The 48,737-nt window shown below is 45.1% G+C and carries 34 protein-coding genes and 4 pseudogenes; 24 read left to right on the top strand and 14 right to left on the bottom strand.

The features are described from left to right. The 6 genes and pseudogenes from BCT49_RS14695 to BCT49_RS14720 form a co-directional block, all read right to left on the bottom strand. A partial coding sequence (locus BCT49_RS14695; RefSeq protein ID WP_102436171.1) for a hypothetical protein occupies window positions 1-1,943 on the bottom strand: 1,943 nt, incomplete at its 3' end. Between the two features lie 322 nt (window positions 1,944-2,265). Continuing rightward, window positions 2,266-2,670 (bottom strand): annotated as a pseudogene (locus BCT49_RS14700) (GNAT family N-acetyltransferase); the annotation flags it as partial. A 141-nt stretch (window positions 2,671-2,811) separates the two neighbouring features. Then, window positions 2,812-3,069 carry a YdcH family protein gene (locus BCT49_RS14705; RefSeq protein ID WP_102436173.1) on the bottom strand — a complete coding sequence of 86 codons (258 nt, stop codon included), beginning with the start codon at window positions 3,067-3,069 and terminating at the stop codon, window positions 2,812-2,814. 202 nt (window positions 3,070-3,271) lie between these two features. Further along, complete coding sequence (locus BCT49_RS14710; protein WP_102436175.1) at window positions 3,272-4,261, bottom strand: rhodanese-related sulfurtransferase; 990 nt, start codon at window positions 4,259-4,261, stop codon at window positions 3,272-3,274. Between the two features lie 313 nt (window positions 4,262-4,574). Continuing rightward, a complete protein-coding gene (locus tag BCT49_RS14715) occupies window positions 4,575-5,489 on the bottom strand; it encodes a GNAT family N-acetyltransferase (RefSeq protein ID WP_102436177.1) in 915 nt (304 codons plus the stop codon). A gap of 94 nt (window positions 5,490-5,583) precedes the next feature. After that, on the bottom strand, window positions 5,584-5,826 hold the full coding sequence (locus tag BCT49_RS14720) for a DUF2798 domain-containing protein (RefSeq protein ID WP_102436233.1): 243 nt from the start codon (window positions 5,824-5,826) through the stop codon (window positions 5,584-5,586). Between the two features lie 90 nt (window positions 5,827-5,916). On the opposite strand from BCT49_RS14720, the gene BCT49_RS14725 reads away from it, so the two are divergent. Next, complete coding sequence (locus tag BCT49_RS14725) at window positions 5,917-6,840, top strand: LysR family transcriptional regulator (protein WP_102436179.1); 924 nt, start codon at window positions 5,917-5,919, stop codon at window positions 6,838-6,840. Window positions 6,841-6,885: 45 nt separating this feature from the next. Here BCT49_RS14725 and BCT49_RS14730 read toward each other — a convergent pair whose 3' ends face one another. Together BCT49_RS14730 and BCT49_RS14735 are read right to left on the bottom strand one after the other, a co-directional pair. After that, on the bottom strand, window positions 6,886-7,401 hold the full coding sequence (locus BCT49_RS14730) for a hypothetical protein (RefSeq protein WP_102436181.1): 516 nt from the start codon (window positions 7,399-7,401) through the stop codon (window positions 6,886-6,888). A gap of 238 nt (window positions 7,402-7,639) precedes the next feature. Continuing rightward, the gene (locus tag BCT49_RS14735; protein WP_102436183.1) at window positions 7,640-8,788 is read right to left on the bottom strand and encodes a PLP-dependent aminotransferase family protein; all 1,149 of its coding nucleotides are present in this window, start codon (window positions 8,786-8,788) and stop codon (window positions 7,640-7,642) included. A 115-nt stretch (window positions 8,789-8,903) separates the two neighbouring features. On the opposite strand from BCT49_RS14735, the gene BCT49_RS14740 reads away from it, so the two are divergent. The 7 genes from BCT49_RS14740 to BCT49_RS14770 all read left to right on the top strand — a co-directional run bounded on the left by BCT49_RS14740 (window position 8,904) and on the right by BCT49_RS14770 (window position 16,874). Beyond that, window positions 8,904-9,773: an AraC family transcriptional regulator gene (locus tag BCT49_RS14740; RefSeq protein WP_102436185.1), complete on the top strand. Its 870-nt coding sequence runs from the start codon at window positions 8,904-8,906 to the stop codon at window positions 9,771-9,773. 208 nt (window positions 9,774-9,981) lie between these two features. Further along, complete coding sequence (locus tag BCT49_RS14745; RefSeq protein WP_102436187.1) at window positions 9,982-11,316, top strand: MATE family efflux transporter; 1,335 nt, start codon at window positions 9,982-9,984, stop codon at window positions 11,314-11,316. A gap of 213 nt (window positions 11,317-11,529) precedes the next feature. Continuing rightward, complete coding sequence (locus tag BCT49_RS14750; protein ID WP_102436189.1) at window positions 11,530-12,288, top strand: ATP-binding cassette domain-containing protein; 759 nt, start codon at window positions 11,530-11,532, stop codon at window positions 12,286-12,288. Next, window positions 12,285-13,136 carry an ABC transporter ATP-binding protein gene (locus BCT49_RS14755; RefSeq protein WP_102436191.1) on the top strand — a complete coding sequence of 284 codons (852 nt, stop codon included), beginning with the start codon at window positions 12,285-12,287 and terminating at the stop codon, window positions 13,134-13,136. Before BCT49_RS14750 ends, BCT49_RS14755 begins: the two co-directional genes overlap by 4 nt. A gap of 82 nt (window positions 13,137-13,218) precedes the next feature. Beyond that, complete coding sequence (locus BCT49_RS14760; protein WP_102436193.1) at window positions 13,219-14,730, top strand: ABC transporter substrate-binding protein; 1,512 nt, start codon at window positions 13,219-13,221, stop codon at window positions 14,728-14,730. 4 nt (window positions 14,731-14,734) lie between these two features. Continuing rightward, entirely contained in the window at window positions 14,735-16,471 is a 1,737-nt protein-coding gene (locus BCT49_RS14765; protein WP_102436195.1) for an ABC transporter permease subunit, read from the top strand. A gap of 160 nt (window positions 16,472-16,631) precedes the next feature. Beyond that, window positions 16,632-16,874 (top strand): hypothetical protein, encoded by a 243-nt coding sequence (locus tag BCT49_RS14770; RefSeq protein WP_102436197.1) that lies wholly within the window; start codon window positions 16,632-16,634, stop codon window positions 16,872-16,874. 120 nt (window positions 16,875-16,994) lie between these two features. Here the strand turns inward: BCT49_RS14770 and BCT49_RS14775 are convergent, their stop codons facing one another. The 3 genes from BCT49_RS14775 to BCT49_RS14790 all read right to left on the bottom strand — a co-directional run bounded on the left by BCT49_RS14775 (window position 16,995) and on the right by BCT49_RS14790 (window position 23,411). Beyond that, complete coding sequence (locus BCT49_RS14775; protein ID WP_102436199.1) at window positions 16,995-19,850, bottom strand: FAD-binding and (Fe-S)-binding domain-containing protein; 2,856 nt, start codon at window positions 19,848-19,850, stop codon at window positions 16,995-16,997. Between the two features lie 441 nt (window positions 19,851-20,291). After that, window positions 20,292-21,431, bottom strand: coding sequence for an FMN-dependent L-lactate dehydrogenase LldD (gene lldD / locus BCT49_RS14785; protein ID WP_010432610.1), 1,140 nt, complete (start codon window positions 21,429-21,431; stop codon window positions 20,292-20,294). A 273-nt stretch (window positions 21,432-21,704) separates the two neighbouring features. Continuing rightward, window positions 21,705-23,411 (bottom strand): L-lactate permease, encoded by a 1,707-nt coding sequence (locus tag BCT49_RS14790; RefSeq protein WP_102436201.1) that lies wholly within the window; start codon window positions 23,409-23,411, stop codon window positions 21,705-21,707. A gap of 234 nt (window positions 23,412-23,645) precedes the next feature. Here BCT49_RS14790 and BCT49_RS14795 point away from each other — a divergent pair. The 11 genes and pseudogenes from BCT49_RS14795 (at window position 23,646) to BCT49_RS14850 (ending at window position 40,186) form a co-directional block, all read left to right on the top strand. After that, a pseudogene (locus tag BCT49_RS14795) lies at window positions 23,646-24,552 on the top strand (LysR family transcriptional regulator). Between the two features lie 11 nt (window positions 24,553-24,563). Beyond that, a complete protein-coding gene (locus tag BCT49_RS14800; RefSeq protein WP_102436203.1) occupies window positions 24,564-26,624 on the top strand; it encodes a prolyl oligopeptidase family serine peptidase in 2,061 nt (686 codons plus the stop codon). Window positions 26,625-26,998: 374 nt separating this feature from the next. After that, complete coding sequence (locus BCT49_RS14810) at window positions 26,999-28,288, top strand: carbohydrate porin (protein WP_102436205.1); 1,290 nt, start codon at window positions 26,999-27,001, stop codon at window positions 28,286-28,288. Between the two features lie 241 nt (window positions 28,289-28,529). Beyond that, entirely contained in the window at window positions 28,530-30,548 is a 2,019-nt protein-coding gene (locus BCT49_RS14815; protein ID WP_102436207.1) for a methyl-accepting chemotaxis protein, read from the top strand. A gap of 449 nt (window positions 30,549-30,997) precedes the next feature. Then, the gene (locus tag BCT49_RS14820) at window positions 30,998-32,005 is read left to right on the top strand and encodes a LacI family DNA-binding transcriptional regulator (protein ID WP_102436209.1); all 1,008 of its coding nucleotides are present in this window, start codon (window positions 30,998-31,000) and stop codon (window positions 32,003-32,005) included. A gap of 18 nt (window positions 32,006-32,023) precedes the next feature. After that, entirely contained in the window at window positions 32,024-33,271 is a 1,248-nt protein-coding gene (locus BCT49_RS14825) for an ABC transporter substrate-binding protein (protein WP_102436211.1), read from the top strand. A 68-nt stretch (window positions 33,272-33,339) separates the two neighbouring features. Further along, entirely contained in the window at window positions 33,340-34,326 is a 987-nt protein-coding gene (locus BCT49_RS14830) for a carbohydrate ABC transporter permease (RefSeq protein ID WP_102436213.1), read from the top strand. Between the two features lie 46 nt (window positions 34,327-34,372). Further along, a complete protein-coding gene (locus tag BCT49_RS14835) occupies window positions 34,373-35,221 on the top strand; it encodes a carbohydrate ABC transporter permease (protein WP_017077012.1) in 849 nt (282 codons plus the stop codon). A gap of 17 nt (window positions 35,222-35,238) precedes the next feature. Continuing rightward, on the top strand, window positions 35,239-36,588 hold the full coding sequence (locus tag BCT49_RS14840) for a GH1 family beta-glucosidase (protein ID WP_102436215.1): 1,350 nt from the start codon (window positions 35,239-35,241) through the stop codon (window positions 36,586-36,588). After that, window positions 36,588-37,679 (top strand): ABC transporter ATP-binding protein, encoded by a 1,092-nt coding sequence (locus BCT49_RS14845; protein WP_102436217.1) that lies wholly within the window; start codon window positions 36,588-36,590, stop codon window positions 37,677-37,679. The genes BCT49_RS14840 and BCT49_RS14845 overlap by 1 nt, the downstream gene beginning before the upstream one ends. A 93-nt stretch (window positions 37,680-37,772) precedes the next feature. Then, a pseudogene (locus BCT49_RS14850) lies at window positions 37,773-40,186 on the top strand (GH36-type glycosyl hydrolase domain-containing protein). Window positions 40,187-40,304: 118 nt separating this feature from the next. Here BCT49_RS14850 and BCT49_RS14855 read toward each other — a convergent pair. Next, window positions 40,305-41,252, bottom strand: a complete 948-nt coding sequence (locus tag BCT49_RS14855) for an aldose 1-epimerase (RefSeq protein WP_102436219.1) — start codon at window positions 41,250-41,252, stop codon at window positions 40,305-40,307. A gap of 64 nt (window positions 41,253-41,316) precedes the next feature. Here BCT49_RS14855 and BCT49_RS14860 point away from each other — a divergent pair, with 64 nt between their 5' ends. The 4 genes and pseudogenes from BCT49_RS14860 to BCT49_RS14875 form a co-directional block, all read left to right on the top strand. Then, complete coding sequence (locus tag BCT49_RS14860) at window positions 41,317-44,415, top strand: GH116 family glycosyl hydrolase (protein ID WP_102436221.1); 3,099 nt, start codon at window positions 41,317-41,319, stop codon at window positions 44,413-44,415. A gap of 96 nt (window positions 44,416-44,511) precedes the next feature. Next, window positions 44,512-45,525 (top strand): LacI family DNA-binding transcriptional regulator, encoded by a 1,014-nt coding sequence (locus tag BCT49_RS14865; protein WP_102436223.1) that lies wholly within the window; start codon window positions 44,512-44,514, stop codon window positions 45,523-45,525. A 514-nt stretch (window positions 45,526-46,039) separates the two neighbouring features. Next, entirely contained in the window at window positions 46,040-46,378 is a 339-nt protein-coding gene (locus BCT49_RS14870) for a hypothetical protein (protein WP_102436225.1), read from the top strand. A 184-nt stretch (window positions 46,379-46,562) separates the two neighbouring features. Next, a pseudogene (locus BCT49_RS14875) lies at window positions 46,563-46,736 on the top strand (ISAs1 family transposase); the annotation flags it as partial. 30 nt (window positions 46,737-46,766) lie between these two features. On the opposite strand, the gene BCT49_RS14880 reads toward BCT49_RS14875, so the two are convergent. Both BCT49_RS14880 and BCT49_RS14885 read right to left on the bottom strand, forming a co-directional pair. Then, window positions 46,767-47,603 carry a CPBP family intramembrane glutamic endopeptidase gene (locus BCT49_RS14880; protein ID WP_102436227.1) on the bottom strand — a complete coding sequence of 279 codons (837 nt, stop codon included), beginning with the start codon at window positions 47,601-47,603 and terminating at the stop codon, window positions 46,767-46,769. Beyond that, window positions 47,604-47,864 (bottom strand): hypothetical protein, encoded by a 261-nt coding sequence (locus tag BCT49_RS14885; RefSeq protein WP_102436229.1) that lies wholly within the window; start codon window positions 47,862-47,864, stop codon window positions 47,604-47,606. 215 nt (window positions 47,865-48,079) lie between these two features. Between BCT49_RS14885 and BCT49_RS14890 the strand changes: the two genes are divergently transcribed. Further along, window positions 48,080-48,733 (top strand): hypothetical protein, encoded by a 654-nt coding sequence (locus tag BCT49_RS14890; protein WP_241908090.1) that lies wholly within the window; start codon window positions 48,080-48,082, stop codon window positions 48,731-48,733. Window positions 48,734-48,737 lie beyond the last annotated feature (4 nt).

Here is a 48,737-nt window from a genome sequence, read left to right on the forward strand (position 1 = left end):
GTTTTACTTGACCACTTCACAATGAACTCAGCATCCGGCAGCGAGTCAAGACAAGCCTGTAGGTTGAGAGGGTGTAAAGGTTGTGGTGTTAATGCGTTATCCAAAATGAACTGCTTAGTCGCTTCATCAAAAACATAAGCCTCACTGCCTGCATCTTCAACTTCCTTGTAGGTAATACGTACAAAGCCTTCGACTACAGACAAGTAAGCGGAGTTATCTTCTTTTTGGTAGTTAGACCATGTAGCTTGCGAGTGGATAGATTCAGGAATGGTAACTTTACGTAATACCTCGCCATTTACTGATTCATCTTTCCACGAACCGAGTTCTGACAATTTGGAGAATGTAGAATCTAAATTCCATGCTCTTGTATAATAAACTACGGTGCCGTTAGAAAGCAGCTGTGCAAATATCTCAGCACTTTCCATGCCTGCCATTGGAATTAAATCTGCATGGTTGTTATATGCAGTGTTATGACGATCCGATTCATCTTCAGCAATGGTCGATACCAAAGTGGCAAGCCATGTATCGCTGCCATTCTTAAAGGCGCTAATGCCGTTACACATGTTATTGAGCGCTTCATAGCGATCCGGAGCGTGCTCGGCACACCAATCACCTTTGTAAAAGGTATAAATGTTGTCGTTGATGTCTTCTACAGACAATTTATATGCGGTTGTGTTGTCAGGGAATTTTAAACCTGCTGGCATAATGTTAGACCAAACGTTCTCATCATCCGTTTGATCCATGATGGAACGAACATTGAGCCCACTGATATCTAATTGCTTGGCGCTAGCAACTTCACTAAAAATCGAGCTTCTAGATTCTAGAGTTAAGCTGCCGTCTTTGTTCGGCTTAATGCTGGTTAAGGTATCATCGCTCGCTTCCCAACCGTTTTGACCCAATACCATATTATTTGTGTCAGGGGTATATTCAAACTCAACAAATTGCTCAGCAAAGTAATCATAAATATAACTGGTTTCGGTCACTGAGTTATCTGAATCAGACTTCAATGTTCCATAGGCAACCACTAAATCTTTGCCAGTGTCATTATCGCCGCCAAACCAATTGATACCGTCTGTTTTGATGAGCTTCGCGAGGTCGGCTTGCTTAGAGCCTTTATTTGCCACATTTTCTTTAATTTTATCTTCGAGATTAGAGTCATCAATGGCGATGTGATCGCGATTAATACTGCCAGCAATATCGCTTGGGTTGAAGTTATCTCCAGCTGCTTCAATATTTTTTACGACTTCCTCGAGGACTCGAGTGACTTCTTCATTAATCAAGGCCGTGAGCGCTTCTACAGAGATCCCAGCACCCGCTGCGGTTTCTGATAGTGCGTCAGTATTCTCTGCCATGACTGAAGCGGTAACTTGAGCAACGCGGTGTAGGTTTTCAAAAGCCGCTTTTTGTGAATCGGCTAAGTCATTATTGTTTTTGGCTTCGATATAATCTTGTGTTAAATCGAGTGTTGTCCCCAACTTCTCTTGAATAGCTGTTTTAGCTTCTTCTAACGAAGAACCACTCTCGATTTCATTTTGAATCAGAGTCGTTAATGGGCTAATAAATGCGGATTTTGGTGGCGCAGTTAAGCGATAGCTCTTGTTTAGAACGACACCTGGGTTATCGGTATCGATGGTTTGTCCAGCAACCACTTCGATCAACAGAGTACCTTGTTCAAGTTGTTCTTGAGTTAGGTTATCAATCGTAAACGAACCATCGTCACCCGTTACGGCACTTGGCTCATCCTTATCACAAACTTTATTACTGTTTAGATCCAAACAGGCATTGGCTCCTACCAAATAGCCATCAGCGGCCTTTGCTGTTAAAGACGCTGAAGTTGCTGTTGAACCGCCAGTATCAGTTGTGGAGCTATCTGAACTGTCGCTACCACATCCTGCTATCCCTAGGGCTATTGCCACTGCTAACAGTGAACGTTGACCATTCATGTTAGTTCTCCTATTAAGTTATTGATAAAAATTTACTACTCTGGAATCAATTGGGGGAATGTCATTGATAAATATGACTATTTATAAATTGAATGCCATTGATGAGGAATGTATCAAAACGGTATATAGCGGAAATAGCTGGAGTGTTTATTCTAGAGACATATCTAATTAGGTGGGTAACATCTGCGAGTGATATCTATCGTGAATGTTTAGTGCCTGTAATTTATATCATTATCAATTGTTTTTATTATATATCTAATTGTATTTTATAAACTTTTAATGCCAAGGCGATAAAGTGAGCATCGCTGTCATCAACAACTTAGTAGCCAAGTGCCTGATAAAAACTGATGGCGCGGGTGTTACTTCTAAAGCTCGACAGAGTGACTTGGTTTCGTTGTTCTTGATGGGCTTTCTCGTGGATGCGTGACATGACTTTTTTACCAAGAGACTGATCTTGGTATTGAGGGAAAATGATCAGAAGATGCACATGGTATGCGTTGCCGTAAGGCTTGAAGCAGACGAGTCCGACTCTTTCGTTTTTATGGTATATCCAATGAAACCAAGAGGGATGATAATCTTTGATTAGGCGTTGACGTTGAAAGTCATCATCCCAGCCGAAAGTCTTATCAACATGTGTGAAAATGCCCTGTTTAACGCAATTAAATAGAGCTTCAAATTCAGAGCTTGGAACGAGTTTGAATTGTATGTTTCCGTCTTCAGTTATCACGGTGCTCGCTCCTTATCAATCTATTCGATTAAGCAAACAGTAACATATTTGGTGAAGTAGTTTGTCTATGTGCTTGATTATATTAAACGAAAAAGCCACGCGGTGTGCGTGGCTCTGAAAGTCTTATTTGTAGAGGCTCGCTTAAACGAGCTTAAGTGCATGATGGCGAGTGAGCTGTTTGTGTAGCGAGTCTTTTAGCGCCATACGTTCTACTTTGAGATTGTGCATGCTGTCGTCATCGATAGGGCTGCCAGAGATTTCTAGCTGACGGATGTCGTAGTCGAGTTGGTGGTATTTCTGCATGTCTGCTTTGAATTTTTCGTCGTCGTGGTTGAGCTGAACAATGTCTAATTTAAGATCTGGGAAATCTAAGATAAAGGCATGGTTTTCATTGAGCATTGGCACTTCCTCTCTAGTCGAATTATTAACAGTATAGAAGCAATTTTTCGAAAGAAATGTGGTTCAAAACACAAAGCCGTAAAGCGATCAAAAAAGGGCGCAAACTCGTGGGATAATCCTCGAACTTGCGCCCTTTTGTATGTATATAGCTTAACTATTTATCGTTATATGTTTAGAACTATACGTGTTGAAAGCAGAAAGCTTACTTCGCTTTCTTACCAGAGCGTTGCTGCTCTTTGTGTGCTAGCTTTTCTTTCTTACGTTGATCGATAAGGTGAGCTGCATCGCCGCCTACGTGGGTTTCACCACGAGCATTCGACAGTTGAACTTGCTTTTCACGTTCACGAAAACGGGCTTTTTGCTCGTCGCTGTGCTTATCAACACACTTAGGGCAGCTTACGCCTTTCTCAAAGTGCTCAGACGCTTTGTCTTCGTCTGTGATTGGTAGACGACAAGCGTTACATACATCGTAATCGCTCTTTTCTAGCTGGTGGTTTACCGCAACACGGCCATCAAATACGTAGCAGTCGCCTTCCCACATGCTCTCTTCTTCTGGTACTTCTTCTAAGTACTTAAGAATGCCGCCTTCAAGGTGGTATACCTCATCAAAGCCTTGCTCTTTCATGTAGGCTGTTGATTTTTCACAGCGAATACCACCCGTACAGAACATCGCGACTTTTTTGTGTTTCTTAGGGTCGAGGTTATCTGCCACATATTGAGGGAATTCACGGAAGGTTTCTGTGTTCGGGTTTACTGCGTTTTTGAACGTGCCGATATCGACTTCGTAGTCGTTACGAGTATCAACCAAAATTACATCTGGATCAGAGATGAGGTCGTTCCATTCGTTTGGTTTAACGTAAGTGCCGACAACGTGGCGAGGGTCGATACCTTCAACGCCCATGGTTACGATCTCTTTCTTGAGTTTCACCTTGGTGCGGTTGAATGGCTGTTCTTCGTTGAACGACTCTTTGTAAACAACATCAGCCAGACGTGGGTCTTGCTTGAACCATTGAAGAAGAGCGTCGATAGATTCGCGCTTACCTGCAACAGTGCCGTTGATACCTTCACTTGCAAGCAGCAAAGTACCGCGGATTTGGTTGGCTTCTAAAACGTCAGTTAGTGGCTGGCGAATTTCTTGGTAATCATCAAGTGCTACGAATTTATACAAAGCACATACAACATATTGAGACATGGTTTTTCCTTTCTGCGAGCTGGAACGTAAATCCAGAGCGTTGCCTTTTATGGTACAGACTGAGTTTGATTCACTCAGGTTTGCCCATATTGGCTTATTAAAATCCGCCGCAGTATAACCAAGCCAATGTAGGACAAAAACCAACCAAAAGTAGGGCTATTTATCATTTTGATTTGTGTGGTTTTAGGCTTGCAAAGATACATGCTCATGAAGTGGGATGAATAGGTAAGAGGATTGCGACATGCAGGCCTGCCAAAGCGTAATGATTGGCAGGCGAGTAATGTATTGAGTCACGTAATCTTTTACGGCTCAATTACAGGTGAGTAGGTAGCGTAAACTCTTGAGTTTCAGTTGCTTCATTGAGTCGCTCTCTCGTTAATCGCATCGGCGTTACGGGCATCCCATAGAAGTCGAACTTGTCACCTAAAACCTCTCCACCGAGTCCTTTTACGATATTGACGGTTGTGTCGCGCGCTTCGATATAGATTTCGTTGATGTCTTTCGACGCCTGAACTAATGAGTAACGAGCCAATGCTTTTCCTATGCCAAGGCCGCGGAATCGGTTGTCGACAACAAATCGCCCCCAGTGCCATTCTCCATCGCTCTCCCATGCTGCTACGGCGCCTAAAACATATTCTCCTGAACGTGCTAACCACCATTTCTGAGGAATGTCAGGAGATAATGGAATGAGATGTTGTGGGATACTTTGTTCACCAGAAAAGGTATCTCTGATCAAACTGTCGATCTCAGTGCGGTATACCGAAGTGCAAGCTTCGAGCTGAATTCTGGCTTTGTTGTGCGTGGCGTTTTTCTGAAAAGCGCTGAGTCGTAATGTTCTTAGTCCATCAATCACATTTTGGGTATCTTCTGGGCTCATTAGGTTCAGCAATTGAGACAGTTCATTGTTGGCTGACTCATCGGCTTCTTCTAGTCTTTTCAATCCTTCAGCTTTGAGTGAAAAGTACTTCTGACGTTTATCCGTTTCACTCAAAGATGGTTCGATATATTGCTTTTCAACCAGAGAGTTGAGGGTTCGGCTAAGAGAGGCTTTCTCGACGCTGAGCTGTACGCTGAGCTCAGAAAAGGGCGTGACTCCATTCTTACGCAGGTAGGTAAGAAGGTGGACTTGTGTCAGTGATAAGCCTGAATTAAGGCAGTTCTTATCCAATAGCCCAAGCTCGCGAACGAGATAACGTAACTCGCTTCTGATCTGCATAACCGATGACATACTCACTCCATAGAAATATACGTTGATAGTATCAACAATAATCCCAAAGACCGTTAAATGTCAATAATGTTGATACTATCAATGAATCTATTAACTACTTGTTCACCGGCTCCAACAACACCTTAGTCACGAACAGTCGCACCGTTGGGGCAACCACAGCTAACAATAATAATGCTGATGGAAGCATTTGGCCGACAGCCGTTACCCAAGCATCAAAAAACACGCCGCCTTGCGGTAGGTTTTTAGCAACCATAATGGCAGGCATGCTGAGTAGCATAGTTGGCAGTACCATAGAAACCATAAGTGGGTATTGGAATTTACGTGGAAGTTTTTTCATGATGTGCTCCGATTGACTCATTGATGGCTCTATTCTAATCTCGGTAGTAACAATCAAAAATAGACAGTTTTGAATCTGAATCGTGCATATATGAAAGCTAAAGACATCTCCAATCTATACCTGTTTTGTCAGTCTGTTGAGTGTGGTGGTTTTGCCGCGGCAAGCCTGCAAACCCATGTGTCTGCGCCAACCTTATCTAGAGCCGTGGCTCATCTTGAAGATAAACTCGGTGAAAAGCTGGTGCATCGTAATGCTAAGCAATTCCAACTGACGACGGCGGGTGATGAGTATTATCAACGCTTTGCTTCGCTTTTTTCTCAGCTTGATCATGAGTGGACTCAGCTATCCAATAGCCAGCCAGTATTAACCGGTGAGATTCGTGTGTCATGCCCAGAGCCGTTCGCGGATTACTTTTTACAGAAGCTCGCGATTGAGTTTATGGAGGTACACCCAGAGGTGAATATCTCGATTCATTTCAGTGCTGGCACAGAGCGCTTTTTTGATGAGCAGATCGATTTAGCCTTGGTGACCAGTCCTCCGCATGCCACGCACTTAATCCAACGCCAGTTGTTTGAGTCACCACTAGTGATAGCGGCTTCTCCGAGTTATATCGAAAAGCATGGTATGCCGAGCAGTGCTGAAGAGCTGATTTCACATCGCTTATTGTCTGGAAACAACATGCCTTACTGGGATTTGAAGCAGCAAGGCAAAACCATTCGCGTGCCTTACCAACCTAAGTACTCGATCAGTAGTTTAAGGCTCAATATTGAGGCGACCTTGTTGGGGGCCGGGATATGCTTGATGCCGAAATCGCCATTTGAGCGCTTTGCGGCGCAAGACAAATTGGTTCAGGTGTTGCCAGACGTCGAATGCCCAACAGGCAAAGCTTTTATGCTGTGGGCGGATAGAAAGCTGATAGCAAGCCGGGTGGTGGCGTTTAGGGATATGATCTTTGAGAGGTTTGAGAATTCTGCTGAGTTTTTGGCTTCGATTAATGAAGATAGAAACGAATAACGCCAGACTAAGCTGGCGTTGAGGTTCGAACTATTTAGATAACGGCTATTTGTTCTTGTGGTACAGATAAGCATTAAGCCAAGCTAAACCAAGGATGATCAGCGTCATTACCGGTGGTTTAGATTGCAGTGGCAACACCTCTGCAGGCACGCTTGGTAAAAGGTGAACGTATACCGCAACCACCATGATAGAGGTAGTCAGCAGTGTTGAAGCGAGCATCGCCTTGTTACGTAATTCGGTGTTCAGCTTGCGTCCGCCAATCATAACCACTAACAACAACACACCTGCCGTCATTTCACCTAACTGACCTGCCCAGCGAGAAAGTGTTGGGAAAGGAAGCTCGCTAAACGCAATCTGCTTCGCAAACATGGTCGTGAACGGGTCAAAGAATTTTACTGTGCCTGCCATCAAAAGGAATGCGCCCAGCAAGCCAGTCAGAATTTTTTGTGCTTTCAGAAACAGCGCATCACTTGAGTTGTATGAGCGAAATAGGAAAAAGCCGGTGATTAAAAACATCGATCCGATTAACGTAAGCTCAAGAATCAGTTGCTGTGTACTCATAGTCATAACCTTTCAGTGATAAGTGGTGTCGTCGTTTGATGTGCTTATCTTATGCAGGAACTTAGCATTCAAAAATAGACAATGTTGAACGTGATGAATGCATATTTGAAAGATTGAAAGATTGAAAGATTGAAAGATTGAAAGATTAAAAGATTAAGCTGTGAAGGTGCCAAACAAAAAGGCCCTGCTGTAAAATACAGCAGGGCCTTGGTATTAATCTGTCTGACTTAATCAGCGATTACGCTTGGTTAAGTACTTCCGCTAAGCGTTTCACCGCTTCCGTTAATTCTTCTGGGTTGGCATTGGTGAAGTTTAAGCGCAGTGCAGCTTTTGCTTCATCAGCCTTTGGATAGAATACTGGGCTTGGTACAACCGCCACACCATTAGAGAGTAGAGTTTTAGCCAGTTCAAAGGTGTCACACTCTGGGATTTCAACCCAAATGAACATTCCACCATCTACGGATTTTAATACGCAGTCAGCAGGCAGTTGTTTCTCTAGTTCTGAAAACAGCACTTCATAACGAGACTTGTACAGGGTGCGAATGTTTTCCATATGCACGTTAAAGTCTTCATGTTTCAGAAGGCCAACCAGCAGTGCTTGCATTGGTACACTTGAGTGTAAATCCGCACCTTGCTTCACTTTGATTAGTGGCTCAAGGTAGCTGCGTTTACCGGTTACCGCGCCGATACGTAGACCTGGCGATGCAATCTTAGAGAATGAACGAAGAACGATAGAGTTATCAGGGCAGAACGAAGAAACCATTGGCAGCTCAGTGCCTGTAAAGCGCAGTTCGCGGTAAGGCGCATCTTCAATGAATGCCACGTTGTATTTGATACACAGCTCAGCCACTTTTTGACGAGTTTCTGTTGTCCAGCAAACGCCCGTTGGGTTGTGAAAATCTGGTACGGCATAGAACATTTTTGGCGATTGCTGTTCAAAGCACGTTTCTAGTTCATCAAGGTTCGGGCCAAATTCAGTTTGAGACACAGTCACAATGTTCGCTTGAACCAAACCAAACACTTGCATCGCACCTAGGTAGCTTGGCGCTTCCATCACAACCACATCATTCGGATCAACATACGCACGTGCAATCAAATCCAAACCTTGCTGAGAGCCGGTACAGATCATCGCTGTGTGAGTCTCTGGCAATTGGTAGCTTTGTGTAAGGTGTTCAAGCAACGGTCCGTAACCCGCTGTCGAGCCGTATTGGAAAACTTCAGGCATGTTCGCTAGGTTTTCTAGCGTTGGCTTCATCAAATCGATAGGGAATGTTTTCTCGTCCGGTAAACCGCCGGCCAATGAGATGACATTTGGATCGCTTGCGGCTGCGAGGATCTCTCGAATGTATGAAGATTGAATCTGTTGTAATGACTGTGCGATTTCCATGTGTTGTGTCTCGTCGTTTTTCGTTTTTATTCTATCGCTTGATATTACACGGCAATTGTAAAAATAAGCGTGTCCGTTTATGCTCATAAACATGTCCATTTATGCTATTTGAAAAATGTCACGACAACACATATCCCGAATCAATGATGTTCTGTTCCATATTCACCAAGACATCAGCCAGCCTTTGTCGGCAAAAGCGCTCTCCGAGATTGCGGCTTATTCTGAGCAACACTTCCATCGCACCTTTAAAAGCGTGGTTGGGGAGTCGCTACATCAGTACATTCGACGCACTCGAATGGAGTATGCGGCCAATCAATTGATGTTCGATACCACGTCCTCAGTGGTGGAAATTGCCAGTAAGTGTGGTTTTAGTTCGGTGTCTTCATTTAGCCGAGCGTTTAAAGCGACCTTTAACATGTCACCGGGAGAATGGCGTAAACATGATTTACAAATAGCAGAAAAACCCTACTTGAAAGATCCCGAAGTCGCGGCGGGCTATTTGAACGTGGCGCAACGAGTGTTACCCGAACCTAAGATCGTTGAAACACCTGAGCGCATGGCGGCTTATGTTCGACATACGGGTTATAACCGCTCCATTCGCAACGCGTGGCTGATATTGAAAGCGTGGGCGAACTCAGAACAGCGCGACTTTTCGAGTCAATTTGGTTTGCATCACTCAAACCCTGCTTGGGTTGAAATGGACCAGTGCCGCTACGTGGCGTGTATCGCGATCAATGAACCGATTAAGTATCGCAGTGTGGTTAATCAGATGGTGATTCCCGGTGGCTTACATGCGGTGTTTAGGCTCAATGGCCGTTATGGAGAACTGCTCCCACAGATCAGTATGGCCTTAGAAAAGTGGCTACCTACGTCAGGTTTTAAGCAGCGTTCAACGCCCGCTTATGTGCATTATCATCAGAATCATTTCTTGAATAGCGATGAAGTGTTCGAACTCGATTTCTACCTTCCCGTGAGTTTTTACTAATCGATGGTTGTGCTGTTTTCTTGAACCAGACTTTGATCTTTTGTTTAGACAAATTATCACGACCAATAGCAGCCAATGATTCTATGCAGGTGAACTAAGCTAAATATGCTTTGTTGATAATTTACCCCAGTAAATGATGACAACGTACGGATTAAACGATAGCATTCCGTTTTAATTGCAAATAGTTCTTAATATCACTCGCTAGAATATGACCATTACCCACAAAGATTATCTGAAAATCGCTTTCCCTTTTATCATCTCAACGGTGACTCAGCCTCTGCTTGGCGCTGTCGATACCGCCGTGATTGGTCAGCTTGGCATCGCTGAACTGATTGGTGGTGTGGCGATTGGCACCATCATTATGAACACCATGTACTGGTTGTTTGGCTTTTTCCGCGTCAGTACGACAGGGCAAAGTGCGATGGCATTGGGTAGAGGAAACCGCTCTGAGTTAGCGGGCAGCTTGATGCGCCCATTTGTGTTGTCTGGTTTGGTAGGTTTAATCTTTATCTTGATACAACCGCTCATCTGGCAAGGTGCGATGTGGGTGATAGAGCCTGAAGCGAACGTGGCCGAGCACGCGCACATCTATTTCAGTATTTTGATTTATGGCGCGCCTTTTGTACTGCTCAACTACACCATTATTGGTTGGTTAATGGGACAGGCGAAAGCCAAAGAAGTCCTTTACACACAAGTGTTTGGTAATGTGTTGAACATTGTTTTAGATGCGGTATTCGTGCTCTATTTCGACTTGGGTGTGGCTGGTGTTGCTTACGCAAGTTTGATTGCACAAATCACTACTTTTGCGATTGGTATGACACTGGTGATGAAGAGCAGCAACATCTCGGTCTCTGAGTTCCTGCAAGGCTCAAAGATGACTAAGAAAGACCTGTCGACAATCATCTCTTCGAATACTGACTTACTGTTGCGTACAATTTGTATCTTGGTATTTTTCAATATGATGGCGCGTACAGGCTCAAAGCTGGGTACCGATGTTTTGGCTGCTAATGCGATTTTGATGCAGGTGACCTTCATTGTTAGTTACATGTTTGATGGCATTGCCAACGCATCAAGTGTGTTTGCTGGCAAAGCGGTCGGCCAGAAAAATCCTTCAATGCTTGACCGTGTGTTAAGGCTCAACTTCCAGTGGACGGCCGGTTTTATTGCTGCGCTAACGCTATTGACCTTGGTATTTAAAGACAGCATTGTTTTCTTGTTTACCGATATTCCAACGCTGGTTGCCTTGTATCAAGAGATGGCTCCGTGGCTGATTGTGTTCCCGCTGGTGGCAGGCTTTGGCTTGACGGTTTACGGCATCTTTACCGGAACAGGAACCACACGTCCGGTTCGAGACTCTAGCATCGCGACTTTGTTGGTATTCTTAGCGGTACAGGCGTTCACCATCGATATTTGGGGCAATCATGGTCTGTGGTTGGCGTTTACCTTGTTCTATCTTGGGCGTATTGCATTCCTATATCCGTTCATTTCTCAGGTTAAACAGAAGTGTTTTCCAACAGAGGATACCTCAGCAGCGTGTCATTAATTTAGAACGACCATCGCCATTTCTAAGACTTTATGAAAGCGCTTTACTATTTATGAACAATAAATTTAGTGGGCGCTTTTTTGTTCTTAATGAATTATTCAAAAAGGTTAATTAAACGGCAAATAAAATGCGATACGGTTCAATGTTCTCTTTTCATCATGTCGGCTAAATGATAGGGTTGTTATGTTATAACATCTATCTATGAGTACCTGCGTGAAAGCCCCACTTTTGTCTGTTGACCGATTAACGATCAAAACCTCTTCGAGAACACTTTTCCAAGATATCCACTTCGATGTGTATCGAGGTGAGCTGTTGGCGATCATGGGCCCTTCAGGTATTGGTAAGTCGATGCTTTCACGTGCGATTGCGGGCTTTATGCCAGAAACAGTGGAGGTTGAAGGTCATATTTCCCTGTCTGGTGAAGCGGTGTGTGGTTTGCCTATGTTGCAAAGAACCGCAGCACAACGACCGGCGGTTATCTTCCAAGACGCCCTTCAAGCATTGAACCCTCTCGTTTCCATTGAAGGCCAACTCAGTCTGGCATTCACGGGCACTCGCACTAAGCTTAAATCGCAAGACAAACTCAAGCTCACCGAATTGCTAGTACAACTCGGTTTCCCAAATCCAGAAACCATCTTGCCGTTGTATCCGAGTCAAATCTCTGGAGGACAACGTCAACGAGTGTGCATTGCGATTGGCTTGCTGGGTAACGCCGATATCATCATTGCAGATGAACCAACCAGTGCGTTAGATCCGGTGACAGAGCAAGAGATACTTAAGCTTATTCGCGACAGTGTTAAGCAACGCCAAATTGGTGGTTTGCTTATTACTCATGACCTGCACAGCGCGCTCGCGTGTGACAAGTTATTGGTGATCGATGATGGCGGAGTGGTGGCTTATGGCGCACCAAAACACGCGCTTGAATCAAGCTCTCACGCTTTCTGCTGTTCATTGAGAGACCTAATCGCATGAGTTCGACCTTATCATTAAATTCAGAAGTCTCGCCGTTAATGCCAGTGATAGATTCAGAAACACAAACACCGATTGAGATTAAGTTCGAGAATGTCGGTGTGCATTACTACTCAATACCAAGTTGGTTGGGTGGCAAGGCGTTCAAAGCGCTACAGAACATTGACCTCAATGTTGAAGACAAAAGTTTAGCCATTGTTGGACGCTCTGGTGCCGGTAAATCAACGCTGATTGAACTGCTGTTTGGCCTTAAAGAGCCGACTGTTGGCCAAATCAGCCTGTTTGGTCATTCGCTGCCTATTCGCAATAGCAAAGCACAAGCCGCGGTGTGTCGCTTGATTCAATTGGTGCCTCAAGAACCACACACCAGCCTCAATCCTTACTATACCGTTCGACAGATCTTAGCTGAGCCGCTAAGCAACTTAGATGTTTCTGGCAACCATGAAAGCATTATTGAAGAGACGCTGTTGGACGTTGGCTTACCTGCCACTTTGCTATCTCTGAAACCTAATCAGCTTTCTACTGGCCAAGCTCAACGTGTGGCTATTGCTCGGGCGCTTGTCGTTAGACCTGCGGTGTTGGTGGCCGATGAACCGACTGCCAGCCTTGACCCGGTGAACCGTCAAAGGCTGTTAGATTTACTCAATTCATTGAAAAAGAAGCGCGACATGCGCATCGTTTTGGTGACACACGATTTAGGCGCAGCAAAGGCGCTTTGTGAAGAAATTCTGGTTCTTGACCATGGCGAGATGGTGGAACATGGACCGACACCTCAAGTGATGAGCGTACCTGCTCATCCCGCGACTCAGTTGCTGATTCAATCTCAGCCACTTTCGAAATCTACTTGTTAATACAACCTTATTTATTACGAAATACAGCTTATTAACAAAATACAGTTTATCAACGAAGCACAGCTTACAGAGAAAAATAACTATGCGTTTTAATTCAATCAAACTGGCTTGCGCTCTAGCGCTGGCTCTACCTTTGACGGGCTGTTTTGACTCTCAACCAGAGTCGAGCGAAGCTGCGGTCAAATCTGAAATTCGTGTTGCGATGATGCAGCCACCAAGAACAGGTCTATCGCCACTTTCTGATGACGCTTTCAAACTATCGCGTTGGAGCACGGCTGAAACGCTAGTGAACTTGAGCCCAACTTCAGAAGCTCAACCAATGCTAGCGACGGATTGGAAACACGTTGATCCACTGACTTGGCAATTCACGGTTCGCCAAGGTGTTAAATTTCATGATGGCTCTACATTAACGGCAGAGTCTGTTGTGAACTCACTACAGAAAGCGCTGGAAGCGGCACCTAAGCCACGCATTCTAGATGGTGTAGATCTAGAAGTGAAAGCGATGGACAACTACCGCGTAGAGATCAAAACCAGCTTTGATGACCCTCTTCTACCAAGCCGTTTATCAAGCCCTCAATTAGCGATCCTAGCAGCAAGCGCGTACCAAGAAGATGGTCGAGTTAGTCCAATGGGTGCAGGTACAGGTCCGTTTGAGTTGACTGAAATCAACGGTACAACTAGCGCGAAACTAAAACGTTTCGATGGTTACTGGGGTGAAAAAGCGCAAGTTGAATCTGTAATTGCAGAATACGTTCCTAACGGTTTTGCTCGTGCTGCAGCTCTAAGAACGGGTACGGCTGACATTGTTGAAGCTGTGCCAGTTTCACAAATCGCGACCATTGATCCGAACCTGCTTTACGAAGTAGCAATGCCTCGTACCAACACGCTTTACTTAAACAATAAGTCAGGTGTATTTAGCGATATTGAACTACGCAAAGTCGCGGCTGCTGCGGTAGACCGTGAACAAATCGTAAATACCGTTTATGAAAACCACGCGGACATCGCGCAAGGTCTATTAGGTCCTGCACTTGCTTGGGCTGAGCCGATCCGACCTGAAGGTCAAGCAATCGACAAAACGCTAAAAGCAAACGGTGAAAGCATTGTTATCGGTACCTTTACCGACCGTGCTGAGCTTCCAGAAGTGGCAGCACTACTTAAACAACAACTTGAAGCAGCTGGTTTCAAAGTTGAGCTGGATATTCGTGAATACGCTCAGATTGAAAACGATGCATTGTCAGGCAAGTTTGATGCGTTCATCCTTTCTCGTGCAACGGTTCTAGATTCTGGTGACCCAGTGGCTTACATGATGAGTGACTTTGGCTGTAAGGGTTCATTCAACCTTGGTCAATTCTGTTCTCAAGAGGTAGACCAAGCACTGACTCATGCTGACTTACAACCACTAGGTGCGCAGCGTCAGCAAGCGATCATCGAAGCTGAGCAAAAAATATTGAACGACTTTGCTGCGATTCCACTGCTTCACGAACGTGTGATTCAAGGTGAAAGCGAGCGCGTGAGCAATGTGGTTCGTGACCCAAGTGAACGTCGCTTGGTTGACCAAACTACACAAGTCAAAAAAGCGAAACAGGCTAACTAAATAGATGCTATCTGCTGAGACTCTGCGTCGAACCTTATTTCTCTTGACGCCTTGGCTATCAAGAATCGCCTCACTGATTGTGGTGGTGATTCTTGTTGGCTTGATGCCTGACATTGCAGGCATCGACCCAAGCCAATCCATTCTGCGTGCGCGAGCGGGGCAACAGCACCTGCTTACGCCTGAAGCTTTAGCAGCGGTACGAGCTGATCTTCAGCTTGACCGTTCGGCGAGCGAGCGCCTGATTGACTGGATAGGAAGTGCCTTTTCGGGTGATCTAGGTAAATCATGGATTGATGGCTCTTCGGTTGCATTAGGCATTCAAAAAACAGCGTCTACATCTCTGTTTTTGATGTCTAGCGCGCTTGTGATGACTTTCGTGCTGTGCGGTGCAGGCTTATTGGCTACCTTGCGCAGTTGGAAGAAGGGCAAATTGGGGCAGAGTTACAGCAGTTTAAGCACCGTATTAATATCCTTGTCAGAGTATGTGGTGGCTTCGGTATTAATATTGGTGTTCTCAATCTGGTTAGGTTGGCTACCACCGTATGGTTGGCAAGGCTGGCAAGATATCTGGCTACCGAGTTTAGCACTCGCACTGCCTGCTAGCGGCTTGTTTAGTCGCCTACTCAGAGACAGTTTACAACGCGTTTTAAATGAACCTTGGGTGATCACTTGGCTCAGTGCCAACGTTCACTCCAATCAAATTATTCGCTTTGCGCTGAAAAGAGCGCTGAGCAGTCTGATCCCGCAAATCGCGATGATCGTGATTGGTTTAACCGGTGGCGCGGTTGCGGTTGAGCTTATCTTCTCGATTCCGGGTATCGGGCGCATGATACTTGGTGCTGCGAAGGCGCAAGACTTGCCGATGCTGCAAGGCGGCCTGTTGGTATTGCTGCTGTTTTCAATTGCCGTGAGCAGCATGAGCTTGTTTGTTCAACAGCTGATTCTGGGTCACAGCCTGAAAAGCGGTAAGCTGATTAGTAGTCACTCTTCGTTTCGTTTTACACAAAGCCGCACCAAGCGTGCTGTTGCTTTTTCAATATTTTCATTCTTAATCGCTATCGTGGTTTGGGCTGCATTTCGCGACCCATACACCAGTCAATTTGCTCGCTTAGCGGATCCAAGTTGGCAAGCACCATTGGGTGCGGATGGCATTGGTCGAGATCTGTTAGCGAGAATCGGTTCTGGTATGGTTTCGACCTTCCAAGCCGGTATCTTGGCGACGTTTTTGAGTTTGGTGACAGGCATCATCATGGGTTTCAATACCCGCTTTAGCCAAGGCCTTATCGAGATAACTAAGGGTATCCCTTACATCATTGCAGGCCTGTTGGTTGCGGGCTTAACGGGCATGAATCCGAACAGTGCATTAATCGCGATTGTATTGGTATCTTGGGCGCCATTAGCGGCGCATTGCTCAAGCTTGATAGTGGAAGCGAAGGCTCAGCCTTATACTCATCTCGCACCGTTGTGGGGAACGAGCAAGCTTAGAATTTTCCGTTTTTATCTGCTGCCTTACGTGTTGCCACCGCTACTAAGACACGCAATGTTGAGGCTGCCAGTGATAACACTGAGCCTGACCTCACTGAGCTTCATCGGTTTAGGTGCTAAGCCACCTGAACCTGAGTGGGGTTTGATGATTGCAGAGAACCTGCCTTACATCGAGCGCGCACCATTGGCAGTAATGGGGCCAATCATTGGGCTGATTCTGTTAGGCGCGGCTATTAACATGATGTTTGATGATTAACGAAAAAGAACAGGCTGCGTAAGTTTTCGACGTGCTATTCGATTGAGTGTTCGATTTGCTTTTTATGTTGTAACCTTAAGCCTGTTTTTTAGAATTGGCTTTCGGATCGGTTGTCGATCGGTTTTTAGCCTAGTTAAGTGTTCAGCGTTAAGGATTCAACATGTATCTCGTTTTGTATTGCCACAATATTGGTATGACCGATTTTTCCTTCTTTGAAACAGAAGATTTCGACAAAGAAGATGGCTATATCGTACGAGGTAAATGGCCTAACGAGAAAGCGTTTCGTGACTACTTAACTAAAGAGTTTGGTGACATGAGCGAATTTAAAGTGATCGACTTAATCGCCAAAGGTGCTGAAGCAGAACACTACTCACCAGAAGAGTTGATGAGCTTATCTCTCTAACTGTCAGCTCGTAACAACTAGCTAAATAACGTGTTATCAAACGAATAAAGAAATGGCAGCCTGATTGGGCTGCCATTTTTCGTTTTAAGCTAGAGCGCATCGCTCGGAGTAAGCGTGAAGCTATTGCGCCACCTCGTCAACCAAGTACAAGATTGATTGATACGGAATGCCACTGTGGTGTGATAAACCGATCTCACAGGTTCGGCTGTTGCTGAATCCGCGAGTACAGTTGCTCGGCACTTGTTCTTTGAGTGGGTGTACCGCAGCCTCATTCAGCTCTGGCGTAGTAAAACCTTTATCACCCGCCCAACCACAACATTGAATATGCTCAGGAACGATGACCTCTTCGGTACAGGCTTTAGCAAGGCTCAACATCGCGCCTTCCAAACCCATTCGACGAGAGCTACAAGTCACATGCAGCATCACGGTTTCTTGCAGTGGCTCAAGCGTCAGGTGTTCAAGAAGGTATTGGTTTACAAACCCTGTAGGCTCTAATACCTCTAACGGCTTGGTGAACTGCTCAATACTGCGTTTGGCGCACGGACTGGTGTCCATTAGTACTGGGTATTCACCTTGACGACTGGCTTGCCATAGCACTTCTTCCAACTGCTGAGCCTTCGATTGAGCTAAGTCGGTCATTCCTTTGCTGTCGTAAGGCATACCACAACATTGGTCGTCGAGCTTCTTCGGAAGAATAACCTCAAATCCAGCCTTGTTGAGTAAAGACATGGTTACTTCAGTCAGAGGACGCTGATCGCCTGCATCGCTTTGCTGTCCCATGGTTCGACTAGCACACGAAGGCAGGTAAACCACCTTCTTATGATTGTTTGAATTTTCTGCCGTCATTGGAGAAGAGGTTAGTGTATGGCTGTTGGACTGTGGCATTTCTGGCATCCAAACGGGTGTCGCACCTTTAGTCATCGAGCGCAAGCCATTGGTTAGCTTACCGACTGTGTTTGCGCCTAATACTTTGCTCGCCACTTGATTGGTTTTGAGGCCAGCCTTGGTCAGCTTAGTGGTGGTCGAGAAATGATCCGCTGTCCACTTTGCGATTGGCGTAAATTTCTCGTACTTGGCAACACGAAGCTTCTTAATCAAGTCACCAGTGTTGATGCCTACTGGGCAACGCTCGGCACACAGGCCCGTTGCGGCGCAGGTATCAATACCTTGATATTCAAAAGTCTTCTCTAGCTCGCTTGCTTCTATTTCTTCGCCCGCAGCGCGGCGGCGTTGCAGTTCTCGGTAGAGAACAATGCGTTGGCGTGGTGATAGAGTCAGCGTACGAGACGGACAAACAGGCTCGCAAAATCCACACTCAATGCAGCGGTCGACAAGGTCATCGGCAGCAGGCATTGGCTTCAGGTTTGTTATGTGTGAATTCGGATTGTCGTTAATAATAACGCCGGGGTTGAGCAGTCTTTCTGGGTCAAACAGCGCTTTGATCTGTTGCATCAAGGCGTAGCCATCTTTTCCCCATTCCAACTCCACATAAGGCGCCATGTTACGACCAGTACCATGCTCTGCTTTCAGAGAACCTTGGTATTTCACCGCAACTAGTTCGGCAACGTCATCCATGAAACCGCCGTAGCGATCGATTTCTGTTTGGCTGTCGAAGCCTTGAGTAAATACAAAGTGCAGGTTGCCTTCGAGGGCGTGACCAAAAATGATCGCTTCACTGTATTCGTATTTATCGAACAACTCTTGCAGCTCTCGAATACCATTAGCAAGGCTTTCGACAGGGAAAGCCACGTCTTCAATGATAACGGTCGTACCGACTTCACGAACGGCTCCAACGGCAGGGAACATGCCTTTTCGAATGCCCCATAGAGTCGCGACTGTCTTTGGATCGGAAGTGAAAGGAACCGATTCAACAATCGTGTATTCAGTTAATGCGTCCAAAATTGATTTACATTGTAAATCTAAGTCCAGCTGGGAGCTGGCGTGTGATTCAACCAAAATAGCTGCGGCTTCTAAATCCAAGCTTGGCATAAATGCAGGCATACCTGGTTTATCAGCCACTGAACGCAGTGCTCTGCCATCCATCAATTCAACCGCAGCAACCGGTGTTTTTGATAGCGTAGTCACGGCTTTACTTGCTTGTTCGATGTCGGCAAACACCAGCAGCGCCGAAGCTTTGTTTGGGTGTTCGATAACCGTGTTGTAGGTAATCTCAGCGATGAAGCCTAGCGTGCCTTCAGAGCCAATCATCAGGTGTTTGATGATCTCAATTGGGTCGTGGTAATCGACCAAGGCATTAAGCGCGTAGCCCGTGGTATTTTTGAGGCGGTACTTATGGCGGATTCTGTCTGCCAGTTCTTGATTCGAGCTAGTCTGTCTGTGTAAATCAACAATGCCTTCAAACAGCGCTTTGTGTGATTGCTTGAAAGCCTCAACGTTGGCGTTATCAGCCGTATCAAGTAGGGAGCCATCACTCAATACGATTTTCATGCTCTCGACGGTGCGATACGAGTTTTGTGCAGTACCACAACACATCCCGCTGGCGTTGTTCGCCGCGATACCACCGATTTTACAGGTATTGATAGAGGCTGGGTCTGGGCCGATTTTACGTTGGAAGGGGGCGAGGTATTTGTTGGCATCAGCACCAATCACACCGGGTTGCAGGATGATCTGATTGCCGTTATCGACAATCTCGTGGCCACGCCAGTCGTCGGTTAGAGTGATGAGTACCGAGTCTGAAACCGCTTGCCCTGAAAGGCTGGTGCCAGCGGCGCGAAAGGTAAAATGAATACCCAGTTCACGACAGCTTTGAATGGTGAATATGATTTCGTCTAAGTTCTTAAGCCTTAGAACCATTTTCGGCACCAAGCGATAAAAACTCGCATCGGTGCCGTAAGCCAAGCGCTTTGCCTCTTGAGTGACAATGCGTTCCGTTTCTATTTTTTGAGCCAGTATTGCTTCAAGCTGCTGATAAGCTTGTGCGTCTATTACTCGCTCATGGGATGTGTTTGTCTCCATCTTTGCTTCCTTGTGCTTCTTATTTGGCACTGATTAGGGCGTGTTGATCTTTCGTGGTTAAATTTTGTTCGAATGGGGACGCCTAGTCAAAAGCGTTTTAATCGCGGCGAGGGGGAAGTAGCCTAGTCACTCTAAGCAAATCCCCCTCAACAAAGAGTAAAACGCTTTTAGCCGAACCCTTCGGGCAGCGTTTGCTGGCCATTTCTACTACGTTATCGGCTTCTCATGTAGGCTAGCTACACATCGACGCCTCTGCCTTGTATAAATACCCAGCAACTCGCTGCAAAAATCAGCTCGAAAGATCAACACGCCCTAGCTTTTATTTTATTTTCCAGTGCTTAAACGGTGTCACAACGGCAGTGGAATTGTTGTGACACCGATTGAACTTCAGTCTAAGTAGACCAAAGCATTAGTCCGAATCTGAGCCTGAGTCGTGGCCGATTAATCTAGCCCTACCAGAGATTCACGAGTTAAGTCTTTGATTGTTTTGGCGCCAGTTAATGTCATGGCAACGCGCATCTCTTTGTCGTACAGGTCGAGTAGGTTTTCAACGCCTGCTTGTCCTTGCGCCGCTAACGCGTAGACGAATGAGCGGCCAAGCAAAGTACAGTCTGCGCCCATCGCCATCATGCGAACCACATCTAAGCCAGTACGAATGCCAGAGTCGACCAGAATCTTAGTGTCGCCTTTTACTGCATCTGCAATTGCAGGCAGTGCTTTAGCGCTTGATAGAACACCATCAAGCTGACGACCACCGTGGTTTGAAACTACGATACCGTCTGCACCAAATCTCACGGCGTCTTTTGCATCTTCTTCATCAAGAATGCCTTTGATGACCATTGGGCCATCCCAGAAATCACGGATCCACTCTAGGTCTTTCCATGAAATCGACGGGTCGAAGTTGTCACCCAACCAACCGATGTAGTCTTCCAGTTTAGTTGGAGAACCTCGGTAAGTAGAGATATTGCCAAGGTCGTGCGGTTTACCCAATAGGCCAACATCAACTGCCCAGCTAGGATGACGCATAGATTGGAATACACGACGTATTGCTGCATTTGGACCGCTCATTCCTGAGTGCATGTCACGGTAGCGAGCGCCAGGTACAGGCATGTCTACCGTAAAGACCAGTGTTGTGACGCCAGCCGCTTTTGCTCGTTCCAATACGTTCTTCATGAAGCCACGATCTTTTAGCACGTAAAGTTGGAACCACATTGGGCGCTCAATCTTAGGGGCGACTTCTTCAATCGGGCATACCGATACGGTCGACATCGTAAAAGGGATGCCCTTGTTGTCTGCAGCTTTAGCCGCTTGTACTTCGCCACGTCGTGCGTACATGCCTGTTAGTCCAACCGGAGCTAAGGCAATCGGCATCGCCAGCTTTTCGCCAAACAATTCGGTTTCCAAATTTAGGTCCGACATGTCATTAAGTACACGCTGCTTGAGTGCGATCTCTGCAAGATCGGCCGTGTTGCGGCGTAGGGTATGTTCTCCGTAAGAACCGCCGTCAATGTAGTGAAAAAGAAACGGTGGTAATTTTGCTTTTGCTGCGGCGCGGTAATCAGTCGATGCGGATATGATCATAATTTCAGTCCTAAATTCTTGGGATGTTGCCCTTCTATGAGAGCTTGGCTTGGGCTGCTTTAATTCTTGAAAAGTAAGTGTTCTGTCTTTCTTTCGCTTTGAAACAAATAAGCTGTAAAACTGTAAAACTGTAAAACGGGAAAATGGCGTTAATACCCGAGGGTGTTGATGTGTTTTAGTATCCATTCCGAAACTCATCAACTGTCTTATTAGACGGTGTTGCAGTCGGGGAATTGAGTATTAACGCCAAGTGCTTTTGTAACGACTTATGGTTTACATAAGTGCGTCTGTCATTTTGAAGCCGTAGATAACCACTAGGCCAATGATTCCTGTCATCACCAAGTAGTAGAACGTTGGGATGATTGTCTTACGTAGTGTTGCGCCTTCGCGTCCTAACAAGCCTACGGTTGCCGATGCGGCTACCACGTTGTGAATCGCAATCATGTTACCTGCTGCTGCACCAACGGCTTGCAGAGCAACAACCACAGCACTAGAGATCGACAGTGTTTGTGCTACTTCGAATTGGAATTGGCTGAACATCATGTTTGAAACGGTGTTCGAACCTGCAATGAAGGCACCTAACGCACCAACCGTTGCACTTAACGCTGGGAATGCGCCGCCAACTAGGTCAGCTGCAAAGTTTGCAGTGGTTACTGGCATACTTGCTAAATCAGCGCCGTTAACACCAGAGTTAATGAAGATACGTACCATTGGGATGGTGAACACCAACACAAAGCCAGCACCTATCAGAGTCTTGCTCGATTCCCCAAACGCTTTAGATAGTGGAGCTGCGCTGCGTGATTGCATTAGAACAGCAACCAGTGCGACGAATACCAAGATACCGCCAGGTAGATACAGAGGTTGAATCGCTGTGCTTACGCCTGTCTCGCCAAGGATGTTGCTGAAAGAAAGGCTAACGCTTTTAAGTAGGCCTTTGAATTCAGGGCTCACACGGCTAGCAACTAGAGTGACAGCGAGCAGCACGTAAGGCGCCCATGCCATCGCCATGCTCATTTTCTTATGACCTTGCTTACTGTTTGAATGAGTGTCATCAAGATCGATCTTCAAAGAACCTAGCCATTCTGCTGGCCACTTGTCTTCGCTTTCAAAGTCCCATTTTGATTTTGGTACTAGGAAGCCGCGTTTTGCTGCTGTTACAACAATCGCAAGGCCAACCAAACCACCAATCAGTGATGGGAACTCAGCACCTAGGAAAACACCTGTTAGTGCGTAAGGAATAGTGAAAGCAGCACCTGCGAACAGTGCGAACGGCAGGATATCAAGACCTTCAGTCCAGCTTTTGTTCTTACCGAAGAAGCGAGTCAGCATCATCGCCATCAATACAGGAATCATCACACCAACGCAGGCGTGGATGATCGCAACACTTGATGTGATCTGTTGTAGGTAAGCATCCCATGTTGAACCATTGGCAATCAGGCTTTCACCAATGTTGTGTGTATCTAAACCTTTGTTTACGCCAACAATGATAGGAGTACCAACTGCGCCGAACGATACTGGCGTAGATTGAATCATCATGCCCATCAGTACTGCGGCTAATGCTGGGAAGCCGATAGCAACCAACAATGGAGCGGCGATTGCAGCGGGTGTACCGAAGCCAGATGCACCTTCAATGAATGAACCAAAACACCAAGCGATGATGATCGCTTGTACACGACGGTCTGCTGATATGTCAGTAAAGCCGTTACGGATAGTGGTGATAGCTCCTGTGTGTTTCAAAGTGTTTAATAAGAAGATGGCGCCAAACACAATCCAGAGAACCGACACGGTAATGCCGAAGCCTTGGAATACAGAAGCTAACACGCGAGTGCCAGACATATCCCAAGCAAATAGGGCAATAGCAACGGTTAATGCAAATGCCACTGGCATCGCTTTTTTTGCTGGCCAGTTAAGGCCAACCAGCAGAATCGCTGCAACAACTATTGGCGAAAAGGCCAATAAAGCTAGTAGAGTTTCACTCATGGGTACTTCCTCGTACTGTTTTCAAACGTTCATGTTTGAAGTAAAGATCACGTTATGGTTTGTCGTCATTTGAATCGCTCTGGCCTCTAAACGGACACCTTATTTGGGCGACTCTTGTAATTGGAATGACTGTTTTTGTAATTGTTTTGTTAATTTGGCGTGAATTTACCCCTTTATTTTTTATTGATATAGGGAAATAATGAAAATAATTAATTCCAAAATTGGCATAATCAAATGCGAGCAGACGATTTGATCCTGTTTTCACAGGTAGTAGAACTGGGCAGTTTTAGTAAGGTGGCAGAGCAAAATAACCTTACAAATTCGGTAGTTAGTAAAAGGATTGCGCGATTAGAGGAAGAGATTGGCGTGCAATTATTATATCGAACTACGCGTAAATTGACCCTGACCGAGGCGGGCAAGGCAATGTTACACGGAGCCAAAAATGTGAAGCAGGCAGCCCAAGAGGCTATGGACGCAGTTTCAGGCTTTGGGGAAAATGTTAGTGGTCATATCAAAATGTCAGTGCCTACTATCTCCGGAGATTTGATTCTGGCAGACGCCGTTGCCGAGTTTTGTAATATGCACCCAGGTTTAACGGTCGATATGTCTTTGAACAATCGTTTTGTTGATTTGGTTGAGGATGGGTTGGACTTGGTCATTCGTACCGGTTACTTGGAAGACTCAAGCCTTATTGCTCGTCATATATTGGATTCACAATGGGTGGTGTGTGCCTCGCCCTCTTATATCGCCAAGAATGGTAAGCCGATGCTGCCTAAAGACTTGGTGAAGCACAACTGTTTGCAATACGCCTATCAAACAACGGGTGCCAGCGAGTGGCAGTTCTTGCATAGTAAGGATGGCTGTACCGACAACGACAAATACATCGTGCTCATTTTCTACCGACAACGCGACGGCATTAAGAAAAGCGGCGCTGGGCGGTCATGGGGTCGCGTACGTACCACGTTGTCTGGTTTATCACGATATTCGTAACGGCCAGCTGGTGGACATCTTTCCAGATTTGGTGGGTAAAAAGCTCGGTATTTATGCGGTGTACCCCTTTACTCGCCAGCCGCCAAACAAGATTAAGTTATTGATTGAACACATCAGAACGCGTTACCTGACGATTTCACATTATTTTTAATAAGGATCACGATGAGCTATTTAAAAGAGTATCAATATCCAATCACCAACAAACAGATCGTCAGCGATGACTATTTTGGTCAAAGAATCGAAGACCCATATCGCTGGTTAGAAGACGACAGAAGTGACGAAACCGGGCAGTGGGTGGCGAGCCAGAATGAAGTGACGTTTGATTACCTTGCTCAAATCCCGTATCGCGCAGAACTGCGAGAGCGATTGGCGAAAGCGCAAGACTACAAAAAGAGCTCGCAGCCGTTTGTGCGAGGGGATTACACCTATTTCTATAAGAATGATGGCCTGCAGAATCACAGCATTCTCTATCGTGAGAAAGAAGGCTCGCAGGTTGAAGTATTCCTAGATCCAAATACTTTCTCGGAAGATGGCACGACATCACTAGGTTCTGTGTCATTTTCGAAAGATTACAGCTTGGTGGCGTACAGCATTTCTGAGGGTGGTAGTGATTGGCGCAAGATTTTTGTTATCGATACCGAGACCAAACAACAGCTCGAAGCCGAAATCACTGACGCTAAATTTACCGGCATCTCTTGGTTAGGCAATCGCGGTTTCTATTACTCCAGCTACGACAAGCCTGACGGTAGCCAGCTTTCGGCTCGTACTGAACAACACAAGCTGTACTTCCATGAGTTGGGAACAGAACAAGCCAGCGACAAGGTGATCTTTGGTGAGAACAACGCCGATCAACACCGTTATGTATCGGGTTACACCACCGAAGACGACCGTTACTTGATCATCTTAGGTCAAGAGTCGACATCGGGTAATCGCCTGTTCTATATCGATTTAAACTCAGCAGAACAACAGCTCAATACGCTGATTGATCATGTGGATAGCGATACTTACCTGATCGATAACCAAGACGAAGTCTTCATCTTATACACCAACCTCGATGCGCCAAACGGCAAGGTGGTGAGCTTTGATACTCGCAGTCAACTGTGGCTCGATATCATTCCAGAAAAGCCACAGCCGTTAGATATCAGCACTGGCGGTGGTTACTTGTTTGTTCATTACATGGTGGATGTGGTGTCGAAAATTGAGCAGTTGGATTACCAAGGCAACTTAGTTCGTGAGATCCACTTACCAGGTATCGGAACGGCGAGTGGCTTAGGTGGAAAAAATGAGCAAACTGAGCTTTATTACACCTTTACCAACTATGTAACGCCGCCAACGATTTTCTCTTTCGATGTCGAATCAGGTAATTCTGAAACCTACCAACGCTCTGAAGCGCCGTTTGAGTCGGATCAATTTGAGTCTAAACAGGTCTTCTATACCTCGAAGGATGGCACTCAGGTTCCGATGCTTATCTCTTATAAGAAGGGATTAGTGTTCGATGGTAATAATCCAACCATGTTGTACGCCTATGGTGGTTTCAATGTCAGCCTAACGCCTTCTTTCTCTGGAACGGTTGGCAGTTGGTTAGAGCTAGGTGGTGTCTATGCGGTGCCGAACCTACGTGGTGGTGGCGAATATGGCAAAGCGTGGCATAAAGCGGGTACACAACAACAGAAGCAAAACGTATTTGATGACTTCATTGCCGCAGCCGAGTTCTTAATCGAAGAAAACTACACCAACAGCGATAAGTTAGCGATCCGCGGCGGTTCTAACGGCGGCTTGTTGGTTGGCGCTTGCATGACACAAAGGCCTGAGCTGTTCCAAGTGGCTTTACCTGCGGTTGGGGTGTTGGACATGTTGCGTTACCACACATTCACGTCTGGTGAAGGCTGGGCGTACGACTACGGCACGTCAGCGCAGAATAAAGAGATGTTTGAATACCTGCTTGGTTATTCTCCGGTTCATAATGTGGTGCGAGGCGTCGATTACCCAGCAACACTGGTTACGACAGCTGATCACGACGACCGTGTGGTGCCTGCGCACTCTTATAAGTTCATTGCAGAGCTGCAAGACAAGCATGAAGGTGGCGCGCCTGTGATGATTCGTATTGACGTAAATGCAGGGCATGGTGCTGGAATGCCATTGAGTAAAGCGATCGATCTCACTGCCGATATCTATGCGTTTACCCTGTTCAATATGGGGATAGCCTCTCTAGATTCATTTTAAATAATGGATTGATTCCAGAATATTGATACTTGAAGCTGAATAACTGACCTCAAAATCGCTCTTAGATTTTGAGGTTTTTCATATTTATGAAAACCAGTCAAAATTGCACCATATTTACCTCGCTCCACCACACTCTTTTCCGTGATAGACCCCGCCATTACTGATGAAATGAAAGCGATCTCAAGCCGTATTATTACGAATTTTTACGCCTATCTATCTGATTATAAATAAATAACTATATCTGGTGATAACTCTAAAAGTTTCATGGCTTTGAGGCTGATTTATCAGTGTGAACAGCAACCAACTTTTCAACGCTTTCATTGCTTAATATTTCCCTGTTCGATGAAAACTCAAAAAAATAATAGGGAATTACAATGCAAAAATTTAAGCTTTTGCCAATAACGGTCGCAGTGGCGGCTTCGCTTGCTTCACTCTCTTCTTTTGCTGCAGAAACGGATCTTGCCGCTCTAGAGCAACGAATCTTAGAGTTAGAATCTCAAGTTGGTGACATCAAGTATGTTGATGACCAACAACAGGCGGTTCTAACTGCAGAAACAAATGTGCCAGATGGCATTGTCTTCTCTGGTTACGCTCGTTACGGCGCTCACTACAAAAGTGGTGATGAGCGTTACGTAGACATTGGTACAACAGGTCGCTCTGTCGGTCGTTTAGGTAACGAAGCCAATGGTGGTGAGGTTCAGCTAGCGAAGCTTTTCGAAGCTGACAACGGCGCTATCTGGGACATCGTATTCATGGCTGACCACTGGGAAGCAGACGCTTGGGCTGACGACGGCGGCCTGAGCATGAAGAAAATGTACGCAGGTGTAACTAATGTATTTGAAAGCCAACCAGAACTTTACATGTGGGCTGGTCGCGACTTCCATCAACGTCCGCAACAAGGTTTGAACGATTACTTTTGGATGACACACGATGGTCAAGGCGCGGGCTTTAACAACTTAGATTTCGGCGGCGCGAAGCTAGATATGGGCTTTGTAGGTCAAGTGAAAGGCGGCCTTGTAAATGACAACGGCCGATACGCAATTACTTCTAAGCTTCATTCAATTAACGCGGGTATCGGTCAACTAGACCTATATGCGAACTATGGTTTTGCTTCAGATGAAGCAGACTCAGACGTAGCGGGTGATCCAAAAGTCAGTGATGAAACTGCATACCTTGTGGGTGCGACTCTTGGGCTAGGCGACTCTAACAAGTTGGTTGTTAAATACGGTGACGGTGCGGATTCATCAGTATACGACCTTAAGGGTGACTACCAAACTTTGTACGCAAGTGTTGAAGGTAGTTATGCAGCGACAGACAACTTCATCATCGATTACTTAGTGTCTTACAAAGACAACTCAGGCTCAGATCTAGACCGCGAGAACACGGAATACGCGGGTATCGTTCGTCCACAATACCAATGGGATGATGTTCATTCTACATGGTTAGAAGCGGGCTACGGCATGGTTGATTACGATGACGACGGTGAAGAGAACGCATGGAAAGTAACGCTTTCTCAAAACGTTTCTCTAGGTGGCTTACCTTGGAGCCGTCCAATGCTGCGCTTCTACACAACAGTGGGTGATGTAGAAACGAAAGGCAACACAGTGAAGACAACCAACGTTGATACATTGTCGTTCGGCGCAATGTTTGAAGCTTGGTGGTAATCACAAGATAGAAAGCGCAACGCTTTGAAACCGGCTATTTCAAAGAGCACATGTTGAAACTGGTATATATCCAAAGAACACATGTTGAGATAGCCAGACGTTCAAAGAGTACATGTTGAAATAGTTAGTAAATACTGTCCATTTTAGCCCTAAAGGCAGATTGATTAGGGCACGTTAAATAACTCCATTCTTGGGCACATTTTATGTGCCCTTTTTTTCGCCACTAGATCAAGGAATGACTATGAGACTTTCTTCCATCGTGTCTCGAGTTTATTTAGGTTTCTTCACGCTGATCGTGATCATGCTGGGTAGCGCATGGTTGAGTATTAGCAGCAACAAGAACATAACCTCACACATCGAAACCATAACTCAACAAGCAACCCCTTTAATGCTTCAATCTTCCACGCTTACTATCCGTTTTTTGGACATCAATCGAAGTTCAATTCCTTATTTATCAGCAGACTATGTTGATGAGCTAGAGCCACTAAAACAAGTCGTTGTGAATAACATCGAGCATTATCAGCAGCAATTGAATTGGTTTGAAGACAAAGGGACGGCAGGTTCTCCACTTGAATCCATACTCCAGAATATTGATGAAACGGGCGTTGCCACCATCGATAAGATTGACCAGACCTTAAACTTATACGTTTCTTATTTGGATACGAAAGATATCGGTTCGATGGAGCAGGCACAATTTCAATCGGTAGTGGGTCAACTCAATAATACCTTGGTGAATCAATTGGCGAGTGCGAGCTCAGATGCAACGCAAAAAGCGGTAGAAGCATTATTGGTTCAATTGAGTTTGATTGCTGCAGAAGCGAATGAAGCTTTCTCGCTGCAGACATCATCGGAAGTTCGCGGGGTAGAGCGACGTCTGCAAAGTCGTCACGAGCGATTTGAAGAAGCCATTACCAATTTGGAGGCGCAGGCTCCGGCTTTGGTGAGACGCAGCAAGCAATCTCTGTCGCTACTCGCGGCCCATGCCTTTTCAGCGCAAGGCTCAGTGTCTACGCACATGAAAACCGTTAAGTTGCATGAGTCGATAGCTGAACAGAGAGCTGAGATTGAACAGTCGATTGATGTGCAGTTGGGGTACTTCGACGAACTTTCTATGTACGCTGAAAGTACCGCAACCACTCTGTATCAAGAGTCGATGGCGTCATCCAATCAGGCCCTTGTGATGCAGGCTATCATTTCGGCAGCATCGGTTCTGATTGCGCTTTTGATTGGCGTAAACATCGCGAAAGGCATCCGAAAGCCAAGTCAACTTGTGCAAAGTACGCTAGACCAAGTGGCCAATAAAGACCTGAGTTCAACTGTTCAATATCAAGCCAATAATGAGTTTGGTTCAGTCAGTGCTAAGGTCAATTTGATGATCAGTCATCTCACTCTCATGATTGAAAATATGCGTCAATCATCGCTGCATTTAAAGGAGGCGTCTCTAGAGAATCAAAGCACCAGTGGCTCGTTACGTGAGGCAATGTTGGACCAAACCAATCAAACCGTGATGGTAGCCACAGCGATGGAACAGATCGAATGTTCCGTGACTGAAATAACTCAAGCGGCCAACCAAACTCTGACTCTGGTGACATCGGCTGTCACCAGTTCAAGCGCCGGACAACAAACCATGGGCAAGAATGTGGACCTAATGGGCGTTTTGGAAAGTAAGCTGGCAGAATCGACCACTACAATCGATAAGCTAGAGAAAGAGAGTGCGAGCATTGGGTCTATTCTTGATGTGATCTCCGGTATATCAGAACAAACGAACCTATTGGCATTGAACGCGGCCATTGAAGCTGCTCGCGCAGGTGAGCAAGGCCGAGGGTTCTCTGTGGTTGCTGATGAAGTTCGAGTGTTAGCCGCGAAAACCAATGCATCCACGCAAGAGATCCACCATAAAATTGAGCGGCTGCAAAACAGCTCTAAATTGGCCGTTGAACAAATCAATCAGTGCGTTACTGATATGGCGCAGTGCGTTGAGCAAACGGGCGAGGTTAATCAGTCCATATCGACCGTGTATGGCCTACTCAATGAAGTTGAACAAAGAAGCCATCAGATCGCAACGGCGACCACTGAGCATCAAGTTGTCGCGTCCCAAGTGACGCAAAGTATCAGCCAGATACATGAACTGGCGGAAGAAAACTCCCAGCGTTCACAGGTACTCTTTTCTCATGGTCAGCAATTAGAAATTATGTCGCAACAGCAATTCTCACTGACTCAAGAGTTTAAATTACCGAAGCCACCTGAGAGCAAGAGTTAGACATCTATTTGAGTTTTCACGCCCAGCTTTTTGCTGGGCGTTTTTGTATCGGGTTAATTGTGCACAAATGACAAAATGACAAATGAGAGCGACCATGAGATGAAATGTTCTCATACAATTTAGAAAGGCCATTGAAATAACAAGGTCACTTTCCCCGTGTATATTGCCGTCAGCTACGGGTTCATCATCAAATGACGTTTTCAAACAATGAATTTAGACAGGCTTGTTTGATCTGACAAACAAGTAATCGAGCGCCATCTTGATAACAGACACAATAATCTCATGAAATAGTTTCATGGCGTGAAGTGAATCTGTAAGCGCTTTCAAGATTTCCATATTCAGCATTTTTACCTCCAAGTTTAGTGTGATGACACTCACTCCAACCAAGACGCCTTTCTTTGATAATCGTTTTGTAAGCGGTTACAAGCTAATGAAGTATCGAGGTTTGAGTGGCAACAATTAAACACGTATCAGAACACGCAGGTGTATCTCAGGCGACGGTGTCTAGGGTCATTAATGGCACTAGCCGAGTCAGTCATGACAAGAAGCTAAAAGTAGAAAAAGCGATCAAGGAGTTAGGGTATCGCCCGAATTCGATTGCTCAGGCCTTGGCTTCGAGTCGAACTGGCAGCATTGGGATTGTTGTACCGGAATTGGGTGGCTCGTTTTACTCCGGCATCCTTCATTGTCTAGAAGAGAACCTACGCCGCTTTGGTTATCACGCCGTGGTAACCGCAGGTTCAAATACGGAACAAGGGCAGCGCGAGTCCGTGGAGTTTTTATTAGGTCGTCGAGTCGATGCCTTAATTCTTCATACCCAACTGCTCAGTGATGATTACTTAATTGAATTGGAAGAACAGGGGACCCCTGTGGTTTTGATTAACCGCTTCATCCCAGAAATGGCGATGAGTTGCATTGATATTGATAACGAAGTCGGGGGGCTACTCGCTACTCAATATCTATTGCAAAAGGGACATACAGATATCGCGTGTATTACCGGGCCATTAGATAAAGCAGATGCGAGGGGGCGTTTGCAAGGTTATCGAAAGGCGTTGGAAGAAGCGGGTGTGCCGTACGATGAAGCTTTGGTCTCAGAAGCAGGGTTTACTGAAGAGACTGGAGTGAGTGCCATGAAGAAGCTCATCAACCGTAAGTGTCGATTTACGGCGGTGTTTGCTTCGAACGATCACATGGCATTTGGCGCTTTCGAAGTGTTACACGAAGAAGGGCTCTCTGTACCTAGAGACGTTTCGTTGGTGGGCTTCGATAACACCATCTTCGCGCGTTATCTGACCCCTAGTTTGACCACCATTAATTTCCCAATTGAAGAGATGAGCATTGAAGCAGTGCAGCTCACTCTGCAAAAGCTAAAAAAAATAAAACATGACGTGAACTTTAAATTGCTGCCGACGTTGGTCACTAGAAACTCGGTATCGGATTTACCAGTTACCCTATAAAAATATTAAGGATAGAACATGAAATTTAAGACCTTAGCGCTTTCATGCGCGGTTGCTTTAGGATTAGGTACAACAGCTGCGAACGCAGCCGACAAAGAAATTCGTTTCGACGGTTTCCCTGATTTCGATAGCAGCCTGAAGGTATTACTGCCTGATTTCGAAAAGGAAACGGGTATCAAAGTTGATTACCTTATGAACAACCACGGTGACCACCACACGAAACTGACAACGAACCTTGCAACGGGTTCTGGTGCGGGTGATGTGATTGTTGTGGATGTCGAGAAAATTGGTCCATTCGTGGGTTCTGGTGGCCTAGTTAACCTGTCTGAAAACTACGGTGCAGATAAGTACGAAGAACGATTCGCACCTTATGCATGGGCACAAGGTAAAGGCGCTGATGGCAACATGTACGGTATTCCTGTGGATCTCGGTCCTGGTGTTATGTACTACCGCACTGATGTATTTGAAAAAGCAGGCATTGATGTAGAAGAAGCAATCAAAGATTGGGATTCATACATCGCCGCTGGTGAAAAACTGAAAGAGCAAAACGTCCAACTTATCGCTTCAGCAGCAGACGTTGCACAAGCGATTATCTTCACCACTGTTCCTGAAGGTGAAGGTCTTTATTTCGATAATGATGGCAACCCAGTTGTGACATCAGAGCGTTTTGTTCACGCTTTTGAAGTAGCAAAAGAGATCCGCGACAAAGGCTTAGACGGTCGTATTCTGGCTTGGTCTAACGAATGGTACGAAGGCTTCCGCAACGGCACATTTGCAACTCAACTTTCTGGCGCTTGGCTACTTGGTCACCTAAACAACTGGATTGCTCCTGAAACCAAAGGTAAGTGGGCAGTAGAAAACCTACCTGATGGTATCTACGGCAGCTGGGGCGGTTCATTCCTATCTATCCCAACTCAATCAGACAACCCAGATGAAGCTTGGGCTCTTATTGAATACATGACGACTGATCGTGACGTTCAGCTTAAGCACTTCGAAACGATTGCTGCTTTCCCTGCGAACGTAACAACGTATGACGATGAGTTGTTCCAAGAAGAGATGGAGTTCCTAGGCGGACAGAAAGCCCGTCTTCTCTTTGCAGAAGTTGCGCAAAACATCAAGCCAGTCTCTCCGGCTCAAGGCGACCACGTTGCACGTTCTATTATTCTAGAGAACGCATTGATGGAAGTGCTTGATGAAGGTAAAGACATCAAGACTGCGCTTGAAGAGGCAGAGCGTCTAATCAAGCGTCGTACGCGTAATCTTTAATTTGTTATTACTTTAAGTAAGTGAGGAAGCGTGGACACCGCGCTTCCTTTTTCTAAGAGGTCGTTACTATGAATCATGCAGCGAGCACAACGATAGAACCTTCGGAGCCAAGCCTTTTTTCTCGTCTAAATTTGAAAGCGCTTACACCGTATGGATTTCTTCTACCGTTTCTGATCATTTTCTCTGTATTTGGGGTCTTCCCGCTGTTGTTCTCTGTTTACCTGTCGTTCCATGAGTGGAACCCGGTAAAGGGCATGGATGCAATGCAGTTCGTTGGTTTTGAGAACTATCACATTGCCTTGACTGACCCATGGCTATGGCGTTCGTTGAAGAACACGCTTTGGCTAGCTGTTACATCGGGTGTGGCTCAACACCTAGTCGCTATTCCAGTGGCTTACATGTTGGTATCAATGGGTGACCGTATGCGTCACTGGCTAACATCGGCTTACTTCTTACCGTTTATTACTTCAACGGTCGCAGCGTCACTGATTTTCTTCAATATGTATTCTCCTAACTCAGGAATTATTAACCAAACGCTGATGGCACTGGCTGATAGCACGTTGTTTGGTTGGGCATTCGCTTGGGTAAATGATTTTCAACCAATCCGTTGGTTAGACGATGCCACTATGGTGAAGCCGTCTATCGCAATCATGGTTTTCTGGAAATACACCGGCTTTAACATCGTTCTTTACACCACAGGTTTAATGACGATTCCTAAAGACATTTTAGAAGCTGCACGTATGGATGGTGCCAATGCCTTCCGCCGCTTCTGGAACATTTCACTACCAATGATTCGTCCATTCATCTTCTTTGCTATCACGATGACCATCATCGGTAACCTGCAGATGTTTGAAGAACCGTTTGTACTCACGCGTGGTACTGGTGGTACTGGCCAGTCTGGTTTAACTATCTCGATGTACCTCTACAAAGTGGGCTGGGAATGGCTAGAAATGGGCACAGCATCCGCTATCTCATGGTTACTGTTTGCACTCATCGCGACTTGTACATTGGTTCAATTTTTACTCTTCGGTAAGAAAGGCTTAGGGGAACATTAAGATGTCGACATCAATTAAGACAAATACCTCACCACTAAGTGGACTGATGCCAAGCGAACGCAGCATGTACATTCTGACTAAGATCTTGATGGTCATGCTAGGCATCTTACTGGTTGTTTCAGCGTTAATTACCGTCTTTCCATTTGTATGGTCGGCACTGCTATCAACTCGTGACCGTTCTGAAATTTTCGGTACGGGCATTAGCTTTGCGATTGGTGATAGCTTGGCGATTAACTACGCCAAGTTGCTTGAAATCATGCCGTTTTGGAAAGCGATGTTTAACTCGATTTACGTGGCTTTCTTAGGCACCACCATCTCGCTGCTGTTTTGTAGCATGGGTGGTTACGCGTTTGCTGTGTTTAAGTTCCGCGGTAAGAACGTGTTGTTCGGCATGCTGGTTGGCTCAATGGCGATTCCGCCTGTGCTTAGCTTGATTCCTTACTTCATGATCGTGAAATTCTTAGGCTTGTTGGATAACCACATGGCGGTTTGGCTGCCATTCACTACGACACCATTTGGTATCTTTTTGATGCGTCAGCACGTGATTGCATCGATTCCAAAAGAGCTACTTGAAGCTGCGAAATTGGATGGCGCAGGTGAGTTCAGAACGTACTGGAGCGTGGTACTGCCACTGATGAAACCAGCACTCGCAACACTGGCTATCGTTCAGTTCGTTTTCTTCTGGAACATGTTTATGCAACCTCTCGTGGTGCTAAACAATCCAGATAACTATGTGATTACACAAGCACTACGAAGTGTTCAAGGCATTCCGAATACGCCATGGGGCGCGGTAATGCTAGGTACCACAATTTCTATTTTACCGCTCGTGATTACTTACTTGTTCGCATCGAAACAGATGATCAGTGGTTTAACGTCCGGCGCAGTTAAAGGTTAGGTTTAAGGGTTATAACAATGAATAAATATCAACTTCCAAGTGATTCAAAGTTACGCAGTAAGGAATTTGTATTCGGTGTCGCGACATCTTCATACCAAATTGAAGGCGGCGTTGAAGAGGGCGGTCGTACACCGTCAATCTGGGACACTTTCTGTAAGAAGCCGGGCAAGGTCGATAACGGTGACAATGGTGATGTGGCGTGTGATCACTACCATTTATGGCAACAAGATATCGAGATGATTCAAGGCTTAGGCGTTGATGCTTACCGTCTCTCTATTGCATGGCCACGTATCCTGCCGCAAGACGGCGTGGTGAATCAGCAAGGCCTAGAGTTTTACGGTCAGATCATCGATGAGTGTCATGCTCGTGGAATGAAGGTGTATGTGACGCTATATCACTGGGATCTACCGCAGTACCTTGAAGATAAAGGCGGCTGGCTAAACCGTGAAACGTCTTACAAATTCGCAGAATACGCAGAAGTGGTGAGCAAATACTTTGGTGACAACATCGATGTGTACACCACGCTCAATGAACCGTTTGTGTCTGCATTCCTAGGCTACCGCTGGGGCGAACACGCGCCAGGCATCAAGGGCGAAAAAGAGGGCTACCTAGCGTCTCACCACCTGATGTTGGCACACGGCTTGGCAATGCCGATTCTTCGTAACAATGCGCCTCATGCTAAGCACGGTGTGGTATTTAACGCGACGCCAGCTTACCCGCTGACGCCACAAGACCAAGCGGCAGCAGACTACTGCGAAGCTGAGAACTACCACTGGTTCATCGACCCAGTATTGAAAGGCGAGTACCCACAGCTAGTGGTTGAACGCCAAGCGATGAACATGCCGATGATCCTTGAAGGTGACTTAGACATCATCAGCGCACCAGTTGATTACATCGGTATCAACTACTACACACGCAATGTCGCTCGCTTCAATGAGAACGGCGATATTGAATCGGTGAAGCAAACTGAAGCTGAACACACTTACATCGGCTGGGAGATCAACCCACAAGGTTTAACCGATTTATTGGTAAGACTGGATGCTCGTTACGAAAATATGCCACCTATCTACATCACAGAGAACGGTGCTGCAGGCAACGACGAGCGTGTTAACGGGCAAGTGATGGACGAGCAACGAGTTCGCTATTTCCAAGGTCATATCGAAGCGGTTCACAACGCGGTTGAAGCGGGTGTGAAAGTCGACGGTTACTTCGCTTGGAGCCTGATGGATAACTTTGAGTGGGCATTCGGCTACTGCCAGCGTTTTGGCATTGTCCATGTCGACTACACCACCCAAGAAAGAACATTGAAACAGAGCGCAATTGCGTACCGAAACATGCTTCAAGAGCGCGCTGAGGAGAACAGATAATGGCTAAAGTAGAATTTAAGAACATCAAAAAATCATTCGGTGATGTTGAAGTCGTCAAAGAGTTTGATTTTACGGTTGAAGACGGTGAGTTCGTGGTTTTCCTTGGCCCATCTGGCTGTGGTAAATCGACAACGCTACGTATGCTTGCTGGCCTTGAGAGCATCAGCTCTGGAGACATCGTCGTTGGCGGCAAGCTGATGAATAAAGTCGACGCTAAAGATCGTGACTTGGCGATGGTATTCCAAAGCTACGCACTGTACCCGCACATGACGGTATACGAGAACATCGCCTTTGCGCTAAAACTGAAGGGCATGCCAAAAGCGGAAATCGACGTAGAAGTGCTAAAAGCAGCGAAAATGCTAGAGCTTGACCCTTTACTGAACCGTAAGCCGAAAGAGCTTTCTGGTGGTCAGCGTCAGCGTGTAGCAATGGGCCGTGCGATGGTTCGTACGCCTAAGGTTTTCTTGTTTGATGAGCCGCTGTCTAACCTAGATGCAAAACTTCGTGGCGTGATGCGTGAAGAGATCAAACACCTACACCGTGAACTAAAAACCACCACGATCTACGTAACCCACGATCAGATCGAAGCGATGACGCTGGCAGATCGCATCGTGATCCTGAAAGACGGTTATGTCGCTCAAGTTGGCACGCCAACTGAGGTGTTCCAGCGTCCTGCAAACAAGTTTGTCGCGCAATTCATTGGTAACCCATCAATGAACATGTTGGAAGCAAAACTGATTGAAAAAGAAGGCCAGTACTTCGTTGAAATCGGCGATGTTCATATCCCACTGCCTGAGCGTTTTAAGTCTCTGGCGTCTAAGAACCTAGCGCTGCATTTTGGTGTTCGTCCAACAGACATTCACCTACGTGCCGAGCAAGTTGACCACGACCGCGTACTGCCATTCCCTGTGAAAATCAAAGACAAGGAATTACTGGGCGCAAGCATCCTTCTGAAAACAGAAATTGGCGGTCAACCGCTGATGGTTGAAACCCAAGCGGCTGAAGTGGATGTAAAAGATCTGACGCTTTACTTGGATTTGGATGCTTTCCACCTGTTTGATGCTCTGAGTGAGAACTCGCTAGCGAGCTAGTCAGTCAATGCAAGTCTGCCATTGAGCTGACACCAACCAACTTACGACAAATTGTTTTGGCTCCTCCTGATTTGGGAGGGGCTAGGGATAGTGATGATGAAATTCGGATATTTTGACGATAAAAACAAAGAATACGTAGCAACCACACCGTGCACACCGATCAAATGGTGTAACTACGTGGGCACATTAGAGTTCGGTGGCATTGTAGATAGCAACGGCGGCGTATTGTTGTGTAAGGGTGACCCTGCACTCAACCGCATCACCAAGTATATTGCTCAACTGCCAAACTCAGATTTCAAAGGCTCGACCATGTACCTCAAGGTACGTGATGAAGCGGGCAACGTAGAAATATTCTCACCTTTCTACACACCAACTCTGAAGCCTCTTGATAAGTTTGAAAACCACACGGGCTTGTCTTACACCACCATCATTGCAGAAGCGTTTGGTGTGCGTTGTGAAGCGACTTTCTTCGTGCCAAAAGCTGACCAAGTATTGTTGCAAGACATCAAAGTGACCAACATTTCAGACAAAGCGCTGCACGTTGATGTGGTGCCTGTGTACGAATTCACGCACTTCGTGGGCTCAAACAGCTACTCAATGCTGACTGGGTGCCACAAACCATGACACTTAAAGCGCATCAGCAAGAGTCGGGTCATACCGTGCTTGAGCAGTATGCTTTCATGAAGCGTGACTACGCGGTGAACCTGATGACAGCGGATCGCCCTGCGACGTCTTTTGATGGTGATCGCCAATCGTTCCTAGGTAATTTGGGCTACGGTACATGGGCAGCGCCAGAAGCACTAAACAATGATGAACTAGGCAACACCGAGTGTTTGCGTGGCGACAATATTGGTGCGCTTAACCTGCGTCTAGGTTGGTTATCTCCAGAGCAGACCGAACGTACGATTGTACAAATCGCACAAGAGCAGAGCCTAGAAGCAGCATTGCCTCTATTGGCTAAATACCGTGACCATCAAGTTGTCGATTCGGCTTTCGCTGAACTGGCTGAACACTGGGATGGTTACCTACAAGCGGTTCAGGTTGAAACACCAGATCCAGCAATGAACTCAATGCTTAACGTACATAACCCACGTCAGTGTCACACAACCAAAAACTGGTCTCGTTACCTGTCTTTGTATCAGCTTGGCTATGGCGCACGTGGCATCGGTTTCCGTGATTCTTCGCAAGATACTTTAGGCGTAATTACTCACATGCCAGAAGAAGCGCGAGAGTTCATTGAGCGTCTGTTGTCTGTTCAGAATACCAATGGTTCTGCGATGCATCAGTTCTTCCCATCAACAATGGAAGCGAACGCGGGTGACTCGCGTGAAGAAGAAGATCGCCCTGATTACTACGGTGATGATCACCTGTGGATCATCTACGCGGTGACTCAATATGTGAAAGAAACGGGCAATGCAGACTTCTTGAATAAAGAGATCCCGTTCTATCAAAAAGACAAAGCGGGCAACCCCGTTGAAACTGGAACGGTTTGGAACCACCTGTGCCGCGCGATTGAGTTTACTTACACCAATACCGGTGAGCACGGTCTACCGCTATTAGGTTTTGCTGACTGGAACGACACGGTGAACCTGCCAACGGGTGCTGAGTCGATGATGGTGGCGAACATGTACGGCAAAGCACTGCTCGACATGTTGGACTTGTGTGAGCTGCGTGGTGAAGCGCAACTGACAACTAAGTTTAAAGATCAGTACCAACAGATGCAGAGCACAGTCAATGAATGCGGCTGGGATGGCGAATGGTTTGTTCGTTACTTTGATGAGCAGGGCTTGCCGATTGGTTCTCACAAGAACGAGCAAGGGCAGATCTACACCAACGGTCAAAGCTGGCCTGTAATTTCTGGTTTCGCGACTCAAGAACGTGCAACGCAAGCACTAGATTCGGTTTACAACAAACTAAACACCACCAATGGCATCAAGCTTTCAACACCGGGTTACAACGGTTTTGATCCTCAGCTAGGTGGCGTATCAACATACCCACCAGGTGCGAAAGAGAACGGCGGTATCTTCTTGCATTCAAACCCATGGGTGATGATCGCAGAAGCGAAAATGGGCAACGGCGAGCGTGCTTACGAGTACTACCGTCAAATCAACCCGGCTTCTAAGAACGATGACATTGATACCTTTGAATCTGAACCTTACTGCTACCCACAAAACATTCTGGGTGACGAGCACAAACAGTTCGGTTTAGGGCGTAATGCGTGGCTTTCTGGTACTTCATCTTGGACATATGTGGCGGGTACGCAATGGATTTTGGGTGTTCGCCCTGAAGTGGATGGTTTGCTGGTGGACCCATGTATTCCTGCTGAGTGGCCAGAGTTCAAAGTACGTCGTCAGTTCCGTGGTGCGACTTATCATATCCATGTCACTAACCCGAATAACGTGTGTAAAGGTGTGATTGAAATGAAGGTAAATGGTGACCTAATTTCAGGCAACAAAGCACCGGTATTTACATCAGGTGAGCACACCATCGAGGTGATTTTAGGTTAACAAGAGAAGGGCGCTTTATGCGCCCTTTATTGCTTCTTTTGTTTGGTTCTTTCGTTGTAGTTGTTTCGTTAGCAATGCGTTCTCTGGGGGCTGATTTCGCATTCAGCAGTTGATTTGATTATTTTGGTTGATAGGTGGCTTGGCATTGCCAAGTAAAGGTTTGAGATTGGTTCGGACTAAGCGTCAATAAGCCAATCTGGTTATTGAATGCATCAGCTGGGCAAGTCATTGGTTCTATTGCAATACTTTGCTCGCTAGTCGGCGTGTACAGCTGAACGAATGGATAGCTTTCATCTTGTTGATAGCGAATAGCGGCAGACGAATCTGAGCGCGTAAACGCAAGTTGATTGGTTGTCTTGGAATCAAATTCAAAGCAATGATTTAAGCTTTGATTAGTGAGTGAATCGTCCAAAGACAAGCGGTCAAAAGCGTGCTTTTCACCATTGGGTAGGTCGCTTTCGTGTATGACTTCAGAGCAAGGCGATATAGCGAGTCCACATTGTGCTAGCTCAGTACCGAGTGAAAAATAAGGGTGCCAAGCATCACCGAATGGGAAGGCTGAATCTCCCAGATTAGAAACGGTCGTTGAGGAAGTGAGTCTACCCGTGATATCGATAGTGAAGGTCACTTCAAGATTGAACGCAAACGGGAAAGCAGGGTGCAAAGACGACGTTTGATACTGCAACGTCACACTGGCGGATTCTTCAGTGGCTACGCTGTTTGTGATTGAAAAAGGTTGGTTGTAGAGCAGGCCATGTACGGCGTGATCAGACCAAGGAAAATTAGCTGGGAGTTGATGGTTTTGGTTTTCGAAACTGTAACGACCTAAGTTTAAACGGTTTGGAAAAGGGAATAATTTAGCACTGCGGGAAAAGAACGGATGTTGGTTGATCAGTTCATCATAATTCTGATAGCCACAAATAAAAGAGAATGGACTGTTATTTACGGTATATTTATTAATAACAGCACCAAATCCATTGATTATTTGAAGTTCTATACCATGTTGGTGGTTTATTAATGTGACAGAGTCAATATTTCCAAATTTTTCATTTATAATTTTAAACATGTTGATGTCTCCATTTTAAAAAGATATTAACAAGAAGAAAAAAATATTCAATGGCGGTTTTAAAATGAATAATAAAATTCCATATACGAGCTACTCAGGAAATTCAGAACATCTGTGTAAAAAAGGTGATGCAGTTGAATTTATTCAACCTTGGTACACGCCAATTTCTACTACACCAGAAAATACCGGTATGGCGGTGGGCGGAATTGGCAACACATTTACACTGACGCCAAACGGCAATACACCAAACTTCAGCTTTATTCCGGGAATATTTGTCGATTGCTCAGAGCAAGTTATTAATTTTAATGATTTTTATGCATCTGTGATGAATGTGCCAACTATCGATACGCTGCAAGTTCTTAGCGAACAAGAGTTGAGTGTTCACCTGAACTTTTATCCTGCTTTGTTTGATGGCAACAAGATTGAAAGCAAAAACGTATCGAATGCGATCAACCTGATCCGAGCTGCATTAACAAATGGTCGCTTCTACCAAGAAAATAAAGATAACTTTACAAAATGGAACGTTGAATTTTCAAATAAGACTCAATTGTTGATTGAAGAAGATTCAGGTTCAACTATTTGTCAATTATATGTAGCCTTAGATTTCTTTAATGGTTTATTAATAAATGATACAACGAGATTATTATCACTTACTGCGGGTGATAATAATGATATGGATAGTTTCAATGGCAGTGATATAGACAGTGTTAATGGCAAGGATATAGAATATCAAGCTTTGTATCCATTAGCTGAATATAAATACAGTAGCTTCGAAGATATTAATATAAAGCGTAAGGTCGTCTCTCCGATCGTTAAAGAGAACAAACGCCTTTGCTCTTTACCGATGCACTGGAATCACTTCGAATTAACCAATAATTCATCGCACACACGTGTGATTACGCTTGCTCAACCGCTACAAAACTTGATTGGCTCAACCTACCAAAAAGGGCGCGATGGCATTCAGGATTCGGCTTGTACCTTGTCTCAAAACCCGATCGCCCAGCAGCATGAAGTGGTCAACTTAAAAGGTGAAAGTCACAGTTTTACGGGTGTTCAGCTCTCTAGCCAATCGCCTTATAAAAGTGACATTGAAGGCGAAGTGGTATTTGGTGTTCAAGCGGATAACCATTTGACTGAATCTGGTAAGGTCTCGATTTCTGTCAAGCCAACGCTTTATACCTCTAAGACAGCTCAGCAAACAGAATTCGCACTCAAAACAGGCCGTACCAACACTGAGTTCCAAACCGGTATCTATACAGGACGTGAAGCACTGAGCGCATTGGTTGTGGTTCAGGTTGAATTGGAAGCGGGTGAGTCTGTTGATCTGCGTTTTGCACAGGTGATGGCGCACAGCAAAGTCATGCTTAATGGCTGGCATTCAGATAAAGCGTACACGCAATTCTACCCGCAAACGAAACCGGCTTTGCCGATGTTAGAAGAGGTATTGTCACAGCTAGAAGCGATTGAGCATCAGATCGTGAAGCAACAAACGGCTTTCCTAGAGCAAGCTCAAAGCAAGATATCACAGCCTGATTCTGCATTGCGCTATGCGACGATGGCGATGAATTCATTATCTTTTCTGGCGGAGTCAACGGTATGGGATAAGGAAGATAAGTTCTTGGTGAAAGAGTGTGTCGACTACCCATTCTTTAACTCTCTTGATGTGTACTTCTACGGCTCATTCTCATTGCTTTATTTGCTGCCTGAGCTTGATGGCTGCGTGATGAAAGAGTTCTCGAAAGCCATTTTGGCGGAAGACTTTACTGAGCGCCGATACTGGGAATATGAAGCGACGCCTAATGCCGAATTGATTGATGACAAGTACCAAGGTGTGCGTGCCATTCGAGGTGCGGTAATCCACGACTTGGGTAGCCCATTCGACATCCAGCCCGATGCTTACAGCTGGCACAACGTGAAAGAGTGGAAGGATTTAGCGCCGAAGTACATTCTGATGGTGTACCGCCATTACCAAAACACCCGAGATCTCTCTGTGGTTAAAGAGTGCTGGCAAGCCGTAACTGAAAGCATCGATTTCTTATCGAATTTGATCGCTGAAGGTGACGATTTACCACTAACCCGAGGCACAGACGATACCTTTGATAACCTCGCTTCTCATGGCATCTCAATTTACTGTGCGAGCCTTTGGGTTGCTGGCCTGCAAGCGGCGAGTGAACTTGCACAATTGATGGGTGAAAGCGAGCGAGCTACCGGTTACTTAACGCGTTCTAAAAAGGCGTTGGCAACGGTTGAACAAAGTTTGTGGGATGACAAAGAGGGTTACTACCACTTCTTCGTGACCCCAGTTCAAGCCAAGCATCTAACCGGTTCTGGCTATCAAGCTCTGGAAACCTTAGGCCTGACTTTGACGGGTGATGCGATTGCTGACAAGAACACGCTCAATGCCTATCTAAATGAAACGGATACCTCCATCAACATCAGTAAGGTATCTCAAAGAGTCTCCAAGAAACGCTTGCTGAGTGAGACCGCACCTCAAGCCTTTACACAAGAATACTTAGATTTAGTGCCTGATTCTGATAACAGCTTTGGTGATGCCTTGTTGGCCGACAGCTACCTAAAGCTCATCGGCTTGGAAGGTATTTTCCCACAACAGAACATCCAACGCGCATTGGACTATGTTTATAAGCACAACTTTGAAATTAATAGCCCCGAGTTGGGTGTTGCGAATATGACGTTAGCCGACGGTTCACCACATGAAGCATTCCAGGCTCAAGATGTGTGGATTGGTGTTCAGTTTAGTGTGGCAACGGCGTTGAACTTAGCGGGGAAATCGCAACAAGCAGAAACATTGATGGATACCGTGTATACCGCGCTCTATGACTATTCGAAAATTCCATTTGCAGCGCCAGAGGGATTCAACTGCTCTGTATCTGTCAATGAGAAAGATCTTATAGAAGTATTTAAAGTGTCGCAAAATGATGCGAAAAACTGGCTAAGTGTACTTAAATGTCAAAAGTGTGTGCTGTCTGACGGTCGTATAAACCCAACATTAACGAAAGATGTTGACAATTTTGTTAAAATGATAGGCGGCGAAATTCCGCTAGAAAAGCTGGCAGGCTTACACAAATGGCTATTGAGTACTGGCTTGAAATATACGGCTGGCCGCTACTTTAGACCGGGGATGATCTTCGCCTACTTGTATTAACTTAATGACACGATTTTCAACGAAAGCAGTGGTATGCAAGTTGAAATTGACGGGGAGCTTAAAGCTCCCCGAATGTCACTTGATTAGGGTATCGAGATGCGCACTAAAACAAAAAAAACAACAGTATACGATGTAGCAAGATTGGCTGGTGTTTCTCCCAGTACCGTGTCTCGCTTCCTTAATCGAACCACTTATGTGTCGGACGATAAAAGCCAAAATATTGAGCAAGCTATTAAAGACACGGGCTACAAACCTAACTTCCAAATGCAAGAAAACACCAACCGACGCTCGCTCACTATTGGTGTCTTGGTGCAACACCCTGACAGCCCTTACACCAGTCGTATTCTCAACGACATGGAGAAAACTCTGATCGCTCAAGGTTATTCGTTAGTGATCGCGACAGGGCATTGGCAGAAAAAGTTAGAAATGCACGCGTTGGAGTATCTGGCAAAAAGTAACGTAGATGGCATGATCATCGTGACAGGAAGCATTACTCAGGAAGAGATTGCCAAGTATGCACAAGACATTCCTATCGTGATGGTTGGCTACGATTTTGTTGAGAATAACGTCCGCGCCATCAATATTGATAATGTGTTGGGTGGTTACATGGCAACCTTACATTTACTGCAACAAGGACATGTGAACATTGCTCATATTAAGGGGCTATCAAGCCAACCTGATGCGGGTAATCGCTTTGAGGGCTACAAGAAAGCACTTCAAGAGGCGGGTATTAAAGTGATGCCAAAACTCGTTAAGCAGGGTGATTTCAGTAGTGAATCTGGCTACGAGAAAACGGTCGAGTTGATTGAATCTAAGGTTCACTTCTCTGCTTTGTTTGCTGCTAATGACCAAACCGCTTACGGAGCGATTAAGGCGTTGCATGACCATGGTTATAAAGTGCCAGAAGACGTGTCGGTGATTGGCTTTGATGACTTGCCAACATCTAAGTATTTCACGCCAGCATTAACGACCTTAAGGCAGCCGATTGAAGAGATTGGCGAGGTGTGTGCTCAGTCTATCTTGAATCTTTTAACGGGTGAAAGGCATGAAGCAAGATTGCCTCCGATTGATTTAATTGTGAGAGAGTCGACCAAGTCCCTGTACCGTTAATTTCAAGACAAGCATCAAGGTGATGCGCCCATGATGATTCGTATTGATGTCAATGAGAACCATGGTGCAGGAATGCCGCTGAGTAAAGCTATCGATCTCACTGCCTATATTTGCGCGTTCACATTGTTCAATATGGTGCAGGTAAGCTAAACACTTCTGCCCCGGAATCACTTAGATCAAATGCTCTATACTTTTTACGGGCGTTCGTTTTCCCGACAAAACCTAATATCAAATTCATGGATGATTTACTTACCATCCTTACTCTCTTTTCTGTATATCTACACATTTATTATAAGTTATTGTTTCGTAAGGTGTTCGTTGTTTTTGTATCTTGGATAACACGCATTGTTAAAAAGTGATAACACTCCTGCGCGTTTTCTATGTAAGGATAGAGTACATAACTTGATGTATTCCCTTTAATTTTTAGTGACTTATGATAAATTAATCGAAAGTCGGGCAGTCAGAAAAACGAGATGGCCTGTTATTAAGAATGTTATATGTACAGGGAGTTTTAATGAAGGGTTTCCTTAAAGGGATTTTTGCTTATCTTGTTGTGATTTCGTTAGCTCTGCTAATTTCTCGCAATTATTTTGATTTCCTATCTACAATAGACTTAGTTGACTACATTGCATATAGCGGGGTTTTACTCGTTGTATTGGCAGGCATTACATTTGATGGTAACAATCCAGCTAGTCAAGACTTTTTGTCGTTAATGGTTCATCGTGAACTTGTGTCCCGAACCAATGACTCTCAAGACGAAAATAATAAAGTAAGTTTTTCAGTTAATGTCGGATTGATAGGTATATTTTTACTTATTGTTAGTGCTGTAATGGCTTGGCATATTAGCAAGTAAAACATATAACAAATAGGGCTTAAAGGGGACTAAAAACACTGGATCATTTTTTTGGTTTTTTCTTATTTTGGTGCTTAAGGTGGTTGTTTCGCGTGAATGGTGTGTTTTAGCCCCTTAAGCCGACTTTATGTTGCAATTGAGGTTTGGAGGAAAACTTGCATACTTATCTTGAGGTTATAGATCATACAAAGTTCACGGTGCGGAGAACTTATCATACTTACGTCACATAAGCTTGAACATGCTCCGAGAAGAGCCAACCAATCTAAGCATAGTAGGGAAACAAAAGCGATGTATGATGAATACGTCCATGCTAGATGCAGTATTAAGTACTGGTTTTAGTCAGGTGGTGAAAAACTAGGCACTCATGCAGTAGCCCTGTACTCCAGTGTTAATGATCAAGCTTTTCATATCCCCTCTCTTTCCAATAGTGATAATATTTACAACTAATAAACAAAGTTAAAATCAATGTAGCACCTATCGTGTCCAAACTAGGCATATATGTTGATGAACTGGCAGGGTAATAGTAGAAGTCATTTTGTAAAAAAAACACTACGAGATAGGTTAGGTGGAATGTGTTATATATTACGTGAACACAAATAGAATAAATTAAGCCCATATTCTTATATATGTAGGAAAGTATTATTCCTAGAATAAAGGGAAAGAAGAACTCTTCATGAACGGAAGCAAAGGCTAAGCTAGATAAAATTGAAGATATAAAAAAAGGTAGTTTGTATGTTAGACCTTTTAAAAGAATAGCTCTATAAGTAACTTCCTCTATTATTGGGGCTAAAACACAAATTATTAAGAAAGTTTTAATTACAGAAGACCAAACAATCGAATCATTGTATTCAAATGCTGGAGTTGATTGATATACCAGTTTTTCTAGATGGTCGGAACCTATCACAGAATAAATAACTTCAGTTAGATAACCAACGATGAATGAAACACAGATAAAAAGAAAAGAAACTTTTAAAACACGGTTAATTTTAACAGTACACTTTATATCTTGAGCTATATAATGACGAAGAGTAAACCATCCGACCATAATGACAATAAACTTAATACCCATTTGGTAGGCATCAAATAAGTCTGGTAGAATATCAAATGAAATGTTGAATGTTGTAGGCAGAAAATGCTCAAGTAAAAAGTATAACCCCTCTTCCCTAGAGAGAAAAGGGGTAAATAATAATAGACAAATAAATATGGCTATTTTAAGTATATACAACTATCTACCCCCGCGAGGGCCATGTCGATCGTTTGGTCCATTCATATCACTACGAGAGCGAGATCTGGCTTGTGCGGCTCTATCTCCTGAGCGATCTCGATGTGCTCTATATTCTGCATAGTTTTTCGCATCTTGCGCACCGAACATTTTGTCCGTATTGTCAGCGAGAAACCCTGTAAAACCTGAAAAAGTTCGGCTACCGCCACCGCGACTAACGCCACCAACAATCGAGTCTGCTTGTTGTAGTTCTAATACTTTCATTTTTTTTCCTTAATTTGTATATAGCATCATAATCCATCACGCTTAGGGCGCTTTGGCACGCAATACTTAACATTGTTGTTACCTACCTATCAATCAAATTATGCTATAAATTTATATAACCATGATAAATAACTCAAAATTTATAAATCAAGGTTGCATATGATTTGTGCGTCATTTATCGTGGAGTTAGGGACACATCTAGCAGTAAATTTTGTATGTTTTATAGAAAAGAAGCCATTGAAGCAAAGAAAAACCGCTTGTCTGGGAAAGTAATCTTAACGCAACCACCATCACTTTATTTAATTTCAATAATTACTTTCATTATTGTTTTATTGGTTTCGATATTTTTGGCTAAATATAATTATTCTCGTAAAGAAACTGTAAAGGGTTATTTATTGCCAAAAATGGGAGTTGTAAAGGTTTACTCAGGTAGAAAAGGAGTTTTAGAAGAGCTGTTTGTTAATGAGGGTAATCATATCCTCGCAGGAAATCCAATAGCAAAAATTAGAAACAGCCAAAGCATGGTTAGTGGTATGGAACTGTCAACAGCACTTTCTAAGGAAATTAAAAGTCAAATTAAAGCGATGAGCCACGAGCTTGAAACAAATGAAATTGTTTTTTTTAAGGATAAACAGCGTATTGATCGTCAACTTATTCAATTAGAGAAAAGTTTATTATCTATAAAAAATACACGTTCAACTAGTCAGCAGCGACTAGCCCTTAAAGATCAGAAACTAAAAAATAACCAAAAACTTCATCAAAAAGGCTTTCTTTCATCAACCTTGTTTTCATCAATTCAAGAAGAGTATCTTATAGCACTAGAGGCCGTAGACAAGTTAGAGCAAGATATTTCCGGCTTTGTTGCGTAATTCA

The organism is Vibrio lentus, assembly GCF_002875945.1.
Classification (GTDB): domain Bacteria; phylum Pseudomonadota; class Gammaproteobacteria; order Enterobacterales; family Vibrionaceae; genus Vibrio; species Vibrio apostichopi.

Coding starts and splice junctions, on each gene's coding strand:
- lldD (WP_010432610.1), bottom strand. CDS start 21,431: ATGATCATATCCGCATCGACTGATTACCGCGCCGCAGCAAAAGCAAAA.
- BCT49_RS14720 (WP_102436233.1), bottom strand. CDS start 5,826: ATGAAAAAACTTCCACGTAAATTCCAATACCCACTTATGGTTTCTATG.
- BCT49_RS14745 (WP_102436187.1), top strand. CDS start 9,982: ATGACCATTACCCACAAAGATTATCTGAAAATCGCTTTCCCTTTTATC.
- BCT49_RS14840 (WP_102436215.1), top strand. CDS start 35,239: ATGAATAAATATCAACTTCCAAGTGATTCAAAGTTACGCAGTAAGGAA.
- BCT49_RS14715 (WP_102436177.1), bottom strand. CDS start 5,489: ATGTCATCGGTTATGCAGATCAGAAGCGAGTTACGTTATCTCGTTCGC.
- BCT49_RS14815 (WP_102436207.1), top strand. CDS start 28,530: ATGAGACTTTCTTCCATCGTGTCTCGAGTTTATTTAGGTTTCTTCACG.
- BCT49_RS14810 (WP_102436205.1), top strand. CDS start 26,999: ATGCAAAAATTTAAGCTTTTGCCAATAACGGTCGCAGTGGCGGCTTCG.
- BCT49_RS14800 (WP_102436203.1), top strand. CDS start 24,564: ATGAGCTATTTAAAAGAGTATCAATATCCAATCACCAACAAACAGATC.
- BCT49_RS14830 (WP_102436213.1), top strand. CDS start 33,340: ATGAATCATGCAGCGAGCACAACGATAGAACCTTCGGAGCCAAGCCTT.
- BCT49_RS14870 (WP_102436225.1), top strand. CDS start 46,040: ATGAAGGGTTTCCTTAAAGGGATTTTTGCTTATCTTGTTGTGATTTCG.
- BCT49_RS14735 (WP_102436183.1), bottom strand. CDS start 8,788: ATGGAAATCGCACAGTCATTACAACAGATTCAATCTTCATACATTCGA.
- BCT49_RS14770 (WP_102436197.1), top strand. CDS start 16,632: ATGTATCTCGTTTTGTATTGCCACAATATTGGTATGACCGATTTTTCC.
- BCT49_RS14860 (WP_102436221.1), top strand. CDS start 41,317: ATGAATAATAAAATTCCATATACGAGCTACTCAGGAAATTCAGAACAT.
- BCT49_RS14705 (WP_102436173.1), bottom strand. CDS start 3,069: ATGCTCAATGAAAACCATGCCTTTATCTTAGATTTCCCAGATCTTAAA.
- BCT49_RS14730 (WP_102436181.1), bottom strand. CDS start 7,401: ATGAGTACACAGCAACTGATTCTTGAGCTTACGTTAATCGGATCGATG.
- BCT49_RS14775 (WP_102436199.1), bottom strand. CDS start 19,850: ATGGAGACAAACACATCCCATGAGCGAGTAATAGACGCACAAGCTTAT.
- BCT49_RS14740 (WP_102436185.1), top strand. CDS start 8,904: ATGTCACGACAACACATATCCCGAATCAATGATGTTCTGTTCCATATT.
- BCT49_RS14825 (WP_102436211.1), top strand. CDS start 32,024: ATGAAATTTAAGACCTTAGCGCTTTCATGCGCGGTTGCTTTAGGATTA.
- BCT49_RS14855 (WP_102436219.1), bottom strand. CDS start 41,252: ATGTTTAAAATTATAAATGAAAAATTTGGAAATATTGACTCTGTCACA.
- BCT49_RS14725 (WP_102436179.1), top strand. CDS start 5,917: ATGAAAGCTAAAGACATCTCCAATCTATACCTGTTTTGTCAGTCTGTT.
- BCT49_RS14710 (WP_102436175.1), bottom strand. CDS start 4,261: ATGTCTCAATATGTTGTATGTGCTTTGTATAAATTCGTAGCACTTGAT.
- BCT49_RS14885 (WP_102436229.1), bottom strand. CDS start 47,864: ATGAAAGTATTAGAACTACAACAAGCAGACTCGATTGTTGGTGGCGTT.
- BCT49_RS14765 (WP_102436195.1), top strand. CDS start 14,735: ATGCTATCTGCTGAGACTCTGCGTCGAACCTTATTTCTCTTGACGCCT.
- BCT49_RS14760 (WP_102436193.1), top strand. CDS start 13,219: ATGCGTTTTAATTCAATCAAACTGGCTTGCGCTCTAGCGCTGGCTCTA.
- BCT49_RS14845 (WP_102436217.1), top strand. CDS start 36,588: ATGGCTAAAGTAGAATTTAAGAACATCAAAAAATCATTCGGTGATGTT.
- BCT49_RS14835 (WP_017077012.1), top strand. CDS start 34,373: ATGCCAAGCGAACGCAGCATGTACATTCTGACTAAGATCTTGATGGTC.
- BCT49_RS14865 (WP_102436223.1), top strand. CDS start 44,512: ATGCGCACTAAAACAAAAAAAACAACAGTATACGATGTAGCAAGATTG.
- BCT49_RS14890 (WP_241908090.1), top strand. CDS start 48,080: ATGTTTTATAGAAAAGAAGCCATTGAAGCAAAGAAAAACCGCTTGTCT.
- BCT49_RS14790 (WP_102436201.1), bottom strand. CDS start 23,411: ATGAGTGAAACTCTACTAGCTTTATTGGCCTTTTCGCCAATAGTTGTT.
- BCT49_RS14755 (WP_102436191.1), top strand. CDS start 12,285: ATGAGTTCGACCTTATCATTAAATTCAGAAGTCTCGCCGTTAATGCCA.